The 57,671-nt window shown below is 59.6% G+C and carries 45 protein-coding genes and 1 tRNA gene; 39 read left to right on the top strand and 7 right to left on the bottom strand.

The window, feature by feature from the left end; genetic code table 11:
• Positions 1-377 precede the first annotated feature (377 nt).
• The gene (locus VGK27_06805) at positions 378-581 is read left to right on the top strand and encodes a hypothetical protein (protein HEY3489813.1); all 204 of its coding nucleotides are present in this window, start codon (positions 378-380) and stop codon (positions 579-581) included.
• A gap of 204 nt (positions 582-785) precedes the next feature.
• Here the strand turns inward: VGK27_06805 and VGK27_06800 are convergent, their stop codons facing one another.
• Positions 786-1,223, bottom strand: coding sequence for a hypothetical protein (locus VGK27_06800; GenBank protein ID HEY3489812.1), 438 nt, complete (start codon positions 1,221-1,223; stop codon positions 786-788).
• A gap of 249 nt (positions 1,224-1,472) precedes the next feature.
• On the bottom strand, positions 1,473-2,573 hold the full coding sequence (locus tag VGK27_06795; protein ID HEY3489811.1) for a hypothetical protein: 1,101 nt from the start codon (positions 2,571-2,573) through the stop codon (positions 1,473-1,475).
• A gap of 185 nt (positions 2,574-2,758) precedes the next feature.
• Between VGK27_06795 and VGK27_06790 the strand changes: the two genes are divergently transcribed.
• The gene (locus tag VGK27_06790; GenBank protein HEY3489810.1) at positions 2,759-3,319 is read left to right on the top strand and encodes a hypothetical protein; all 561 of its coding nucleotides are present in this window, start codon (positions 2,759-2,761) and stop codon (positions 3,317-3,319) included.
• A gap of 2,253 nt (positions 3,320-5,572) precedes the next feature.
• On the opposite strand, the gene VGK27_06785 is transcribed toward VGK27_06790, so the two are convergent.
• Positions 5,573-5,818, bottom strand: coding sequence for a hypothetical protein (locus tag VGK27_06785; protein HEY3489809.1), 246 nt, complete (start codon positions 5,816-5,818; stop codon positions 5,573-5,575).
• Positions 5,819-6,710: 892 nt separating this feature from the next.
• Here VGK27_06785 and VGK27_06780 point away from each other — a divergent pair.
• The 13 genes from VGK27_06780 (at position 6,711) to VGK27_06720 (ending at position 30,563) form a co-directional block, all read left to right on the top strand.
• Positions 6,711-7,229, top strand: coding sequence for a hypothetical protein (locus VGK27_06780; GenBank protein ID HEY3489808.1), 519 nt, complete (start codon positions 6,711-6,713; stop codon positions 7,227-7,229).
• A gap of 550 nt (positions 7,230-7,779) precedes the next feature.
• On the top strand, positions 7,780-8,442 hold the full coding sequence (locus VGK27_06775) for a hypothetical protein (GenBank protein ID HEY3489807.1): 663 nt from the start codon (positions 7,780-7,782) through the stop codon (positions 8,440-8,442).
• Positions 8,443-8,450: 8 nt separating this feature from the next.
• The gene (locus tag VGK27_06770; protein ID HEY3489806.1) at positions 8,451-8,795 is read left to right on the top strand and encodes a hypothetical protein; all 345 of its coding nucleotides are present in this window, start codon (positions 8,451-8,453) and stop codon (positions 8,793-8,795) included.
• Positions 8,796-9,091: 296 nt separating this feature from the next.
• Positions 9,092-14,344 (top strand): DEAD/DEAH box helicase, encoded by a 5,253-nt coding sequence (locus VGK27_06765; protein ID HEY3489805.1) that lies wholly within the window; start codon positions 9,092-9,094, stop codon positions 14,342-14,344.
• Between the two features lie 4 nt (positions 14,345-14,348).
• Positions 14,349-17,195 (top strand): helicase-related protein, encoded by a 2,847-nt coding sequence (locus VGK27_06760; GenBank protein ID HEY3489804.1) that lies wholly within the window; start codon positions 14,349-14,351, stop codon positions 17,193-17,195.
• 18 nt (positions 17,196-17,213) lie between these two features.
• Entirely contained in the window at positions 17,214-21,125 is a 3,912-nt protein-coding gene (locus VGK27_06755) for an N-6 DNA methylase (GenBank protein HEY3489803.1), read from the top strand.
• 44 nt (positions 21,126-21,169) lie between these two features.
• Positions 21,170-22,684 carry a hypothetical protein gene (locus VGK27_06750; protein ID HEY3489802.1) on the top strand — a complete coding sequence of 505 codons (1,515 nt, stop codon included), beginning with the start codon at positions 21,170-21,172 and terminating at the stop codon, positions 22,682-22,684.
• Between the two features lie 84 nt (positions 22,685-22,768).
• The gene (locus VGK27_06745; GenBank protein HEY3489801.1) at positions 22,769-23,770 is read left to right on the top strand and encodes an SIR2 family protein; all 1,002 of its coding nucleotides are present in this window, start codon (positions 22,769-22,771) and stop codon (positions 23,768-23,770) included.
• Entirely contained in the window at positions 23,763-26,585 is a 2,823-nt protein-coding gene (locus VGK27_06740; GenBank protein ID HEY3489800.1) for a hypothetical protein, read from the top strand. Before VGK27_06745 ends, VGK27_06740 begins: the two co-directional genes overlap by 8 nt.
• A 731-nt stretch (positions 26,586-27,316) precedes the next feature.
• On the top strand, positions 27,317-28,270 hold the full coding sequence (locus VGK27_06735; GenBank protein HEY3489799.1) for a hypothetical protein: 954 nt from the start codon (positions 27,317-27,319) through the stop codon (positions 28,268-28,270).
• Between the two features lies 1 nt (position 28,271).
• Positions 28,272-28,874 carry an ATP-binding protein gene (locus VGK27_06730; GenBank protein HEY3489798.1) on the top strand — a complete coding sequence of 201 codons (603 nt, stop codon included), beginning with the start codon at positions 28,272-28,274 and terminating at the stop codon, positions 28,872-28,874.
• A complete protein-coding gene (locus tag VGK27_06725; protein ID HEY3489797.1) occupies positions 28,871-29,188 on the top strand; it encodes a hypothetical protein in 318 nt (105 codons plus the stop codon). The genes VGK27_06730 and VGK27_06725 overlap by 4 nt, the downstream gene beginning before the upstream one ends.
• Positions 29,189-29,441: 253 nt before the next feature.
• The gene (locus VGK27_06720) at positions 29,442-30,563 is read left to right on the top strand and encodes a tyrosine-type recombinase/integrase (protein HEY3489796.1); all 1,122 of its coding nucleotides are present in this window, start codon (positions 29,442-29,444) and stop codon (positions 30,561-30,563) included.
• A gap of 22 nt (positions 30,564-30,585) precedes the next feature.
• On the opposite strand, the gene VGK27_06715 is transcribed toward VGK27_06720, so the two are convergent.
• Positions 30,586-30,670 (bottom strand) — tRNA-Leu (locus VGK27_06715).
• Positions 30,671-30,799: 129 nt separating this feature from the next.
• On the opposite strand from VGK27_06715, the gene VGK27_06710 reads away from it, so the two are divergent.
• Positions 30,800-31,162 carry a hypothetical protein gene (locus VGK27_06710; GenBank protein HEY3489795.1) on the top strand — a complete coding sequence of 121 codons (363 nt, stop codon included), beginning with the start codon at positions 30,800-30,802 and terminating at the stop codon, positions 31,160-31,162.
• Between the two features lie 29 nt (positions 31,163-31,191).
• Here the strand turns inward: VGK27_06710 and VGK27_06705 are convergent, their stop codons facing one another.
• Positions 31,192-33,216, bottom strand: coding sequence for an EAL domain-containing protein (locus VGK27_06705; GenBank protein ID HEY3489794.1), 2,025 nt, complete (start codon positions 33,214-33,216; stop codon positions 31,192-31,194).
• 96 nt (positions 33,217-33,312) lie between these two features.
• Between VGK27_06705 and VGK27_06700 the strand changes: the two genes are divergently transcribed.
• Genes VGK27_06700 through VGK27_06685 form a run of 4 tightly spaced genes read left to right on the top strand, consistent with a single transcriptional unit; the run spans position 33,313 to position 36,732 of the window.
• A complete protein-coding gene (locus VGK27_06700) occupies positions 33,313-34,230 on the top strand; it encodes a prolipoprotein diacylglyceryl transferase family protein (GenBank protein HEY3489793.1) in 918 nt (305 codons plus the stop codon).
• Entirely contained in the window at positions 34,227-34,877 is a 651-nt protein-coding gene (locus VGK27_06695) for a response regulator transcription factor (GenBank protein ID HEY3489792.1), read from the top strand. The genes VGK27_06700 and VGK27_06695 overlap by 4 nt, the downstream gene beginning before the upstream one ends.
• Before the next feature lie 53 nt (positions 34,878-34,930).
• Positions 34,931-36,106 (top strand): sensor histidine kinase, encoded by a 1,176-nt coding sequence (locus tag VGK27_06690; GenBank protein ID HEY3489791.1) that lies wholly within the window; start codon positions 34,931-34,933, stop codon positions 36,104-36,106.
• Positions 36,100-36,732, top strand: coding sequence for a response regulator transcription factor (locus tag VGK27_06685; protein HEY3489790.1), 633 nt, complete (start codon positions 36,100-36,102; stop codon positions 36,730-36,732). Before VGK27_06690 ends, VGK27_06685 begins: the two co-directional genes overlap by 7 nt.
• Positions 36,733-36,742: 10 nt before the next feature.
• Here VGK27_06685 and VGK27_06680 read toward each other — a convergent pair whose 3' ends face one another.
• A complete protein-coding gene (locus VGK27_06680; protein HEY3489789.1) occupies positions 36,743-37,153 on the bottom strand; it encodes a response regulator in 411 nt (136 codons plus the stop codon).
• A gap of 353 nt (positions 37,154-37,506) precedes the next feature.
• Here VGK27_06680 and VGK27_06675 point away from each other — a divergent pair, with 353 nt between their 5' ends.
• The 13 genes from VGK27_06675 to VGK27_06615 all read left to right on the top strand — a co-directional run bounded on the left by VGK27_06675 (position 37,507) and on the right by VGK27_06615 (position 52,163).
• Positions 37,507-37,887 (top strand): hypothetical protein, encoded by a 381-nt coding sequence (locus tag VGK27_06675; protein HEY3489788.1) that lies wholly within the window; start codon positions 37,507-37,509, stop codon positions 37,885-37,887.
• An 11-nt stretch (positions 37,888-37,898) separates the two neighbouring features.
• The gene (locus tag VGK27_06670; protein ID HEY3489787.1) at positions 37,899-41,801 is read left to right on the top strand and encodes a hypothetical protein; all 3,903 of its coding nucleotides are present in this window, start codon (positions 37,899-37,901) and stop codon (positions 41,799-41,801) included.
• Positions 41,802-41,811: 10 nt separating this feature from the next.
• The gene (locus VGK27_06665) at positions 41,812-42,351 is read left to right on the top strand and encodes a prepilin-type N-terminal cleavage/methylation domain-containing protein (GenBank protein HEY3489786.1); all 540 of its coding nucleotides are present in this window, start codon (positions 41,812-41,814) and stop codon (positions 42,349-42,351) included.
• Positions 42,320-42,754, top strand: coding sequence for a prepilin-type N-terminal cleavage/methylation domain-containing protein (locus tag VGK27_06660; protein ID HEY3489785.1), 435 nt, complete (start codon positions 42,320-42,322; stop codon positions 42,752-42,754). Before VGK27_06665 ends, VGK27_06660 begins: the two co-directional genes overlap by 32 nt.
• Positions 42,751-43,818, top strand: a complete 1,068-nt coding sequence (locus VGK27_06655; protein HEY3489784.1) for a prepilin-type N-terminal cleavage/methylation domain-containing protein — start codon at positions 42,751-42,753, stop codon at positions 43,816-43,818. Before VGK27_06660 ends, VGK27_06655 begins: the two co-directional genes overlap by 4 nt.
• Positions 43,819-43,822: 4 nt before the next feature.
• Complete coding sequence (locus tag VGK27_06650; protein ID HEY3489783.1) at positions 43,823-44,395, top strand: hypothetical protein; 573 nt, start codon at positions 43,823-43,825, stop codon at positions 44,393-44,395.
• 10 nt (positions 44,396-44,405) lie between these two features.
• Entirely contained in the window at positions 44,406-45,167 is a 762-nt protein-coding gene (locus VGK27_06645) for an Ig-like domain-containing protein (GenBank protein HEY3489782.1), read from the top strand.
• Positions 45,168-45,195: 28 nt separating this feature from the next.
• The gene (locus tag VGK27_06640; protein ID HEY3489781.1) at positions 45,196-46,299 is read left to right on the top strand and encodes a YeeE/YedE family protein; all 1,104 of its coding nucleotides are present in this window, start codon (positions 45,196-45,198) and stop codon (positions 46,297-46,299) included.
• A 13-nt stretch (positions 46,300-46,312) separates the two neighbouring features.
• A complete protein-coding gene (locus VGK27_06635; GenBank protein ID HEY3489780.1) occupies positions 46,313-46,573 on the top strand; it encodes a sulfurtransferase TusA family protein in 261 nt (86 codons plus the stop codon).
• Positions 46,574-46,583: 10 nt separating this feature from the next.
• Entirely contained in the window at positions 46,584-48,407 is a 1,824-nt protein-coding gene (locus VGK27_06630; GenBank protein HEY3489779.1) for a PAS domain S-box protein, read from the top strand.
• Positions 48,404-49,285 carry a PAS domain-containing protein gene (locus VGK27_06625; protein HEY3489778.1) on the top strand — a complete coding sequence of 294 codons (882 nt, stop codon included), beginning with the start codon at positions 48,404-48,406 and terminating at the stop codon, positions 49,283-49,285. The genes VGK27_06630 and VGK27_06625 overlap by 4 nt, the downstream gene beginning before the upstream one ends.
• 167 nt (positions 49,286-49,452) lie before the next feature.
• Positions 49,453-50,673, top strand: coding sequence for an ammonium transporter (locus VGK27_06620; GenBank protein HEY3489777.1), 1,221 nt, complete (start codon positions 49,453-49,455; stop codon positions 50,671-50,673).
• A gap of 269 nt (positions 50,674-50,942) precedes the next feature.
• Positions 50,943-52,163, top strand: coding sequence for an ammonium transporter (locus tag VGK27_06615; protein ID HEY3489776.1), 1,221 nt, complete (start codon positions 50,943-50,945; stop codon positions 52,161-52,163).
• 11 nt (positions 52,164-52,174) lie between these two features.
• Here the strand turns inward: VGK27_06615 and VGK27_06610 are convergent, their stop codons facing one another.
• Positions 52,175-53,035, bottom strand: a complete 861-nt coding sequence (locus VGK27_06610; protein HEY3489775.1) for a hypothetical protein — start codon at positions 53,033-53,035, stop codon at positions 52,175-52,177.
• 106 nt (positions 53,036-53,141) lie between these two features.
• Between VGK27_06610 and VGK27_06605 the strand changes: the two genes are divergently transcribed.
• The 6 genes from VGK27_06605 to nth are packed head-to-tail and all read left to right on the top strand — an operon-like array spanning position 53,142 to position 57,667.
• Positions 53,142-53,939 (top strand): PIG-L deacetylase family protein, encoded by a 798-nt coding sequence (locus tag VGK27_06605; GenBank protein HEY3489774.1) that lies wholly within the window; start codon positions 53,142-53,144, stop codon positions 53,937-53,939.
• Positions 53,936-54,967 carry a DUF933 domain-containing protein gene (locus tag VGK27_06600; protein ID HEY3489773.1) on the top strand — a complete coding sequence of 344 codons (1,032 nt, stop codon included), beginning with the start codon at positions 53,936-53,938 and terminating at the stop codon, positions 54,965-54,967. The genes VGK27_06605 and VGK27_06600 overlap by 4 nt, the downstream gene beginning before the upstream one ends.
• 51 nt (positions 54,968-55,018) lie before the next feature.
• Positions 55,019-56,155 (top strand): HD domain-containing phosphohydrolase, encoded by a 1,137-nt coding sequence (locus VGK27_06595; GenBank protein ID HEY3489772.1) that lies wholly within the window; start codon positions 55,019-55,021, stop codon positions 56,153-56,155.
• Positions 56,156-56,168: 13 nt separating this feature from the next.
• Positions 56,169-56,738 carry an AmmeMemoRadiSam system protein A gene (gene amrA, locus VGK27_06590; GenBank protein HEY3489771.1) on the top strand — a complete coding sequence of 190 codons (570 nt, stop codon included), beginning with the start codon at positions 56,169-56,171 and terminating at the stop codon, positions 56,736-56,738.
• Positions 56,739-56,747: 9 nt separating this feature from the next.
• Positions 56,748-57,017: a hypothetical protein gene (locus VGK27_06585; GenBank protein HEY3489770.1), complete on the top strand. Its 270-nt coding sequence runs from the start codon at positions 56,748-56,750 to the stop codon at positions 57,015-57,017.
• Positions 57,014-57,667 carry an endonuclease III gene (nth, locus tag VGK27_06580; protein HEY3489769.1) on the top strand — a complete coding sequence of 218 codons (654 nt, stop codon included), beginning with the start codon at positions 57,014-57,016 and terminating at the stop codon, positions 57,665-57,667. Before VGK27_06585 ends, nth begins: the two co-directional genes overlap by 4 nt.
• Positions 57,668-57,671: the final 4 nt, after the last annotated feature.

The raw sequence follows: 57,671 nt of genomic DNA, 5'->3' as shown, positions 1-57,671 counted from the left end.
ATCCAGAAAGGAGGGGAACCAATGGACAACAACAATGACCGAATCGATCCATCCTGGTTTGCGCCGTACCTTCGCGCACTGGAGATCAGTAAGTTGCCCGAGGCGAACCGGCGATGGCTCCTGCTTTGGATAAGGCGCTTCGCAAGGTTTTTCAAGGAAAAACCGATGGCTACCGCCGTCTGAGAGGATGCGGAATCCTTCATTCGCTCCCTAAAATCCTTGCCCGGTACCGTTCCTTGGAAGGTCACACAAGCAACTTATGGCGTGAGACTACTATTGACACCTGTTTATTGCAAGCCATGGGATCTCGCGGCGCTGGTTAACAAAACCGGATCAGAGAGGAAAATGCGCCGGCCGGACAGGCTGGCGACCAGGGGATGCTCTCCGATCTGAACCTGAAAAAACTGATTGATGAGGAGTTGGGGGGCATCGTGGTGCACCCGCTGTGGCGCAACGATCACACCAAGGAAGTGATCGGGTCATTGTGGCGGAAGTTCGTTCGCGAAAGCAAAGAGGAGCTTCCTAGAAGAAAAGCGCGAGAAGTTCAGCTTCGAGGTCATCCTACTCGCCGAAGATCGTGAAGGCGAACAAGGCCGGTCGGGAAGAGCGGCTATAAAAAACCGGCACTTGGATCGAGGAGCAGATCAATATACTTCTCTGGTCAGCCGGATGCGGTTCGATCAGCTTTGAGATTTATTCCCGATGGCGCCGATGTGTGCTGGCATGTGAGTAGAATATCGGCGATGCTGCGATGTTCTCAGGAACCAATGGGTTCGTCGCGCGGTTTAAAAACACGAACCGAAGCGATTCATGAATTTTCCGAAAACATCCGGATGCCCTGCATTGCCTACTCTGATCGCCCCCAGGGGATCGAGTGGCGACTTTCCGGGGTCGGCGATGTATCTAGGAGATCCCGGGTTGGACCAAGTGTCAGTGAAGTCTGAATTGGTCAGATTCCTGAATGCCCGAGAACAACCTTCGATTGTTTCGGCCCCACTGTTCGAAATCGACCATTCGGCTCTCGATTCCGCCCGCCACAAGAAAAATATTTGGTCGATTTCCACTTCGAGTTTTTTGTCTTTGCCGGTGAGATACCCCCAATAACCTAGGGTCGCGCGTTCGTGAATCAGGCGTTTACATGCCTCTTCGAGGTTTTCGCCGCCATATCCCGAGTTGGATTTCCTCTTGCCAAAGAATATCGTTTTGATCGCTTCAATCAACACGATTGGTCACCTCGCGCTTTCGAAGTTATAGAACCTGCATTATTTTCTGCACGATCAGTTTTTTGACGGCCAAACTTTCACCCGAAGGTACAACGTTGATCGTCCATGACCCGGGCGGTGGCTGGTCTCGGAGATATGTCGCACTCCAGTCCATTGTGATTCCGTCGACAATAGCGACACCGTCGCAAACGATTGCTGCAGGCGTGATGAGCCTGGCTCTGTTGGCAATATCGATTTGGGGCATGCCCTCTATCTCATGTACCCGATCGTGAAGAGAAGGTCGGCTTGCCGGAAATTCATATCCGGCAGGGTGACCGCCGTGCTGTTGCCGACGCCAAGGTTCCGGTTGAAGGTCTGCCCCGAAACGCTTCCCTGTCGGTAAGAAAGCGTGACACCGTAGCCGCTGATGATCTTGCGGCGCAGAACTCGGTCGTCATCCCGGTGGTAGATATCCAGTTTGAGTTCGCCGTAATGTCCCTTTGTCCCGACGAGTTCTGATATTTCGTCCTGTCCGAGAATCGTGTCGCGCATCCCTTTCACGCCGATGTCCGAAGATGCCCACGATCCGAAGTAGTACCCGGTCAGGCGCGCCATCGTGTCAGGTCCGAAATATCCGATTCGCGCTGCCACAGGTGTGCCCCAGATGGAAGCGCGGGACTTGTCATGGGTGACGGTCGACCCGGCGAGAATCTGAGTTCCGTTGGCGCTGTCGAGTGCGACTCCTCCGAACCCCGTGCCGATGCCGATTCGGATCGGAGATTTGCTGCTCATCCATCGGCGGGCTTCGTTCGGATATTTCTTCCAGAGTTCTTCTTTGGAGAGTGACCGCGCATTCGGATCGCCGGTCATTTCCGCAATCGTCGGAACGCTTCCGAACGTGGGCAGCGGAAGTTCGAGATAAACCACACCCATCGTGTTGCTGACCGTCGTGCCACCGCCGGTGTTGTGGCGGAAGAACAGTTCGATTGCGCCCGGCCACATGCGCGAGTCGAGATCCATCCCCGCAGTCAACGTAGTGCCCGTGTTCCTGTTGTCTGTTCCCTCTTGGGAGGCGCTTCGTTCCGCCACGCCGCCGCCGGCAAAAAGGTAGAGGTAAGAGCGCTCATATTTCGCAGCATCGGGAGCGATTTTGTTGATCTCGTCTTCTCTTTTTTCGGCTGCCGCGTCGGCCGTTTTTTCGCGCTGATCGATCAGCTCTTTCCCTTTCTGATACGACTCGGGTTCGGCCTGCTGCAACGACCGCCAGTCAGCGGCGAAAGAAACGTCTGGGGAGAAAACGCAAATGATTGAGAAACCGATTAAAGAGGGGGACAAAACGCACAGTAAAGCCGATGCGATTCTTCGGAACACGCAAACTCCCACATCGCACCCGTTCCGCCTTGGTGGGCTGAACGCGGTCGTTCATGCCAAACAAGAGCTAAAGCGCAACTCGTCTCTCACGCATGGCATCGAATATTGATGATAACAAATTAGATTTATATTGCAAATTGTCTAATATTTTGACGACAAAATGCGGGCATGAAACGCTTACCCGCATGGGCAATGCATCCAAGAACATCCGGTTTCTCTTTTGGAAACAACAAATTGACCGAAGGGATTGGACCGCTCATCTCGCGGTTCTGGCGAAATGCGAGCGTGGGAGGGCCGAAAATCTGTTGCGAGGCGAAGAGCCTGGCGCCAAGGAACTGGCCCTGATCGCCGCCAGCCTCAGAATTTCTGCAACTGAGTTGAAGGGGATAGATCTGTTGGCCGCGAGCCAGGTCGATATCCTGTTCGAAAATCTTAGGGTACTGATCAACGGCCTTGGAAGCGGGAAAAAATCGGTCTTCGCAAATTCGTTGGGTCTTCATCCGACAACCATTTCCGGCTGGCTCAGTGGGAAAGCGAGACCCGAGAAACCGAATCTGGGGGCGATCTGCAAATATTTCCGACTTCCTTCGGGCACCAACCTTGAGGAGGAACCGCTATTTCTGTCCATCCTCCCGGTTTCGGAAAAATCGCGCAAGCGATGGCTTCGGGAGAGAATTGAAATTTTAGACGCATCGGAACTCCAGGAACTGTTTCCGGTGATCGAGCGAATTCTGAGGGAACGGTAAACCTCGAAGTCGCCGACGGCGCTTTTGGCCGTCGCCTCCGCGAAAAAGAAAACCCCGTCCCCCCAAAGAGTCGCCTAAATGGCGACCTGGGGGACGGGGTTTCTCAGAAGGGACAGCGACCGCAGTGCGGCCGATCCGTCCGGATTTCGAAACAGGAACGAACACGAATCTTTCAGGCTAACTCCCTTCGTCCGCATCGCTTTTCACAATGCCGTCTGTCCTTCGCTTACCCCTCGAGATTGCCAGTCCCTCAGGCGCCTCGCGCTCTTAACGCGTAGGTCGGACGCAGATGTTGCCCCTTGTGCGGGGGGATTACTACGGAGCCTCTGTCTCCAACCGGATCATCGCCAAACGATCCGGCAGGTTCGATCCCCGATTCCCTGAAAACGCCACTGACCGCGATCTACCTTAAAAGGCAGGATTGCGGCAGCCCGACGTCGTGGGCTCTTACCCCACTTACCCCATATGCAACTTTAGGCGGCCCCTGTGCCAAGAAATAGATGGTGGCCCCGATGCGGCCACTTTTCGGACTTTCGCGCTGCGAAGTGTCACAGCTGGCGCTACTCATCATCCGTCTCCTGACTTTACGAGAGGGCTTCCAGTTTCCCGTCGCCATAGTTGCTCAGCTCGCCGTTTCCGGCTTTACCTCGACTGCTCCAAACCTATCGGCTTCACGCTTGCCTAGTTCTAGATGGGTTGCCGCCCGTCTATGCGCTTATCCCGATAAATCCGTCGAGGGCCTTGCAGGTTACTTGGACATACGCTGAAGCGCTTTAGTCCTAGTCCCCTGACCAAAAGGGTAAATCAAGTATCCAGGCGCACCACATTCGATTTTCAAAGAACGAATGAACTCAAGTCTTGGTCACCGCATCGGATCTGGCGACGGCAATCGCTTTTTAGACGATCCGGCAGCCTCCAGGACCTGGTTCCCGAACCGGACGGGCGGGTTTCCCTCGCATCCGGCTCTCCACCTGCGCGCTTATCTCTCTCTTGTTTGGAAATCGGTTGGCAACCGATTTCAGGATGTTGGCAAGACATCCTATGGAAAGAGCTTCGCGCATTTGTTTGTGTTTCGTTAACTGCTCCTAAAATCCCATGAACACGACGTATTTTAACCGCCTGAGCGGATTGCTGGGGTCGTGTCACTCGTACTAGACCTGGCCTACACTTGGTGCGTCACCTCCTTTGACGGCACGGCCGGATTTAGGTCTGAAACGAGTGGACACGGTCCAATCTATATTGAAACGAGTTGTTCCAGCGCGGCTGGAAAACCGTGGGACGAGGGCGCTCGGCGCCATTAAAGTTGAAACGGGTTGGAATAGCCACCAGCGTAAGAGTAACCAACAGCGAGGTCAAGGGCCGCTTGGAAATCTATACCCACTTCAATATATGGTTTGCAACCGCCCGTAATATAAGCCAATCTCCGATTGGCTGGACGGGCGATTGCAATCAACAATAACGGCCGCCAAAGAGGCGGCCGCAAGATCCCGAGAAGTATGATCTTCAAGGATATCCTGAAAGTGGTTATGGATATCCATAGATGGCTTATAGATATCTATGGGGGGCTTATGGATATCTATAGAGTATTCTGGTTTACATTGAGCTTGATGTCATTTGCAAAGAAAGTATTGCGTTTGAAAATGGTGTTTTCTAAGCAAAAAAGATATTGACACCTTTGGATTGTTTTATTTATAATCCAAAATCAGCATCTAATTGATTGGTACTACCGTACGGGGCCAAAATGCCCCCTCATGTTTCCGGCCTGCCGGCCGGGAGCGGGGTTCCTCCCGCTCGAGGTTTGTGACTCACCGCCCAAATGGGGCGGCTACCTCTGCTGGCAGGTCTCCCGTGGACGATGCTACTAATCCGATCTCGATTACCTCCCCAGTTCCTAATTCCATCTATTACAATTTGCGTCGGATGCAGGGCCGACTCGCGCGTGTTCGATCCTTCCCCGATGGCGAGCTCCTTGAGAAGTTTCAATCAGCTTCGGTCCGCACTTACGCGGATCGATTAGCCACGAAATATTTCCCGCGCTGTAAGAGCGAGGGGTGGGCCGTATTCGATGATGTCCGTCAGCTATATGGTCTATATCTTGTGCTGGCTCCCGTATTGCAGCGCGAACGTGAGGCTTTCAGGTGTGACTGGCATCGGGGGCATCTATTAACGTGGGTTCGTCGCCAAGCTAATTCGAGAGTTGCCCACTGGTGGTTAGGGATTAGTGATCTTCCGCGGTCCATCGATGAGGATCGCCTACGACGAAATCTCGATGTTCTTGGCATACACGACCACCGTTTCTATGACGATGTCGTTAGGGATCTTTTCTTGGCTCACTATGGGGCGGGCGACATTGCGCGCAGCCGTTTGGCGGCCCAAATATTCGACGGAATAATTTTCTCGGTCGATCGGCCTGCTGGTCTTAGACTCGGCAATAAATTTGTTCGATTGGAGCGTGAGCAGTTCCCTGGGGCGGTGGACATCCGCGACGGTTACGCCCAACTGTGGGATTACCAGGTCCGCCACGTTCGGGTCGGCCGTACCGGGAAAATCGACATCCTAATTTCAAATGACCGCATCGAAACATTTCGGGCAGCAGTACACGCCACTCTCCGAGCGAGAACGACTCCAGCCTACCGAATAATATTGCTTGAGCGCGTTATACGCGACTTCGTTGAACACGCCAAATATGCCAAATCCGCGCTTCCGCAAATCCTCGATCTAACACGTTGGATACGGCAGAAAATCAAAAGGCTCAGCGGCGCTGAGTCGAGAGCTAGAGCATTACCTGAAATGCTGCACAGCCTCTTCGAAACCAAAAGCTGTGATCGGTCCTTTTCGAATAAACCGAATTTTTTCTGGGACCCATCTCGGGTTCCCGAGCATGTCTACGTCACTTTTTTTAACCCACACAGGGAGTGGTAATAAATGGGAACGACGCATCGAAAAGATCTTAGTGGGTCTGATTTTGAAGTGTTGTCTCGCTTTAAGCGGGCTTGGCGCCAAATGAACCCCAATGGTGTTGTCGACCTCGGCGAACGCCGGGTACTAATCCCGACTTGGGTTCGGTCACCCGATGGAGGTTATTTCCTTCATCGATCTCAGGAATATTCACGCGATGTGTGCTGGATTCCAACGCGGGAATTTTACGCGATCGCACGTTTGGCGGTTCTAACACCGGGGAAGATTATTTTGACTCTGTTCCGCTTATCAATGCTGGCAGTCCTTGATGCTCACTCGGAGCGGGAATGCAAAATCCGATTTACATCGGATGGCGCCCCATGGCTAAACGACTGCGGTCAAGGGCCAGGATTCGTAATCGAAAAGCGTCGGCTAACGAACTCATTTTCAATGGGTTCCAATCGATGACTTCAAACCCTTTGGGGGAGGAAATATGGGAGAAGTGAAGTTCAATGAGAAGCGGCGTCGACGAGAGATCAACATGGCCACATGCATGGGTTGGGCGTCGTTACAATCTGCGGCCGATCCTTGCGTTCCGGCACTTAAAAAAATATATGAGCAGCACGGTCAGCCAACTAGTGGCAAACCGCTAGTCGAAATTTTCAATCTCCCCTTACTACTGGAAGAGAAGTCACGGGAGGCGAAATTGCGCAACGAGGCAGCAAAGGCGCTTTACCTGTGCGCTGGGATTTTCTATCCCGGCGGGCGTCGGTTAACGGGCAACGAGAATTGGGAGAAGTATCAGCGAGCGGCAAGCACCTTGGTCGGGGAGTATGTCGGCCAGCAATTGGAACCGATTTGCGCTCGGGTAGCATTTGCCCACCGAATCGCTGAAATATCTCATGTTGGAATCATGCAGCGCCCGGAAACGGAATTCGTGGAGATCGTCTACTATGGGGTGGACGGCGAGCGGCTTATGGGGGAGCGCCACTGGCGAGGAAACCTTCCGTAACCGTTCCATTGATCGGTTCGGCCATCGTCGCTCTTTTTCGATCTTGACATACCAACCGAAACGGTTTTACCCTTTGGTCAGTATTTTGCGTCGTGGCACAGAAGGAGATGCTTTCTTTCGTCGGGTCCTTCAAGGTTCTCTATTAAGAGAATCGCCCACACCCGACGGCCGGCCATGCGGTTTTTTGCATCGCCGGTAAACGCGCTCCCCTTCAAGAGCGCGGTGAAGTAAAGCCTTCTCCCGGGGGCTATTCGCGACACGCTAGCACCGAACCTTGGTGTTTTTCAGCCTGTCGATAACCCAGCAAAATATTGGGTTCGCATTTCGTAACCTTTAACCGTTTCTGATTCGGCTGGCATTTCGTCGCCTCCGTTCCGGATGCGGTATTCGTGCGTCTTGCGCCCGAAAAAGAGGGTCATAGCTATGACCTCAGTTTCCTTGTAGTGACCGGGACTCGCTTCAAACACAAAAAACTCTGAAGGAGGAAAATCGTGAAAAAGTCGTACGCATTTGCATGCAGGATCGCACCGGTGGATATGAGGATTGGGCGATGAAGAATCGTATCGACCTGGGAGCCAGCAGGTTAATCACGACAGGCAATCCGGAAATGGATGTTCGGGTGCGCAAGTCATATCACCGGTTACAGGCTGCAATCCACCATCGCAACCGCGACACGATGGAGCTGACAATTCCATCAGCTGCCTTCGAGAAGGTAGCTTTGGCGGTCCAGCAAAACACAAGGGTGATGGTGGCTCGCAATCCGGAGACGCATGCCCTGCTGGACATCGCCAAGAATTTAGAGGCTGCGCGAGGTGCTGCGATCAGGCAGGGCGGGTGGTCGGACGGAACCCGTCCGAACGACGTTCCGGTCGAGAAAAAGCGTGAGATTGTTCGGTCGGTTATAAGCCAGACCCGTGCAGTAGCTGAACTTTCTATTCTTTCCGGAAGGCAAACGCCCGAAAAATTTATTGGCGGCGTGGAGAGAAACATGGGTTTGCCGGCTGGCCATATTGCGACGCTCGCCCGGCAAATCCCTGAAACCACGCAGACCGGATACGTGGTTTTCGTCGGGAACAGTGATGGGGGGGTGATTACTCTGAATGTCAGTGACAACGAGACAATCAGGCAGGCGATTCGAACGCTCGAATTTTCGTTAGCCGAGCGCGAAAGCGATGAACAGACGACTACCGCCACCAAAGCGGTAGGTGTTTAGGAGGCAACATGCGTTTGCACTACGTTTTAAATCACGGCGGCACACCGGAATCGAAACTGGCGGATGTTGAGATCCACTTCGAGGAAGGACTGCTCGCCGGGATGAAACTAATCGGATGCTCCGTTTGGCGCACCCAAAAAGGGGAGGCTCCGACGGTCCTTCTCCCTTCGCGTTCCTACGCGACGGCGGGTGGCATTCGGTACTACGAACTGCTTCGCGGTGCATTGGTCGATGACAGTCCAGAGCACTCCGCGAACGTCGATGTCAACAAAAGTGAACTTCGGAAATTCAAGGAATTCGTCAAGTACGAGTACCTGAAACTCACGGATTCGACAGCGGCGTCCAACGGGTAATTTGAGAGTCAGAGGCTCCGGGCAAGGTTTTGTGTCTCGCGTTTACGCGAACACACCCTTGTTTCCCGGGGCCTCTTTTTTTTGGCGATGACAAACACCGAGGTCGACGAATTCAAATCTCCATTCCATACGCTATTACCTCCACAATTCGATCCGACGCCGTTTGGAGGCGATAGATCGCTCTTGGGGGCGAAAGACCCATTGGTATTCTCCCTGCACTTTGTTCAATTTTATGTAAGCATAAGAATGCTTTTTGCCGATTAGCTGCTTAGCATTCAGGAGGCGTGTTCCCACCGATGGATGTCTTCCGATTTCGAGAGCAGCTTGTTCTCGACTACAGCACCTTCTCGCGTTCCTTCGCCCGAATCCTCTCTGACGATATCCGATCCTACGTCGACGAAATTTACGCCGGACAGCACTTCTGGCCCGATCCGCTGATCCAGCTCAACCCGAGCTTCGTCTCCGGTGGAACCGTCGAGGAACTGGTTCGCGAAGGCATCCTCGATCCCAAGTGCGACGACATCTTCCGCTTCGGCAAGAAGGATGGCAATCGCGGTCCCACGCTCATGCTTCATAAGCACCAGGAGGAAGCGATTCGCACCGCGGACCGCGGCGAATCCTACGTCCTGACCACCGGCACCGGCTCCGGCAAATCGCTCTCTTACATCATCCCGATCGTCGATGCGGTACTGAAGGAAAAAAAGGCGGAGCAGGGGAAGAAGGGTATCCGCGCTATCGTCATCTATCCGATGAACGCGCTGTGCAACAGCCAGTTGGAAGAGCTTCGCAAGTTTCTGCAAGATGGATTTGGCGAGGGGAACGAGCCGGTCACGTTCGGCCGTTTCACCGGTCAGGAGAAACAGGACGAGCGACTGAAAATGGCGGCGAATCCGCCCGATATCCTGCTCACCAACTTCATGATGCTCGAACTGCTGATGACCCGGCAGGACGCCGACATCGACCGCAAGATCATTCAGGCAGCGAAGGGTCTCCGTTTCCTCGTCCTCGATGAGTTGCACACGTACCGCGGGCGCCAAGGCGCCGACGTGGCGCTGCTCGTAAGGCGCGTCCGTGAGGCGCTCAACAGCGAACTGCTCTGCGTCGGCACATCTGCCACCATGGCCACCGAAGGGACGGCCGAGGAGCGCAAGGCTGTCATCGCTAAGGTGGCTGGGCGTCTATTTGGCTCTCCGGTCTTGACCAACAATGTCATCACCGAAAGGCTGGAACGTGTTACGCCAGATGGAAACTCACCGACTCCGCAACAACTGAAGACTGCTCTCGAATCGGATCTCCCCCGCGATTCGTCCTTCGATGCTCTTCGCTCCCACCCGCTCTCGATCTGGGTCGAGTTGAATCTCGGTCTTGCCTGGCAGGAAGACAAGTGGGTTAGAGCCTGCCCGCGCAGTCTTGAAAACGCTGCCGCTGAACTGTCCGAGATTACCGGTCTCCCGCCGGGAACGGTGCGCTCCCGCCTCGCCGAATTCCTGCTGTTGGCTTACAACACCAAAGACGCAAGCGGCAAGGGGCTATTCGCCTTCCGACTGCATCAGTTCATCTCCGGCCCAGGCGACCTGTTCGCCACACTCGAGCCGGAAGGGGAGCGTTACCTCACGATCGACGGCCAGGAATATATGCCGGGCGATCGCAGCAAGCGTCTGTTCAACTCGACCTTTTGCCGCGTCTGCGGACAGGAATATTTCCCCGTCTGGGCACCGATGGAAGGGAAGGTTCTGGCCGGCATCTCTCCCCGCGATCTGGGCGAACGCTCTCACGAGGACGAGGACGTCCGATTCGGTTATTTCATGCCGGACCCAGTCGGCAAATGGGACGATTCGGATCTCGAAACCGCCTATCCCGAGGAGTGGCTCGACTATAGCAAGGGCGATCCGAAACTGAAGTCGTCGTTCAAGAAATTCGCTCCCCGGCCGCTGATCGTCGATACAGAGGGAAGTCCGGCCGAGCGCGGACTCCCGGGATGGTTCCTCCCCGGCTCGTTCCGGTTTTGCCTCAATCCCGACTGCGGCGCTTTTTACGATGGCAGCATCCGTTCCGACTTCTCAAAACTTTCCAGCCTCAGTATGGAAGGACGCAGCTCGGCCACCACGATGCTGACTTTATCCGCGCTTCGCCATCTGATGGAGGAAGCAAAGGATCTCGATCCCCGCGCGAAGAAGATACTGAGCTTTACCGATAATCGGCAGGACGCATCGCTTCAGGCGGGCCACTTCAATGACTTCATCCAGATCCTGCTGCTGAGGGGCAGCCTGCTTGCTGCCATCGCCGATGCGCCCAAGGGATATCTCACTGACGAGACTTTGACCCAGGCGGTCGCCCAGCATCTTCGGCTCGAAAAGACCGACTTCGCATCAAATCCCGAAGCGAAGGGGCTGGCCGAGGAAAATGCCCGGCAGGCATTGCGCGACGTGCTTGGCTATCGGCTCTACTTCGACCTGCAGCGCGGTTGGCGGCTGACCAATCCCAACCTCGAACAACTCGGGATGTTGCGCATCGATTACGCCACGATAGACCAATGTTGCGCCGACCCCGAGGCATGGGCGGGGGCGCACCCGCTGCTCGCGGGAGGAACGCCGGAACATCGAAGAGACGCGGCGATCGAAATCCTTTCGTCCATGCGACGGGCTCTCTGCATCAAGACGAATTATCTTGACCGGTACCAGCAGGAGCGCATCCGCAACGCGAGCTTCAACGCTTTGAAGGAGCCGTGGGGGCTGACCGAAGACGAGCGGCTGTTTGAGGGTCGCTACATGCTTCCCGGATCCAGACCCGCCGGGCGGGATTTCGATCCGAGGGCGCATTACATCTCGGCCAAATCAGGTCCCGGAAGGCACCTCAAAAAACCGGGTAGCTGGGGAGGCATCGCAAACCCTCGCCTGCCGCCGAAGATAACCGAGGACGACTGCTATGGAATTCTGGCCGGACTGCTCAAGGCGCTTACGCTCTACGGGATCGTCGAGCCGGTCGAGGTCTCCAAGGGAACCGAGGGATATCGCATCTCGGCGTCCGCGCTCCGCTGGCGGTTGCCCGAAGAGGGTGAGGCCCTCCAGGACGGCCGGGGCGTCCGGAAGACCGATAACCGCTTCTTCCAGGCGCTCTACGAGAACGTCGCCCAGTCGTTGCGCGACCATAGCCGTTTCCTGCACCAGCTGAAGGCGGCCGAACACACAGCGCAGGTCGATTCCGAGACACGGGAACAGCGCGAGGAGGATTTCAAGAAGGCGCTTCTGCCGGTCCTCTTCTGCTCCCCCACGATGGAACTGGGCATCGATATCTCCGAACTGAACACGGTCTACATGCGCAACACCCCGCCCACACCCGCCAACTATGCGCAGCGGAGTGGTCGCGCAGGCCGGAACCGGCAGCCCGCGCTCGTCGTTACCTATTGCGCGGCCGGCAGTCCGCACGACCAGTATTTCTTCTCGGCGCCCGCCCGAATGGTCGCCGGTTCGGTCAACCCGCCGACGCTTGATCTCGCCAACGAGGATCTCGTCAAAAGCCACCTTCACGCCGTCTGGTTGGCCGAAACGGGGCAGAAGCTCGAAAACTCGGTAAAGGGAATCCTCGGGACGGAAGATAACGAGAACCTGCCGCTTCGCACCGATCTCGCTGCCGCCATGGATCTCGAAGGCGTGCGAACCCGAACTTCGTTTCGTGCGAATCGGATCCTATCGATGCTGGCGGATGATCTCACGCCTGCGTCTGCCCCCTGGTTCAAGAAAGACTGGCTCGATCGGACGGTCCGGAGCGCCTTTCGCGCATTCGACGCCGCGTTCGACCGCTGGCGTTCTCTCTATCGGGCAACACGCCGGCAAATGGAATCTGCCAACCAAGTGCTGACCAGTCTGGCATCTTCCGAGAAGGAAAGGGACGAAGCGCGGTTGCGCCACACCGAGGCGCGCATCCAGCAGGATCTGCTGCTGCAGTCCAAATCGACCATGAACTCCGACTTCTATACTTACCGCTACCTCGCCAGCACCGGCTTTCTGCCTGGCTACAATTTCCCGCGTTTGCCGCTGCTCGCCTTCATTCCTGCCCGCCGGGAGAAGATCGGGCGCGATTCGTTTCTCTCCCGACCACGTTTCCTTGCGCTATCCGAGTTCGGCCCCTTGAGCATCATCTACCACGAGGGGAGCCAGTACCGTGTTCGAAAGGTCATTCTCGGGGTGCGGGATGAAGAAGGGACCGCGAGCGGCGTGGGCTTGCCAGTCCGGGCGGCGCGGATCTGCCCTGAATGCGGCTACGGCCACTTGGGAACCAACAAGGACGCCGAGCGGTGCATGGCGTGCGATCATCCGCTTTCATCTGGGAAGATGCTCTCCGCCCTCTACCGGGTCGAGAACGTCAGCACCCGGCGTGCGATGCGGATCACCTCAGACGAGGAGGAACGGCAGCGCCAGGGCTACGACATGCAGACCACCCTGGAATATGCCCGCGAGAACGACACGCTCCAGGTGGTCAAGACGAGTTTCACGGAAGGGGCCGACGAACTGCTCGAACTTCACTACGGACCGGCGGCTACCGTGTGGCGGATCAACCTCGGCTGGCGTCGCCGGAAAGAAAAGACGATTTACGGGTTCAACATCGACCGCGTGACCGGCATCTGGAGCAAGGATTCGCAGGCGCCCGAAGATCAGGACGCCGAGGCGGAAGGAAGCGGCAACGCTAATGGCAGCACCATCCAGCGGATCATCCCGTTCGTTGAGGACCGACGCAATGTGCTGGTCATTCGTCCGAAGGGGATGCTGGAAGCGGAAGACATGGCGACGCTGCAGTACGCCCTCAAGCGCGGCATAGAATCGGTATTCCAACTTGAGGAAAGCGAGCTGATGGCCGAGCCGCTGCCCGGTCGCGACACCCGCAACGCGATTCTGTTCTACGAGTCAGCCGAAGGGGGCGCGGGAGTACTCACGCATCTGGCCAACGATGCCGACGCGCTTCGACGGGTCGCTGTGCGAGCCCTCGAAATCATTCATTACAAGCCCAAGGACGGAGTCTGGGATGTCGGCACTGCTGAGGATACCGCCAAGCCCGGCACGCCAAATCCATGCGAAGCAGGTTGCTACCGATGCCTGCTCAGCTACTACAACCAGATGGATCACGAGGTGATCGACCGCAAGAGTTCCGGGGCATTCGAACTTTTATGCCGTCTGACGCGAGGCGAAGCGAAACGAGGCGCCGGCGGTCGATCGGCGGATGTTCATTTCGAGGCACTGATCGCCGAGTGCAGCTCACCTCTCGAAACCGACTGGCTCCGGTTCCTGCAAGGAAACGGCTATCGCCTGCCCGATACCGGGAAGTTCAATCTCGATGTGTTCCATACCCGTCCCGATTTCGGTTATCGCCATGTCCAGGCGGTCATATATGTCGATGGCTCTGCGCATGCGACGGCCCAGCAGTTTGCCACCGACCAGTCACTCGACGGGAAACTGAAGGACGCTGGTATCACTCCGATCCGTTTCCCGGGCACTCGTACCGACTGGCCCGGAATAGTGGCCGCCTATCCCGACGTTTTCGGAACGGGAGGCTGACCCGTTGCCACAAGCAACTTTTCGCCCTGGATCGCTCGTCAAGGCGCGGGGGCGCGAATGGGTGGTGCTTCCCGAAGAGCGTCCCGACGTTCTTCGACTTCGCCCGTTGGGTGGAAGTGACGAGGACGCCACCCGCATCTACGTGCCGCTAGAACCGGTGCCGCCGCAGCCCGCCACGTTTGCGCCGCCCGACCCGAAGAAAGCGGGCACCCACGAAGCCGGATTACTCCTGCGCGATGCGCTCCGACTCAAACTTCGCGCTGGGGCGGGTCCGTTCCGCAGCTTCGGCAACCTGTGCGTCGAACCGCGCGCCTATCAGCTTGTGCCGCTGCTCATGGCGCTCAAGCTCGACACGGTCCGGTTGCTCATCGCAGACGACGTGGGGATCGGCAAGACCATTGAGGCGGCGCTTATCGTTCGCGAACTGCTCGACCGCGGCGAAATCCGCCGGATGTCCGTCCTGTGTCCGCCCCACCTGTGCGATCAGTGGAAGCAGGAACTACAGTCCAAGTTCAATATTCACGCCGAGGTGGTGAGAACCGGCACCGCCGGCCGTCTCGAGCGCGGCCTCCCCTCGGGCAGGTCTCTTTTCGAAGCGCATCCGTTTACCGTGGTCAGTCTCGACTACATCAAGTCCGACCGCCGACGCGAGAGCTTCCTTACTTCCTGCCCCGAGTTCGTCGTCATCGAAGAGGCGCACACTTGCGTCCAAGGCAACCCTGGCACCAGGCACCAGCGATACCAGTTACTGAAGGGCTTGGCCGCCGATCCCGATCGACACATGGTCATGCTGACGGCGACACCGCACAGCGGCGACGACGAGGCGTTTTACAACCTGCTCGGTTTGCTCGATCCGTCGTTCCGCGATATGCGGGGCCAGACCGGTCTTATCCGGGATGCACAACGCGAAAAGCTCGCATCCCATTTCGTTCAGCGCCGTCGAGCAAATATCGCCGAGTGGAAAGACGCCACTCTATTCCCTGATCGGCACACCAAGGAAGAGACTTACCGCTTGACGGGCGATTGGGGCTCACTGTTTACAGACGTGCTGGCGTTTGCCCGCGAGATGGTCGAGAGCGTCCGGGGTGATTCGATCCTCCGGCAGCGGATGAACTGGTGGGCCGCGCTTGCAATGCTGCGCTGCATCAGTTCCAGTCCCGCAGCGGCAGCGATCGCGATCAACACGCGTCTAAAAGCGGTCGAAGGGGTGACAGAAGCCGAGCAGATCGCCGCGCTCGAACAGGCGGGTGTGGAGACCGTGTTCGATGGCGAAAGCGAAGAGCTGTTTTCCGGCGACGAAACGGTGCCTGCCGCCCATCCGGAAGCCATTATTCCGGAATCGTCGGCTGGGAAGAAGCTCGCGTCATTCGCAGAACGGGCGCTGAAGCTTCGCGGGAAGGCGAAGGATCCCAAGCTGGCCACCCTGATCAGCATCGTGAACGCCCTAGTCAGGGACGGGTTCAATCCGGTCGTATTCTGCCGCTATATCGCCACAGCCCACTACGTAGCCGAACAATTGCAGTCTGAGTTGTCGGGGAAAGCGGTGGCCATCGAGGCCGTCACCGGCGAGCTGGCGTCCGAGGAACGGGAAGAAAAGGTGGCTGCTCTGTCGGGTGAAGATCGACGCATCCTCGTGGCGACCGACTGTCTTTCCGAAGGGATCAACCTGCAGGCCGGGTTCGATGCGGTCGTCCATTACGACCTGAGCTGGAATCCGGCGCGCCATGAGCAGCGGGAGGGGCGTGTCGACCGCTTCGGCCAGCGATCGAAGGTCGTCCGTGCGGTGATGTTGTATGGCGACAACAATCCGGTCGATGGAGCGGTTCTCCGCGTCATTCTTCGGAAGGCCGACGTCATCCGTAAAGAGCTGGACGTGTCGGTCCCGATGCCGACCGACGCGAACAAGGTGACGCAGGCCATCATGGAGGCGGTGCTGCTCCGGAAAAGCAGCGCCTCTGGCGCAGCTGATCAACTGCAACTGGCTTTCCCAAAGGAAGAAGCCGAAGTCGATGCCGCGTGGGCTAGCGCCCGTGAAAAGGCGAAGCAGAGCAATACGCTTTTTGCCCAGCGCCGGATGCGGCCTGAAGAGGTGCTGCCAGAATGGCGCAAGGCGGTTGACGTTCTTGGGGGAGAGGAAGATGTTTCCCGGTTCGTGACGGTCGCCGCAAAAGGGTTGGGCGCACCGCTTGATACCGGTAAGGGATTCTTCCGCCTTCCGATTCGCCATCTGCCCGGCGTGTTGCGGGAGCAACTTTTGTCGAACGGTTTTCCCGAAATGATGAAAATTGCTTTTTCCCATCCGCCGGCAGGCGCCGAACACGTCCACCGTGCCCACCCGCTGGTGGCCGCGATATCCAATTACATCTCCGAGATCTCGCTTGAAGAGGGCACGCCTGACATTGGCTCCCGGTGCGGGGCACTCTTCACCCAGACGGTCACCGAGAGAACAACCGTCTACCTCCTTCGTCTTCGCAGTCAGCTTGAAGTCATTCGCGGCGGCGATGGCGATCAGGTGCTACTGTCCGAGGAATGTGTGGCGGTTGCGGTTCGCGGGGCGACTTCTCCCGTCCTAGTAGAGAACGCGGATGCGCTCGCCCTGATGCAGGCCGGGGTGGCGAGAAACATGGAACCAGCCCAGCGTGAACGGCTGCTTGGCGAAGCGATCGCCGCGATCACCGGATTGAATATGGCCTTCGAAACGATCGCCACGCGGCGTGCGAAAGAGCTGCTGGCCGATCATCGACGCGTGCGCGATGCCGGCAAGACGAAGGGCATCAGTTATCTCGTGACCCCGTGCCTCCCCGTAGACGTGATCGGCGTCTACGTGCTGATGCCGGTGGCATCCTTTTAGGGGCGGGGCGCGGGTACGATGAGACGCGATAACGGCATCGGATTCACGGCGCTTCGCACGGAAGGAGGCATCCTCCCCTCGGGTTTCCTGCAGAAAGTCGCCGCACTCGAAGCGAACCGCCAGAAGGGCGATGATTACTGGATAGCTCGGGGACTGAACCTGAAAGACGAGATCGGCAGGGCGTGGCGAATTGCGTTAGCGGAATGGAAGGAATACCGGGAGCGTGTCGTAAGGACAGGCGCCGACCCCGTCAAAGTGGGTATCGAAAGCTGGCTCGCTCAGCTTCTGAAAAGCGGTCTCGGGTTCGACGACATCGCCGGGGCCGAAGCCGCCATATTGGGCGGCCGTACCTTCCCGGTTCGGCACTACGCGGCCGGCGGCAAGGTACCGCTGGTGATGACGACCGCCGACATCCCGCTCGACAAGGGGAACGTACGCTTTGGTGAAGAGGGTCGCCGACGTTCGCCCCACGCGCTACTCCAGGAATTTCTCAACGCCGAGGACGCCAGCCTGTGGGGGATCGTTTCCAACGGTCTCGTGATCCGACTGTTGCGTAAAAATCCGAGTCTGACCCGGCCGGCCTACGTCGAAGCCAATCTCGAACGAATGTTCGAAGAGGGGCTCTTCTCCGACTTCGCCGCCTTCTGGCTGATCTTTCACGCAAGCCGCTTCGGCGTGTTGGGCGAAAAGCCTGATGGATGCATTCTCGAACAGTGGCGGCATGAGGCGCAGAAGACGGGCGAGCGGGCGCTGGCGCACTTGAGGGACGGGGTGACAGATGCTCTGCGGCAACTGGGAAACGGTTTCGTCTGCCAAACGAGCAACGATGCCCTGCGCGAGGCGCTCCGGTCGGGATCGCTTTCGTCCCAGGATTATTACCGGGAACTGCTCCGGCTCGTCTACCGCTTCATCTTCCTGTTGACGGTCGAGGACCGTGAAGTGCTCCACGATGACGCGTCCGACGCCGAAGCACGTGATCTGTACGCCCAAGGGTATGGAATCGCCCGCCTTCGGGAGCAGAGTTTACGTCGCCATGGCTACGATTCCTACGTTGACCGATGGGAGGCGCTGCGGGTCGTATTCCGCGGCCTGGCTGACGGTGCCGCGCCGCTCGCGCTTCCCCCGTTGGGTGGTTTGTTCGCTCCCGGCGCGTGTCCGAATCTCGATGGGGCGCTCATCGAGAACGGCTTCCTGTTGCGGGCGATCTACGCGCTCGCCTTCTTCAAGACCGGGACTGCGTTGTCGCGCGTCAACTATCGCGATATGGACACCGAAGAGCTGGGCAGCGTCTACGAAAGCCTCCTCGAACTTCACCCGATCCTGTCGGTCGAGGCTACACCGTGGACCTTCGCGTTCGTGGGAGACGAATCGGGCGATCGCGGCAAAGGTTCCGAGAGGAAACTGAGCGGCAGCTACTACACGCCGCAAAGTCTCGTAGGCGAACTGATCAAGAGCGCACTTGAGCCTGTGATCGCGAAAACGTTGGCCGACCATCCGGCAGATCCGCGTGCTGCGCTCCTCTCGTTGAAAATAATCGACCCCGCCTGCGGTTCCGGCCACTTCCTGCTGGCTGCCGCCCGTCGTGTGGCGATGGAGGTGGCACGCCTCGATGCCGACGCCGACATTCCCGACGAGCTGCTGCGCCGTCACGCGTTGCGCGAGGTAGTGCGTTACTGCATCCATGGTGTCGACCGCAATCCACTGGCAGTCGAGTTGTGCAAGACCGCCCTGTGGCTCGAAACGGTCGAGCCAGGACGCCCGTTGGGTTTTCTCGACGCACACATCCGGTGCGGCGATTCGCTGGTCGGGGTGCGCGATCTCAAGATCCTTGACGACGGAATTCCCGACGAGGCATACGCCGCGCTCTCAGGTGACGTCAAGACCGCTGCTCGCGACCTGAAAAAACGGAATGTCGCGGGTGTCAAAGCGGTTCAGGGAAGCCTCTATGCACCGGCTGCGCTGAAGTCCGTCGAGTCGACGATCGACCTCGACGCCATGCCCGAGGAGACGATCGAGCAGATCCAGGCGAAAGCTGCCGCATGGGCGAAATACCAGGAAGCGGCGGAGACCTCAGCGCAACGGCTGGCCGCCGACCTCTTCACAGCCGCGTTCTTCCTGCCCAAGACGCCCGAGATGTTCGACCGCGTTCCGTTGACCGAGGATCTGACGCGCGCCGAAAAGGGGATCGCGATGCGCCCCGGTGTGGCCGAGGCCGTCCACCAGACATCGGTTGCTAACCAGTTCTTCCATTGGCCCATCGCCTTCCGAAAAGTATTTTCAAAGGGCGGTTTCGACGTCGTGTTAGGCAACCCGCCTTGGGAGGTTTCCCAACTTGGCGAGGAAGAATATTTCGCAACGATCTCCCCACGAATCGCTGCCTTGGCAGGAGCGAAGCGCAAGAAGGCAATTGAGGCGTTGAGAACTGATGCCCCAGCGGTTTGGAAACAGTATGAGGAAGACAAGCGCGGATCTGAGGCGGCCAATCAGTTCATTCGTGAAAGTGGGCAATTTCGACTTACTGCCTTTGGGAAATTGAACACCTACTCGTTGTTCTCCGAACTTTTTCTGAACCTTCTTTCTCCCACGGGCCGGGCCGGAATCATCGTTCCAACGGGCATCGTGACAGACGACAACACGAAGGTGTTCTTCAATGCGGTCGCGAGCGGCAAGCGCTTGGCGAGTTTGTATGATTTTGAAAATCGAGACGGGATATTCCCAAGCGTTCATAAAAGCTACAAATTTTCTCTTATGACGCTGGGGGCGGATATCGCTTCAACTGAGTTTGTTTTCTTCGCCGGCGACACCACCCAACTCTCCGATCCGCATCGTCGGTTCACCCTTTCGCCCAACGATATTCGCTTGGTTAATCCGAATTCGAAGACGTGCCCCGTATTCCGTAGTGGCCTCGATGCTGAACTGGCGAAAAAGATTTATCGACGCGTGCCGGTGCTGATCGAGGAAGGAAGGAGCGCTGCCGGTAACCCGTGGGGGATCACGTTTCGGCAGGGGTTATTCAATATGGCCAGCGATAGCGGACTCTTTGTCACTGGTAAAGAATTGTGCGCCGAAGGCCCAGTGATGATGGAGGACATGTCGTACCGCACATCCAGGGACTCACGCTACGTCCCGCTCTATGAAGCGAAGATGGTCCACCAGTTCGACCACCGGTGGGCAACCTACGAATCGAACGGGACCGACTCGCGGGACGTGTCCGACGATGACAAATCCGATCCGTCTTACGCGCCCATGCCGCGATACTGGGTGCCGGAGGAGGAAGTCGAAAAACGGCTGAACGACAAGAACTGGACCCGCAAGTGGCTGATGGGTTGGCGTGATATCTGCCGATCAACCGACGAGCGGACCATGATCGCCGGAGTGGTACCAAGGGTCGGGACTGGCGATACATTTCTGTTGATCATGCCGGGTACAAAAGCCCCCAGACTCATTGCTTGTCTGCTTGGCAATCTCAATTGCTTGGCATTGGATTTAGTCGCTCGCATGAAGGTCGGGGGAACTCACCTCAAGTATCACGTGATGAAACAGATCGCGGTCCTTCCCCCGGAACGATATTCCCAGGAGGATATTGAATTCATCGCCCCCCGCGTCCTCGAGCTGGTCTACACCGCGGACAACCTGCGTCCCTTCGCGGAGGATCTTGGGTACACAGTCGACCCATTCCCGTGGGACCCCGAACGCCGCGCTCTCCTTCGCGCCGAACTCGACGCTCTCTACGCGAAACTGTACGGCCTGACCCGCGACGATCTCCGCTACATTCTCGACCCGTCCGAAGTGTTCGGTCCCGATTTCCCGGGCGAAACCTTCCGCGTCCTGAAAAACAACGAGACTCGCAAGTTCGGTGAATACCGCACCCAACGCCTGGTCCTCGCTGCCTGGGACCGCCTAGAGCAAGAACATACGCATTGGGGATGATCTGTACTGTTAAGTGAGCCTAGAAAGTCAGGACGGGAAACGACATGAATAAAAAGATACAAGTTGGCGCCAAGATTTATTTCACCGATTATTTTGAGGTTTCATCGAAGGTTCTGGAAAAATATGGGGCTTTTAATATATCGCTGATTAACGACTTACCTTTGTTCATCGATCCATTTCTTCTTTTTGATAGTAAAGATGCCAAATACAATTTACTTCATGAGGAAATAATTAAATACGTGAAGTTTTTGCGCGATATCTCGGCCGATGGTTCGATCGATAAGGGATTGCTCGGAAGTTGGTTTAGATTCCCGGAGGTCAGTCAGAACTGGCTTGGTTTTAGCAAACAGGGAAATAGGGGAAGCGGGCTCGGAAAAGATTTTGCCGCTTCCCTTCATCGCAACCTGAGTCGCGTATTCAACGAATTCGGTAAAGAAACAATTACACGTGGAAGCCATCTTGAAAAACTTTGCCTGATCGCGGATGGGGTGGGCCGGGATCATCTGAGCGATTTCACGACGAACTTGATAAAAGGATATTTGCTCGAATATACCCAGAAATTTGCGCGCAAGCACATTGATCCATCTTTCCGTAAGAATTTTCCCGTTGAGAGGGTGACTTTCGATTACAGTACCAGACGATGGAAACGTGGAAATTATGATCTTCCATATTTGAATTCAGATTATGTCCTCCTCACTCCAAAGAATATTTTAACAAAGGATGAGGCCTGGATTAATCGCAGTGAACTCCTTGACCGGTTTCAAGAGATATATGAAGCTCTGCCCAATGAGCAATTAAGAGCACAAGTGGACGACTATTTCTTACGTCGACTTTCTGATGATTCAACGAAGGAAGAAGTTCGCGCAGCTGCAACTGATGCCATAGAAAAATACCCTATCGTAATTGATTATTACATTAGAGATAAGGAATGCACTGGAGAAGAGGCTCATAAAGTAAGTGATTTGAAAGTTAGAGAAACAGAAGTTCAATTTGTCGAACAGATTCAGGGTTTGGTCAATAATCATTTAGTGGGGACGGAGTTTTATGAACTTGGCGATAGTTTCGAGGAATCGTTAAGGCGTCTGCACTTCCTGAAAAATGAGATAGAGAACCGTGACGGTTATAGAATATTTTATCTGAAAGGGAAACCGGTTCAGCGAGAGGCCGACCTTCAAATTATGTATCGCCTCACGTGGTACGCAACAACATACGACGTTAACCGTGAGGTAAACAACGGACGAGGGCCAGTCGATTTCAAAATATCCAAAGGAAAAATAGACAAGACTTTGGTGGAATTCAAGCTCGCTTCAAACGGGAAATTGAAACAAAACTTGAAGCATCAGGTAGGAGTCTACGAAACCGCTAATGATACGAAAAAATCAATAAAAGCCATTCTGTATTTTTCAGACGCCGAATTATCGAAGGTCCAAAGTATACTTACTGAACTCAACTTATCCGATAGGCGAGACATAGTTATGATCAATGCGTGTTCAGAAAATAAGCCATCCGCATCAAAAGTAAGAGACAAAAGGAAGCAGGCGAAAAAAGGAGTAGTTTGAAAAATTATATAATTTCGAATTGGATCACCCAACAAAGCAGTAAGCTACCATGGAACAACGAGATCATGATCGAACGATGAAACTTTGAGCGACGGAATACCGAAGAAACCTACTGATGTTCCTGCCGGTCTCAGAGAGGCTGCGCAACGCGGGACGTTGATTCCCTTCGTGGGGGCAGGGGCATCTATTCTTGCGGGATGTCCAGGGTGGGCTGAATTTGCGGATGGCGCGTTAAGCCACTTTGTCGCCCATGGGATGTTCACCTATTCGCAACTCGACCAGATTAAACATCTCAATCCGCGCGTCAAACTGTCACTGGCGATGGCGCTTCAGAAGGAGCACAAACTTCCCATTGATTTTCGGAAGTTGCTCCATCCGAAGGGACGTGTGAGTGACGACGGCGAAAAACTCTACGGCAGTCTTTCGCGCTTAGGGAAAATATTCGTCACAACGAATTACGACGAATGGCTCGACGAAGAAATTGCCGGTCCCGGATTAACGCTTGGGGCTGTTCCTAATCCTGCAGCGCCTTTGGTTAACCGGGAGAGAAAGGTAATCCACAATGTAAATGATCTGATTCCGGCCCGCCTGAACCAACCCGGGACCGTGATTCATCTGCATGGGTCGTTGCTCGCCCCCGATGACATGGTGATGACTACTCAGGACTATGTGCGACATTATGCGAACGATCGCCTTTCGGGCGACACCGGTACGGAAAACCGGGTCCTGACCTTTCTGGAATACCTGTTCGAGAAGAAGACCGTCCTGTTCGTCGGGTATGGATTGGAGGAACTTGAAATCCTGGAGTACGTGATCCTGAAGGCTCGACGGTTGTCCGGGACTGGCCCGCCGGAAGCCAAGCACTTCATGCTTCAGGGGTTCTTCTCGCACGAACAAGAACTTATGCGGAGCTTGAAGCGTTACTACCTTGAAGCGTGCGGGATCGAACTCCTTCCGTATCTGCGAGACCACAGGGATTGGCGCCAACTATTGGAAGTGCTGGAAGCGTTCGCGCGTCTTGTTCCCGCATCCGACCCCATGGTTCTCCAAGATTTTAAAGAGATGGAGAATTTGCTGGATGGATAAGTTGTCGGCCAACCAGGAGTCTTTCATCACGCTCATGAAGAAGAGCGAAGAGCACGCGCGACGCGGTTTCGAAATGCTCCTCGCGCGTCCCGGTTTCGAAGCATATTTCGACGCACTCGAAGGCGCGGGACTGTTCGACCCGACTTGCAATCCAGCTCCTGTGCCCGCGGATGAGGCCGGGTTTTTCCGAGTGTCTTTTTGGGGGGCGTTGGACTATCTAAAAGCCGTTGCGAAAATTTCCGACGAGACAAAGGATCTGGAACTTGCACAAAAGGTCATGACTGTCGTCCGGGCCGTCAGTCGGGCTCGCGAACCGGATGGCGGTATCCGAGACAACTACCACACATCTCGCATATTCGCCGAAATCATCGGTCTGGTACCAAATGCCGCGGTTTCCATGGACGACCTGAGTCTGATCCCCGGTTGGCTGGAAGGCAGATTCGAGCGAGGGATGGTCGGGCATGCACTGGACGAAGGAGCACTCCATCGTTTCCTGGCTAGCGACTCGCTTGACGAATTGGTTAAGGCGGTTGAAATCCTTCGTCACGTGACCGCCGTACGCCGGGTCGATGCACGAGGACCCGCCGAAGGAGAAAAAATACCGGAGACGGTGGTGGAGGATTATTGGCTCAAGGTGCTGATCGCACATCACTCAAACACCTTGGGAAGTAAAGTGGGCAAGGTTTCCTCAGAGATTCTCCTCGAACGGATCCGGGAGGTTCTCGAACGGGAAAATTGGGGTGTATCTCGCGAGCCTTTCCGCCAGGCCGTCGAAGAACACGACCAGAATTACAGGGAGAAAACGCCGTTCAATCGGTTTGTCGAAGGACTTCGTGACGTGCTCTTGAGTTGGGTGGCGACGGATGGCGCCGCCGCCAAACCTTTCATCGAGGCGCTGTTGCGTGACGAAGCTGGGATAGTCCGCCGAATTGGAATCTATGTCCTAGGGCAACGTTGGGATGATCTTCGGGACATCTATTCGCCTGTTCTCGGACCACGACTGTTCGAAGAAATACATTTGCACGAACTTTATGGTTTGCTCAAAGCGCGCTTCGACCAGATGGAGCTGGGAGAGAAGGACCGGACGCTGGAGGCAATCCGGCAAATTCCTCTGCCGGAAGGAAACGAGCCGGAGCGGCGGCGGAAGCGTACGCAGCGTAGGTGGCTATCCGCAATCGAGGGCAAAGGACACGCGGTTGCGGATGCCTGGTTCCAGGAACTTCAATCCGACAGGACGCTCGGGGCTCTATCGGTACATCCGGATTTCATTTCTTACATGGAGTCATTCTTTGGGTCCGGTCCGACACCCTATGAGGTGCAAGAACTTCTCTTCTTCGCTGAAACCGGGACCATTGCCGAAAAGCTGAACGCTTTCAAGCAACTCGATGAGTGGCGGGGGCCGTCGACAAAGGCACTCGTCGATGTGCTTGAGGAGGCCGTCGGTCTTGCCCCCGAAACCTTTCTTGGCCTGCTCCCCGCGTTTCTTCGTGTTAAGCGGCCCTTCCAATACGGTGTCATCAACGGGTTCAAGCGTCTATGGGAGTCTCCCAATGGGAATCAACCCCGGATCGACTGGGATCGCGCCTGGAATTTGCTGGTGGAATATCTTGAGGCCCTGATTGGCAGTCCGGAATTTTGGGACGAGATGGTTCTCGACCAACAGGGTCTTACGCCAACCCGGGACTGGATTCCGCCAATGGTAGCCGAGTTCCTTAAGGCCGGCACGCGAAACGATGCAAAGGCGTACCCCGAGAGACTTCTGCCGCGCACATGGGCGTTGATCGGAATCTTGCTGGAGCACGCGGAAGCCGAAAAGGAAGTCGGCGACGATCCAATGCACCAGGCAATCAACTCATCAAAGGGCAAGGTGATTGAATCTCTGATTAACCACGCTCTGAGGGTTTGCCGATTGGACGACAAGATGTCCGGTTCGCATGCAAAGGCATGGGCAGAAATGGAGCCTGTATTTGAACGCGAGCTGGCGCGGTGCGAGAACGCCAACTACGAATTTTCGACTTTGGCGGGGGCCTATCTCACAAATCTCGATTACATGAGTCACGAATGGTTGCAGAATCGTGTCCCCCGGATATTCTCCCCCGATTTTCCAGCGAACTTTATTTGCGCCCTCGGAGGGCTTGCTTTTGCCCCTGCGAGCCAATCCATCTACGTCATGCTCGTCAAGAGTGGGGTGTTGGACAGGGCTCTGCAACAAGAACTCAATGGGCGTCATACACGGGAGAAGCTGATAGAACGGATGGCGGTTGCCTATCTTGTGGGCGATGAGGAACTTGATTCACCAAGGTTCAAATACCTTTTCGAGGCGGGTCTTGTCGGAGATCTCGAGGACGCCAGCGGGTTTTTCTGGAGCGTAAGCAATCAGGAATTGTCGGATGACCGGGTCGAACGAATCCTCAGTTTCTGGGATCGGTGCGTTGCCTGGAGCCGCACCGCTTCAGAGCTCCCATCAGGTCTCTTGTCGAGCTTAAGCCGGCTGGTTTGCTACCTGGAATCCATCGGAGACAAAGAAATGGAATGGCTGCTCGCGGTGGCGCCTTATGTTTACGTAGCCCACAACGCCGACGAGTTTATTGAAAAGCTGGACCTATTGGCCGACAAGAACGTTGCCGAAGTCAGTGCTGTCTTCGGAAGAGTGATTGAAACGTACCGTCCCTCTTGGGATTATCAGGATCGGATAAAGTCGTTGCTGGCGAAGTTGGCAGACCGTGGCCGGAAGGCAGACGCCATAACCTACGCGGAGCGACTCCGCGATCTACCGGGAATGCGGCAACTATACGACCAACTGAGTTCCATCTAAGTGATCGACATTTCTTGGTATCCCACCACCCCATGAAAGACGAGCACCCACACTAGACAGACCACGCCGTTATAAGGAGAACCTGGATTGAGACGGGAACTCGGAGGTACGATGGCGAGCAATCTGCTCATCATAATGTTTATATCCGATTTAGGCAGGGAATGTTGTCATAAGATATGAAAACGATTTCATATGACGATATAATGTTGTCATACGATATAAAAACTATTACATATGATCATTTTTGATGATTATCGTATATACAATAAATATCCTTAGCTAATACAAATAATAATTAAAAAAATATACTTGACATATCACTGTTACGTTGATATAGTTGCAGTCAATGAGGGTGTTTCTCCTCGTTCGCGGGCCATCAACCCGCATGTGTCGCGGATTTACTCCGCAGAGGTTTGTGGCCCTGCTGCCATAAGGCAGACGGGCAATCAGGACGCAGCTGCGTACCTGACCACTACTCTGCCGGAGGATCACCGTGAACACGGGAAATTCAACTGTCCCTACAACTATCCCCGAAATTGTCACCGCGCAGGAAATGTCTACTCTCCTGGGCGTTTCGGACGACACAGTCTACAGGCTGGGTCGGCAGGGACGCCTTAAGACTGTCCACGTCGGCAAGTTGGTCCGATTTTTCCGCTCCGATGCCCTCGCTTTCCTTATTCGAAACACGATCGAACCCACGGACGTGCCGGCGACTCGGTAGGGGCGCAGCCGTGGGCTACCGTATCGTCCACGAAGGCTTCTGGGAGGCTTTGGCTACCTTCCCCGCCGAAGTTCGGCTGGTAGCCATTTACCTTGAGACGTCACCGCGCTCTCACTTTTCCGGTTTATTCCCTTTAGCCCCCGATGATATTGCGGAGGAGATTGGCCTCTCTCTCGATATCGTCAAGGGGGCTCTCAATGTCCTCGTAACAGCCGAGTGGATCGTTTATGACGACAATCGACGCCTTGTCTATGTTCAAGGCATGGCCGAACGGCAAGCGGGTGGAAAACTCAATTCGAAACAACTCGCCTCGGTATTTGGGAAGGCGGCAGAACACAGCGAGAAATCTCCATGCGTCCAGGCGATCCGCGTCCGATACGGGGCAACCCCAACCCATTCCGGTATCCCATCGCATAGGGTATCGGATATCCATCCAGATACCGCAATTGGTGCCGAATCAGATCCCCCGCCTGGAGCCCCTCCGGGGGGGGTATCCGACACCCATGCCGATACCGTATCGGAATCGGCACCCGGTACAAAAGAGAAGACAGAAGAGAGAAAAGAGAAAAAGGAACACACACCGGCGGCAGCTGAGGCTGGCCGCCTCGCGCGCGTGTTCGCAGACTCATTGATTGCCAGGGTCCCTAAAATCCAAAGCCTGCAAACAAAGCGGAAGGGGGAGACGCTGGTTCGGTGGAGTCGTGATTTCCAGCCGATCCTCGATTCCGGCGTGTCACCCAGAACGATCGAAGGAGCAATACGGTTTGCTCTGAGCCACGAATTTTGGGGCGGGAGGGTGTCTCGCCCTGATCTCCTGCAGAAGCACCTTGACACCATTCTGGCGCAGATGACCAGTGGAGGCAGCGATGGCCATAGAACCCCGAGATACACCGATGCTCCGGGTGGTGACGCCCCACCAACCGATGCCGTGGTACTCACCTTTGCCGGCCGAGAGGGAGGATGAGGTGAAAAAGATCCTTCGGAAGGCGAACTTTCCGGAGGAGGTTGGGGCGGCGGATCTGAAAAAATACCCTGAGGAGTTCGCCGGGGGAGTCCAGCCGCTATTTGATAGCCGCCTCGGAATCTATATCTTCGGCCCTCTGGGGGTTGGAAAGACTCATTTCGCGGTCGCAATCGGTCGGGCATGGGTTCGCCACCGTATGCACCTCGAAATGTTCGAGGCCTTGTCCGACTACAACGCATATCGAGCCAAGGATGTCTGCTTCGTCGATTCGGCCGACATGGTGCGGGACATCCAAGCCGCAAAATGGCGAAAAACAGAGGCGGGTGTCGAGGGGGAAGATGCAGCCATCAAGCGTTATGTCGATCGGACTCTGCTTGTCCTGGACGATGTTGGTGCCGATCAACCTACTCCAACTGCAACGAGCATCTATCGTGCTGTCATTGGCAATCGTTACAACAAGAACCGCCTGAGCGTCTTCACGTCCAATTTCTCTATCGACCAGATTGGAGAGAGGCTCCGCGAGCCGCGGATTACCAGTCGCCTCCGGCAGACGTGCCGACAAATCTACTACAACGGCTCTGACCGCAGGCAGGTGAATCGATGAACTTACGACTGGAAATCGATGGCGTGATTTTCGATACGACAACGGCGACAAAGCTCCACGAAATTAATGTCGGGAAACCCGGGGACGAGGATTACGAACACACCGCTCTGTACCGTGGCTCGAAAGAAATTTATTTTCTCGTCGGCGAGGGCGGGAAGCTGAGCCGTTGGAGCTGTTCAGGTAAAGGCGGTGAGCTACGCGGTGACGCCGGAATATCTGTGTTGGCCTCGGATGAAGCGTGCGATTGGGCTGACTGGCATGGCATGGACACCGCCGAGATTGAGAACGAATTCGGGTTCGCAACCGTCCGGTAAAAAATAGAGGCTGACGAGATGAATAACACCATGACGATAGTTTCCCCCCTTATGGACGTCGAGGAGACGGCCTCGTACATCGGGGTTTCCAAAGGGTACGTTTACACCCGGCTCAAACGGCTTATTCCCCATCTAAAGCTTGGCGGGTTGAAATTTCGTCGTGAGGACCTGGATCGGTTGATCGTCAACCGGGTTTCGAACCCGGTGGAAATAGGTGATGTGCGTTCGCAGATATCTCTGCGGGAGATGATCCATGAGCAGCGTTTTCAAACGAGTATCAAAAAGCGGGAAGACCTCTTGGTACGTCAGCATCACTTACCAGGGGCAGCGCTACAAGGTGGTCGGCGGAGACACAAAGGGGCAAGCACTTGCGAGGCTCCGTGAGTTGGAGGGACGAATCGAACGCAACAAAAAACTCAGGGATCGGAAGGTTCCATTTGACCTCCTTGCCGACGAATACCTCGCGTGGGCGGCGACTAATCTTGCGCCCCGAACATGCCGCGAACGAGAAATAATCATTCGTGTCCACCTCAAGCCGTTTTTTACGGGGCTGGCGAATGAGATCGTGGTGCGGGATGTGGAATTTTACAAAACGAATCGATTAGCGAAAGGAATCGCGGCCGAGACAATGAACAACGAATTGAAAACCCTCAGTGGGATTTTCAAATATGGCATCGAAAACGAGTACCTTGATTCGATGCCCAAAATTCGGCGCCTTAGCGTTCCGAGAAAAAGTCCGGTGTATTTAAACGAAGCAGAGATCGCCGCCGTCCTGGCGGCAGCAACGCCGGCGGTCAGGATGCGTTTGCAGGTATTGTTTTTCACGGGTCTCCGGAAGGCGGAGCTTGCGCATTTGCATATCGAGGATGTCGACCTTGAAGGGCGCTTACTTCACGTCCGCGCAAGAAATGGATGGACTCCGAAGAATAAAAAAGACCGGTCCATCCCCCTCAATCAACCAGCATACGAGGCGCTGGAGGTTGTCGTGAAAAAACGTCTTGGCGCCCAAGATGGCAACACGCTTCTTTTCCCGGGGCATCGCCCGGGGAAACATCTTTCCGACATTCGTGGCGGACTCAACGCCGCGTGCGAACGTTCCGGCGTGAAGCGAGTCAAAATTCATAACACCCGGAGCACGTTCGGCACGCTCATGGCGGCCTACGGCGCCGATGTCGTCTCCATCACATCCGCCATGGGGCATGCTGATTTACGGTCATCGATGCCGTACCTTGGTGTCGTTGAGGCGCGGACCCGAGTCGCCATCGAAGCGCTGGGAGCGATCAAGGTTCCGGCGATGCCGGAGCATCGAATTTCGCCCGCTGTCCCAAAACTGTCCCATTCCGAAAAAAAGACGAAAAAGGGGAACCCGGCATGACCGGATTCCCCTTTAAAATTCATGGTGCCGAAGGCGGGACTCGAACCCGCACGGATCGCTCCACCACCCCCTCAAGATGGCGTGTCTGCCAGTTCCACCACTTCGGCACGTGGAACCGAGGATTTTAGTAGGTTGGCCGGAGAAAATCAACCCCTTCATTCAAATACCCTCTGGTTTCGCACGGTCGCCCGTGTTTCCATGAAATAGATGGAATCCGAGACGTCAAGAGGGGTGACATGGGGATCGTCCTGAAAAGCGTCCTTTTTCTGCTTCGCCGCGGGCCCGAGATCTACGAGACGGGGAAATTGCTGAGAAGCTCCCTCGGCGCTCAGGGCCCGGCGCTGCCGGCAGGGACAGGAGAGATCGAGGTCGGCTCGGCGGGGGATCGGATCCGCGCGATCGAACATGAAATGCGGTTGGTCCGGGAGGAACGGGAGCAGCTTGCCGTGGAAGTCGAGCAGCTCTCGAAGGAGGTCGCCGCCTTGCGGCCCAAGGTCGAGCGGGCGGAGAAGCGCCTCACGGTGCTGACGGCGCTGTTCGCGGCATTCATCGCGGTGGGGCTTTTCCTTGCTGGAGTTGTGCTGGCGCGCTTCCCGTAGGGGAAAGGGGCGGCGAGGGCCGGGCGCGGTCAGGCCGGGCGGGAGAAGTCGAACTTCCTGTGCTGCGGCTGCTCGACCATGAACCGCTCGAACTCGTCCTCGGGCAACGGCTTGCTGAAGAAGAATCCCTGGATCTCGTCGCACCCGAATCCGCGCAGAAGCTCGAGCTGCTCGAGGGTCTCGACGCCCTCGGCGATGGCGCACATCTTGAGAGAATGCGCCATGGCGATGATCGCCTGGGCGATCGCCGCATCGTCGGAGTCGGGGGTCATGTCTTTCACGAACGACCGGTCGACCTTGAGCATGTGGGCCGGAAATTTCTTTAGGTAGGCCAGCGAGGAATGCCCCGTGCCGAAGTCGTCGATCGCGATGGGGACCCCCAGCGCGTGGAGGCGGCCCAGGATCGCGATGGTCGTGTCGAAATCCTTCATCGCCATCGACTCGGTGACCTCGGCCTCGAAATACTGGTGGGGGAGGCCCGATTCCGACAAGGCCGCCGTGACGGTGTCGACGAAGTCGGGCCGTTCGAACGAGCGGGCGGAGATGTTGACCGCGACGCGGATCGGCGGGAACCCGGCATCCTGCCACGCCTTGTTGCGGCGCGCGGCCTCGTGCAGGACCCATTCGCTGATCGGGACGATGAGCCCCGTCTCCTCGGCCAGCGGGATGAACGACATGGGGGGGACGAGGCCTCGCTCGGGATGCCTCCAGCGGAGCAGCGCCTCGGCGCCCACGAGCTCGCCCGTGGCGAGGTTGATCTCGGGCTGGTAGAAGAGCACGAACTCGTTCCGCTCGATCGCCTTGCGAAGGTCGAATTCGACGGCCTTGCGCTCGGCCACCCGCTCGACCATCTCGGCGGAGAAGAACTGGTAGCCGGTTCCCTGGGACTTGGCGCGGTCCATCGCGATCTCGGCGTGCTTGAACAGCGTGTCGCCCGTCTCGCCGTCGGAGGGGTAGAGGGTGATCCCGATGCATGGGGTGATGTAGATCTCGTGGCCGTCGACCCGCAGCGGGGTCTGGAACAGCTCGAGCAGGCGGCGGCAGGTCTCCTCGATGTCGGCTGCGTCCTTGATGCCGGGCAGGAGGAGGACGAACTTGTCGCCGGTCATCCGGGCGACAGCGTCGCTTTCCCGCAGGGCGCTTCCGACGAGGCGGGCGATTCCCTGCAGCACGTGGTCGCCCACGGTGAAGCCGAGGGTGTCGTTGATTTCCTTGAACCGGTTGATGTCGAAGTGCAGGAGGGCGACCATCGCATCGGCTCGCTTGGCCCGCGCCATCTCCCGCGTCAGCATGTCGTTCAGCAGGAGCATGTTGGGGAGTCCGGTCAAGGAGTCGTGGTACGCCAGGTAGTCGAGCCGGTTCTCGGCCTCCTTGAGCCGGGACAGGTCGTGCGCCGCCATCTGGATGGCCGGCTTGTTCTCGAAGGTCACCATGCCGATCGACATGTCGACCGGCACCTCGCCCTCGGGCCTTAGCAGCTTGGCTTCGAGGCGGGGCAGCTTCTCGCCGGCCATCGCCTGCCGGATCAACTCGGTAAGCACCTGGTGTTCGGACGCGGGGACGACGTCGGCCAGCTTCCTTCCGACCACGACCGACGGGTCGATCTCGCCGAGGAGCCCGGCGCCCGCCGGGTTGGTGAAGATGCATTTGCCGTCGCGGAACAGGAAGATCCCCTCGGGAAGGTTGTCGATGAGCCCGCGGTAGCGCGCCTCGCTCTTCTTGAGCATCTCCTGCGAGCGCAGCTGCTTCTGGGTCGAAGCGAGGGCGTCGAGCATGCCGTTGACCGAGGTGGCCAGGCTCGACAGCTCGTCGGTGCCGGGCATTGTGACGCGCGCCGAGATCTCGCCAAGCTTCCCGATGGCGCGGACGGCGGATTCGAGGCGGCCCAGCCGCTGGAGGATGAGCAGGTCGATGAACCGGAGGATGGCGTAGCCCGCGCCCCCCACGACGAGGATGGAGGCCAGCAGGAAGTACAGGAAATTTCCGGTGGAGGGAAGGATGAGCCTGGCGCAAAGGGCCATCAGGACTGCCGTCGCGAACAGCGCGGCGCCCACGCCTAAGAGCGTTTTCCTGCGGATGGTGGTGATGATGGCGCTTCCCCCTTGCCCCCGAAGGGCTTCCGGTAGTTATCGGCCGAACGGCGACAAATCTTGCGTATTTTTCTGCCCGTTCGGATGAATGTATACTACCGCGTCATGGTCCCCTATATATCCCAACCTTCGTGGCATGTCGCCGGCCCCCTCACCATCCACGCGTTCGGTCTTATCGTCGCCGTCGCCGTCCTTCTCGGCTCGCATATCGCCATGCGCCGATGCCAGGCCAAGGGGCTTTCCCCCGACCTTTGCGCCGACCTCGCGTTCTTCACGGTCGTCTCCGGGTTCGTGGTCGCCCACCTCTATTCGGTGCTGGCCTATTTCCCGCGCCAGCTCCTGACCGATCCGCTGCTGATCCTGCGGATATGGGAAGACATCAGCTCGTTCGGCGGCATCGTCGGAGGCGTCTTCGGGATCTGGTTGTTCCTGCGGCTAAAAGGCAAGTCACTCACCTTCGCCGTGCGGATGGCCTACGCCGACGCCATCGCCTGGGCGTTCCCCTTCGCCTGGGCCGTCGGCCGGCTCGCCTGTACGACAGCCCACGATCACCCGGGATCGGTGACCACGTTCCCGCTCGCGATCTCGCTCAAGACAGAGGCGGCGCGCGGCTTCATCGCGGGGATGTACAAGGAGGCCGGCCGGCTGGCGGAGCTTCCCCCGTGGGACCGGCTCGCCTCGATGGGATTCCACGACCTCGGCTGGTACGAATTTCTCTACACGCTGCTCGTGATCTGCCCGATGTTCCTGCTGCTCGACCGGCGGCCCCGTCCGGAGGGCTTTTTCCCGCTGCTCTTCCTGCTGCTCTATATCCCTGTCCGCTTCTCCTTCGATTTCCTGCGAATCGCCGACGTGCGGTATCACGGGCTGACGCCCGGGCAGTGGGCGGCGCTAGCGGCCATGCCGGTCGTGGTCTGGGCGATGGTCCGTGTCGTCGGGGCCGCTCGCAGGACGTCCTCCGTCCCCCCCCCCGAATGATCAAGGTTTACCTGGTCGACGATCACGAACTGGTTCGGTCAGGGATCGAGCGGCTGCTGGCCGACACGCGCGACATCCGGGTTCGGGCGACCGCGTCGAACGCCGCGGAGGCCCGTCGCCGTTTCGCCATGGCGACGTTCCCGTTCGACGTCGTCCTTCTCGACATTTCCTTGCCCGATGCGAACGGCCTCGACCTGATCCAGCCGCTTCGCGCGCGCGGCGCAGGCGCGCCGCCCGTGCTCGTGCTGAGCATCCATCCCGGGGATCAATACGCATTGCGGGCGTTGCGGAAAGGCGCCGCCGGCTATTTCGCCAAGGACGGATCCGCGGCCGGCTTGGCCGGTGCGATCCGGACCGTGGCTTCCGGCGGGCGATACCTGACGCCGGAAATCGCCGAGCTGGTGGCGGCCGAGGTGGCGTCCAGGGGCAGCCGGACCGGGTTGCCCGGGCTGTCCGACCGCGAGTTCGAGGTGCTTCGGCGGATCGCCCTGGGACAACGGTCGAAGGATATCGCCGCCGCCCTATCGCTCAACGCCAAGACCGTCGCGACTTTCAAGGCGCGCATCTGCCGGAAAACCGGCCTGGTCGGCACGGCGGACATCGTGCGGTACGCGATGGAGCAGGGGCTGGAGCTCGGGACGCTGTGAGCCGGTCTGCGAATCACTCACCGAAAAGGGCGGTAATCTGCGAAAATAAAAAGATGAGTTTGCCGGGCAAAGAAATCGACGATCACGATCGAACGCTTTTCGAGGATTCACCCATCTCGCTTTGGGAAGTGGACTTCTCGGCCGCGCGTGCGCGGCTTGTCGCGCTCGAGATGAAGCATGGCGACCTCGGAAGATATCTTCGCGAGAACCCGGACGAGGTTCGCAGTTGCCTGGCGCTCAAGAAGATCGTCGACGTCAACCAACGGACGCTTCAGCTCTACCGGGCCGAATCGAAGGCACAGCTGCTCGCCGGTCTCGACACGATTTCCGTTCCCGGGCCGGGGCCCGATGAACTCTTGAGGTCGGTCCTGTCCATCGCTGCGGGCGACCCTGCTTTCGAGACCGAGACGGTCCACCACACGCTCGAAGGCAAGCCGATCGACATCCTCCTGCGCTGGCGTGTCGCGAAAGGGCATGCGTCGAGTTACGACCGGGTAATGGTCTCGATCATCGATCTTACGGAGCGCAGGCAGGCCGAGGAGGCGCTGAAACGCTCCCGCGAGGAATTGCGGAACCTGGCCGCCTACCAGGAATCCGCGCGGGAAGAGGAACGGACCCGGATCTCCCGCGAGATCCACGACCTGCTCGGGCAGGACCTCACCGCGCTCAAGCTCGATCTCGCCTGGATGCGGAACCGGATCCCGGCCGGCAACGATGCGCTGCTCCGGAAGATCGAATCGATGTCGACGCTGCTCGATTCGACGGCAAATACCGTCCGCCGGATCTCGAAGTCGCTGCGTCCCGCGATGCTCGACGACCTGGGGCTGGTCGAGGCGGTGGCGCTCTACATCCGCGAATTCGAAGAACGCACCGGCATCGCCTGCAAGGTGACGCTGCCCGACCACGACATGCCTGCGAACCGCGAGATGGCAACCGCCTTCTTCCGGATACTTCAGGAGGCGCTGACCAACGTCGTCCGCCACGCCGAGGCTTCCCAGGTCTCGCTGCTCCTTGATTGCGACGGGAAGCACGGCACGTTGCGCATTGTCGACGACGGCAAGGGGGTCCGCGAAGCGCAGCTCCGGAGCGCGAAATCGTTCGGTCTCATGGGCATCCGCGAACGCGTCGCGGCGCTGGGCGGCACCGTCTCCATCATCGGCGAGGCGGGAAAAGGAACGACGATCGAGGTCAAGGTGCCATGCATCCGGGGGGAGAATTGCCGATGCTGAAGATTTGCATCGCGGACGATCACGCCATCGTGCGGCGGGGGCTCAAGCAGATTCTGTCCGAGACGTCCGACCTCGTCGTCTCGGGCGAGGCGGCTACGGGGCAGGAGCTGCTCCGGCAGGTGGCCAAGAACGACTTTGACGTGGTGCTGCTCGACATCTCGATGCCGGGGCGAAACGGGCTCGAAATATTGAAGGAGCTGCGCGCGGAGAAGCCGCGGCTTCCGGTGCTGATCCTGAGCGTCTATCCCGAGGAGCAGTACGCCGTCCGCGCGCTCAAGACCGGCGCGGCGGGCTACCTGACCAAGGAGAGCGCCCCCGAGGAGCTGATCGCCGCCATCCGCCGCATCTCTTTGGGGAAGAAGTACGTGACCTCGTCGCTCGCCGAGAAGCTGGCCTCCTACCTCGAGGCCGATCTCGAGAAGCCGCCCCACGAAGCGATGTCGAACCGGGAGTTCGGGATCATGTGCCGGATCGGCGCGGGCAAGTCTGTGACCGAGATCGCCAACGAGCTGATGCTGAGCGTCAAGACGGTCAGCACTTATCGCAGCCGGATCCTCAAGAAGCTTGGACTGAAGAACAACGCCGAGATCATGAAATACACCATCCGGAACGGGCTGGCCGAATAGCCCGCCTTCGTCACTCGTCGAGCACCGACCGGACGGCGCTCACAAGCGCGTCGGGTGAAAAGGGCTTCTGGAGGAAGGCGCTGCGTTCGTCGAGCATTCCCTCTTCGAGGACCGTCTCCCCGGTATAACCCGAGATGAAGAGCACCCGCATCCTCGGGAAGCGCTCCGACAGGCGCGAGGAGAGCTCGAGACCGGTCATCCCGGGCATCATGATGTCGGTCACCAGCAGGTCGATCGCATGCCCGCAAACCTCGCACGTCGACAGCGCCTCCTCGGGGCCGTCGGCGCTCAGGATCCCGTAGCCCGCCCGCGTCAGGATCTCGCAGACCAGTCCCCTGACCGTCTCGGAATCCTCGACGACCAGGATCGTCTCCGGCACATCGAGCCGGCCCAACCGTTCCCCGATCTGATCGTTGTCCATAGATATTGGCCGCCCCGTAATGATCCCGGGATTCTATCGCATTTGCTGGACGGGGGGACGGGCTCGAGGAAAAAACGGGGAATGGGAAATTAATGTCTAAAGAAAACGGATGGACTTTCCGATAGGTTCATTGGCAGCCGGCCCTCCTCCGAATGCCGAACTTTCTCTCTCCTCATCTTGCTGGCGGTTTCCCGACGTGTGGCAGCATCGGGAAACCGCCGCGTGTTACCCCACCCGAAAGCTTTCTGCATATTAAAGTTTTCCGCACCTGATACCGAATGTATTAGATGTGGCGATTCTTGCGTATACTTGTGATGGTTCCGGTCTTTTCTTGTGTCTTCGGGAGGCATGGCATGGCTGATGGGGCAACGGGCAAACGTCTTATTTCGGGCCTCCGGGCGTGGGTGGCATTTTCCCTGGCGATTATGGTTTTTGCCGCGCCCCTCGGGGCGCAGGCTGCCCGGAAATCCGGGAAGGCAGCGAAACCGAAGGCGAGAACCGGGGAGCAGATCCACTCGGATGGCCCCTTCGTGACCGGCGTGGTCGAGGTCGCCGGCCCCGGCCACATCTCGTTCAAGGGCCACCGGTTCGACGTGTCGCGCGCCCGGTTCGTCCGGCCCGACGGCAAGCCGGCCAGCGCCGCCGAGCTCCGGCAGGGAACAAAGGTGACGCTGATGATCAATGAAAAGCGTGTCAACGAAGTCGTCGTATACCCGCCCATGGCGCGGGAATAGGGAGGGGAAAGATGTTCCGCGAGATCAGGTCCCGCTTCCGGATCGCCGGCCTGGCGGCCGCAGCGCTCTGCATCGTGATGGCGTCCTACGCCTTCGCGGGCATGACCGACTATTGCCAGGTGCCGCCCTACGTCATCCAGAACGTCCCCCCGAACGTCATGATCCTCCAGGACATCTCGGGCAGCATGCTCAATCACGCCTACGAGCAGCCCTTCGACAACAACTACCTCTCGTCGGCCGGAAACCGCGGCTATTACGGCTATTTCGACGTCGATTACTGGTATACCTACAATGGCAACAAGTTCATTCCCTCCATCCGCAAGGTCAGCCTCGACAACACCCATACCGTCCATGACAAGCTTGCCACCGAGTGGGACGGCAGCTTCCTCAACTGGCTCATGATGCGGCGGACCGACATCGTCCGGAAAGTGTTGACCGGGGGGCGCGTCTCCAACACCGTAGTCGACTGCGAGAAGCCCGACGACCCCAGCCGCAATATTGCGAAATGGATCGGCAATCCCTCCCTCTACACCAGCATCACCACCAACAAGCCCCCCGTGTCCTTCACCTTTTCCTCATCCGGCGCCTACACCATGACGGCCAAGGACAATACGGGGAAGACCCTCTCCTCGTACAACCCCCAGCTCGACGTCCCGACGCCGGTCATCGGCGTGCTCCAGGAAGTGATCGGGGCCCGGGCGCGCGTCGGCCTGTCGATGTTCAACAACGACGACGGGGGCAACGTCATTGTTCCCGTCGGGGGCTCGAGCCTAGGCTCCGCCGTCAACCAGATCAACAATACGCACAACGCGACGAACACCCCGCTCGGCGAAGCGCTCTGGTCCGTGGCCGGCTATTTCTCCAAGACGGCCTCGTTATACGGGGGACCCGGGCCCCGGTACAATGGCGGGGGGGACTACCCCATTAATGACACCGGCGACCCCATGAACTACGGCACCGGCGGTAACACCCGCTATCCCGTCTGCCAGAAAAGCTTTGTGTTGATCATCACCGACGGGGAACCCTGCTCCGACGGCAAGCTGCCCGCTTACATCCGAAGCTTCGCGGATAATGCCGCCCATCGGTCCTTGTTCGACTGCATCAACCAGAATTGTCCAGCGAGGACCCAGGGGACCGCGTCCTTTCCCGCCTTCAACCTGAACACGGTTTCGTGCGGCGGGACCGGCAGCCTCTCCACCAACGGGAACGAGGCGGGACTCGAGGACGTCGCGCTGTGGGCGCACACCACCGACCTGCGCTCAGACATCGACGGCAAACAGAACCTGACCCTCTATGTCGTCCAGGCGTTCGGGCACGGTTCGAATATCCTCCAATACGCGGCCATTAACGGCGGCTTCGACGACAACGGCAGCGGCTATCCCTACGATCAGTCGACCTGGGACAAGGACGGCAACGGCATCCCCGACAACTATTACGGGGCCGACGACGGGTGGGCGCTCGAACAATCGATCCGCGATGCGCTTTCGACCATACTCAAGCGCGCCTCGTCGGGAACCGCGGCGTCGGTGCTCGCTTCGGGCGAGGGGAGCGGCGCCAACCTGCTCCAGGCGATCTTCTACCCCCGTCGCGTTTTCGGCAACGACATCATCGGCTGGACCGGGTCGCTCCAGAACCTGTGGTATTTCGTCGACCCCTTCTTCGCGAACGCCAACATCCGCGAGGAGACGACCGTCGACAACAAGCTCAATCTTTCCAACGATTACATCGCGCAATTCTACTACGACGCCGGGTCCGAGAAGACCCGGGTCAAGAGGTACACCGATCACAACGGGAACGGCACCATGGACCTCCCCGCTGTCGACAATGTCGACTTCGAAAAACTGAAGAGCCTCTGGGAGGCGGGCAGGAAACTCTACGAGCGGGATCTCTCCGCCAACGGACGGACGATCTATACCACGATCAACGGGACCTCCTTCACTCCCTTCGCGCCCAACGACACGACGGTGGCCGGCAACCTGTCCACTTATATGGTGGAAAGCCCGGACAACGCCTACCAGACCATCCGGTACGTCCACGGCTACGACGACAACAACATCCTGCTCAGGAACCGAACCGTCTCCATGTTCGGCATCGACAACGCCGTGTGGAAGCTGGGCGACGTGGTCAACTCCACCCCGCGCGTGGTCGGCGGCATCCCGCTCAACAAGTACCACACGACGTACCAGGACACGACCTACAAGGCGTTCATCGACAACGAAGTGTACAAGAACCGGGGGATGGCGTTTACCGGCGGCAACGACGGCATGCTCCACGCCTTCAAGATGGGCAAGCTCGAGCTCGCCTGGACCGGGCAGTCGGCCACGGAAAAGGCGAAAATGTCCAATCCCGGCGCGGGCAATCCGGGCGACGAGATATGGGGTTTCGTCCCCATGAACGCCCTGCCGTACCTCCAGTACCTGAAGGACCCCGACTACTGCCACATCTTCTATGCCGACCTGGCGCCCTACGTGTTCGATGCGAGCATCGGGGGCGCGTCCGGGGACCAGTCCACAGCCGTGCGCGATCAGTCCAGTTGGCGCACCGTCCTCATCGGCGGTATGCGGTTCGGAGGCGCCTGCGCCAACACTTGCGCAAAGGGTGACGATTGCGTCAAGACGCCCGGGACCGACAAGGGCTACTCCTCCTACTTCGCGATCGACGTCACCCATCCCGAGACCCCATCGCTCCTGTGGGAGTTCTCGAATCCCGCCCTCGGTTTCGCCACCACGGGCCCCGCGATCGTCCGCATCCAAGGGAAAAATCCCAACACCCTGGCGCGCGATCCGCGTCGGAACGGGGAGTGGTACGCCGTGTTCGGATCGGGGCCCACGGGCCCGATCGACAACAACAGCATGCAGTTCCTGGCGCACTCGAACCAGAACCTGAAATATTTCGTCGTGAACCTCAAGACCGGAGCGTTGGCGCAGACGATCGACACCGGCATCCCGTACGCCTTCGGCGGCTCGATGATCAACACGACGGCCGACGTCAACCTCGACTACCAGGACGACGCGATCTACGTGGGGTTCACCAAGAAGACCGGGACCACCTGGACCGACGGCGGGATCGGCCGGATTCTCACCGGAAATGCGGTGGTCAACGTGTCGCCCGGCGCCGGTGTCGGCGAAGGCTGGACTTTCAGTAAGGTCATCGACGGCGTCGGACCGGTGACCACGGCTGTCCAGCGGCTGCAGAACAACGTCTTCCACAACGAATGGCTCTACTTCGGGACCGGCCGCTTCTTCTATGCACAGCCGCCCGCGGGGACCAATTCCACGCCCTCGATCGACGACGCCGACGGCCAGCGGCGGCTGGTGGCGGTCAAGGAGCCCTGCTTCACCGATTCGAACCTGCTGAACTTCGACTGCAGCGCCTCGGTGACATTCCCGTCGACCGCCAATACCAACTTCCCCAACGTGACCAACGTCGCCAATGCCCCGACCGCGACGGCCGCAATGCAGCCGGGGTTCAAGGGGTGGTACGTCAACCTCGACCCGACGGACTACTTCACCTATGACAACGGCGTCTCCACCTACTTCCGCGCCGAGCGCGTCATCACCGACCCGCTGGCGTCCACGTCGGGGCTGGTGTTTTTCACCACGTTCAAGCCCTACGGCCAGGAGTGCGGGTTGGGAGGGAAGAGCTTCATCTGGGTGCTCCAGTACAATACCGGCGGGGCTCCCGCTTCGACCATGCTCCATGGCAAGGCGATGGTGCAGGTCTCGACCGCGAGTGTCGAGCAGATCGACATGTCCGAGGCCTTCAAGCCCGCCTCCGGCGAACCCACCACCGGGCTCCACATGGGCGGAAGGCGCAGCTTCTCGATCGAGGGGGTTCCCCCGACGTCCCAGGGGCTGTCCCTGCTGCTGCCGCCGCCGCCGGTCAACCGGGTCCTGCACATGAAGGAGCGGTGAGGAGCAGGTCATGAAGCGGAATCGCCCCTGGATGGCGCTCGGCCGATCGAACGGACGCGGGTTTTCCCTGATCGAGATCATGATCGCGTTGTCGATCATGGGCATTCTCCTCATCGCGGTTTCCATTTCGTTCCAGGGCTGGATGGCGAAACACAGGGTGGCGGCCGAGACCGGGGAGGTATTTGCCGATATCATCGATGCACGCGCCCGGGCCATGCAGAAAGGTCGCGCCACGTTCGTCGTGTTGACCGGGAACGGCTGCACGACCTTTGAGGATACCGATCCTGCTCCGGACGGCAATCTGACGCTCGATCCGGGGGCAGACCACCGGGTTGTTACGCGGACGTTCCACTTTCCGGTCATTGCGAAGCTCACAGGTGGCACAACGTTCACGGCATTCGGCTTCAATCGCAACGGATTCGCATCGATCAGCGGGGTGGTCCACCTGCACTCCACGCTTCACCCCGACGTCGACTGCATCTCGATCGGCCCGACTCGGGTCAAACTGGGAAGGTATGATGACGCGACCAATACTTGCATCGAACAGTAACGGCGGGTTCACGCTGATCGAAGTGATGGTGTCGCTGGCCATCATTTCGATCGTCGTCATCGCGCTGGCCGATACGTCGATCGTCTCGCTCGACTACAACATGAACAACCTGGTGCGCGAGGACGCGGTCCTGATAGCCGACAACGTCATGGACACAGCGCGAAACACGACATTCGTCAACCTCGCGAGCACGGCGACGCCGCTCCACATCTACCGGAACATTCGGGGGAAGGCGGTGGACTATTCGGTGACGCGGGCGATCACCCCGCTCGACGGAAACAACACGCAGGTGGCCGTAGAGGTCACATGGGCTGCACGCAGGTTCAGCGGCGGACGCTGGGTGCCGACGCAGAAGCGGCACAAGATCACGACGGTCATCAGCGCGGGGACCGGGTCCCGATGAGGGCGCCGCGCGAGGATCGCAGGTCGGGGTTCACGCTGATCGAGGTCATGATCACCATCGTCATCATGTTTGTCGTCATGGACGCCGTGATGCTGTTCTTTCTCAACGTCATCGGAGAATTCCGGCGCCAGAGCAAGATCGCGGAGACCGGCGTTGAGACCGTCATCGGCCTCGAAGTTCTCCGGAAAGATATCGAGAGCGCCGGCTACGGCCTCCCGTGGTCCTTCCTGCCGGGCTATACCGAGGGCGCGGCGGTGTTGGCGGACGCCAGCGACGACGGCAATCCGCCCCGGGCCATCATCAATCTCGTGGGGGCGGGGCTCTACGGGTCCGACATCCTCGTGATCAAGTCTGTTTCCGTCGGAACGGACGCGGCCTGCGGCAGGTGGACCACCCTCCAGGCCGGGGACATCAAGCGGACCTGGGGTGACAACGCCCTGAGCTTTGCCGGCACCGACGAGGTGCTTGTCCTCGGAACGGGAGCCGACCCGACGGTTCAGCGCCGGTATATCGGCATGACGACCTATGCCGGCACGAGCGACGCCGCCTTCCAGCCTGCGTCGCCGGCCGTCAACCTGATCCACGGGTTGACCGACGGCGCGGTGCCACGCATGCCCTTCAATCGGGCTGAATATTTCATCGATAATACGAACGTCCCGGCGCTCTGCGCCCCGGGGACGGGCGTTCTCGTCAAGTCGGTCATCGTCAACAGCACGGGTCCGGGAGGTGGCACCCGCGGTCCATTGCTGCCGCTGCTCGATTGCGTCCGGGATTTCCGGGTCGCTTTCGGCATCAACATGCTCGGAAACGCGCCCGAAGTCGATAACGTCGCCGGGGCGGCCGACAACGCCGCGGCCCTGATCCGGACGCGACTGCGCGATGTCCGGGTCAGCATCCTGGCCCATGAAGGGGCGCGCGACGACCGATATAAACATCCCGAGTCCAGCATTTTCGTTGGCGACAACACATTTGCCCCGGTGGGGGCTCCAAAAGACATGTCGGGCCTCCTGAACTATCGATGGAAGGTGCACACCCTCCTCATTCGCCCGTCGAGTTTGAGGTGACCCGATGAAAAAAACTCTCGACGAAAAAGGGGCGGTGCTCATCCTCGTCCTTCTCCTGACCGTCGTCGCCCTCATCGCGGCCGCCGGTCTTCTATACATGGTCGCCCGGGGCAGCGCCATCTTCGGGCAGGCCAAGCGGTATCGAACGGCGGTCCAGGCCGCCAAGGGCGGCGCCGAGATCACGTTCCAGTGGATCGGCGACCGGGGCACGCTGACCACGCCGCTGGACGCGTCGTGGGATCAATACAACAATCCCGACCTGGTCAACAAGTTGACCACCCCGACGTCGGCATGGCCGAACAGCTACGATAACTCGATCGTAATCGACCCGGCGCGTCCCGCGACGTACGATATCGCCTTCACCCTCGGCGATTACCGGGTCTATTCCAAGATCGTCGACACGGTCGCGGGCAATTCGGGCCCGAACACCGGTCTGCAAAACTCCGGCGTCGTCAACACGGGATCCGGTGAAATCGTCGTCGTCAGCATGCCCTTTCTCTATACGATCGAGGAACTGACCCAAAGCAAGGTCAACCCGTCCGAGCGGGTCAAATATTCCATCCTTTACCAATACTGACGCGGGTGCCATGAAAAACACATTCGTCATATCGACCCTTCTCATGCTCGCGACCGCCTGTTCGGGGCCGGCCAAATCCCCCACGATCGGGGGGACACCGCCGTCTGCCTCGAATCCCGCCGGGCATCCGGCCGGCGAGGGGGTCACCTGGGACAACATCAATGCCAATCCGAAGGCGGCCATGCAGCAGGATCAGGATGCCCCGCAAGGCGGCCCTTCGCTTCTAAAGGGCAATTCCCCCCCGCAGATCAAGACCGCCAACTTCGTCGCCGGCGCCGGGTCGGGAGAGTCCATCGGCGTCGCCGCGTCCGCGGTCGACGCCGACGGCGATCCGGTCACGCTCGAATACGCCTGGACCCTCAACGGTGCACCCGCCGGGAACGGCATCCGGCTCGGCAAGGTCGTTCGGCGCGGCGATTTCGTGACCGTCACCATTACCCCATTCGACGGGAAAGACCGGGGGCGCTCGGTCACGCTTCGTTCCCAGGTCAACAACTCGCCCCCTTCGATCGCCGGAATCGTCGATGTGCGCCATGAAGGAAACCTCTACACCGGCCGCGTGCAGGCCGTCGATCCCGACGGCGATCCCATCCGGTTCGCCCTCGTCTCAGGTCCGGACGGCATGTCGATCGACCCCGTCGAGGGAACCCTCCGTTGGACCATGCCTGCGGATTTCAAGGGCAAGGCCGTCTTCATGGTTTCCGCACGCGACCGGAGCGGGGGGCAGTCCACCTACGCGGGCACGATCAACGTGACCGAGACCTTCGAGTAACGATGCGGTCCTCCCTGCGGGGTCGTTCATGGATCTATCGGCGTCGCAGATCATCCTGACCGGGTTGCTGGTCGGAGCGGCTGCAGGCTTCCTGATGCACAGGGCCGATTTCTGCTTCGCCGGCGCCTTTCGCGATGTTTTCCTGTTTCGACGGACCTTCATGCTGCGCGCGTTGGTGCTGCTCGTGGTCGTCTCGATGGTCCTCTTCGACCTCGCGCGGCGCCTGCAGCTGCTGCCGTTCTATCCCTTTCCGTTGCTGGGGGGTGCGTCCGTCGCCACCCTCATCGGAGGGGTGATGTTCGGCATCGGTATGGTGGTCGCCGGCGGCTGCGTCGTCGGAACGCTCTATCGATCGGGGGCTGGGAATGTTCCGGCGATGATGGCCGTGGGGGGGCTCGTCCTCGGCAGCGCCCTCTATGCCGAGTTCCATCCGGCCTGGTCTGCGTTCGCGAGGACGGGGGCATATTTCGCCGCACGCCCGACGCTGCCGATCCTGCTCGGTGTCGATCCGACCTGGCTCGTCGCGATCGTCTTCCTTCCGGCGTCATTCGTGATCTACCGGTGGGCCCGGGCGGGAAAGCTCTTCCGGCGGACGCCCGTCGAGGGTTACGTCCAGCCCTGGATCGTCGCGATCGCCCTCGCGCTACTCGGGCTCGTCTCGTACCTGGTCGCCGGGATGCCCATGGGCATCACCACGTCCTACGCAAAGGTGGCGGCGTGGCTCGAGTCCTGGCTCGCCCCGAGCCACTACGCCGGGGTCGCCTATTTCAAGGAAACTCCGCTGGACGTCTCCTTCCCCGCGGGGTTGCGGATTTGCGGGGGGCCGGGCGCAGGGTTTGACGGCATCGCCTGGATCCAGTTTCCGCTGATCGTCGGCATTCTGGCCGGAAGTTTCCTTTCGGCCGTTTCGTTGCGCGAGTTCCGGATCAGTTTTCGCGTCCCCGTTGGCCAACTGGCCGCCGGTCTTGCCGGCGGGATCCTGATGGGGCTTGCCTCGCGCATGGCGCCCGGCTGCAACGTATGGCACGTGATGGGCGGACTGCCGATCTTTTCCCTGTCGAGCATTCTTTTCGTGGCCGGGCTTTTCCCAGGCGCCTGGGCAGGCAGCAAGATCGTCAACCAAATCGTATGAAGGAGAAATCTCCATGACGGATGTTGCGCCGTCCGGACAGGTCGTCACGCTCGACCTCCGCGGGCAGGTCTGTCCCGCGTCGCTGCTTCTGGCCTTGCGCAAGGTCAATGAACTCAAGGGCCCTCTCGGCGCGGGAACGGTCGGCCTCGATGTCCTGACCGACAACCGCGACTCGGTCGGGACGATCTCCGACGCGACCTTCAACATGGGATTCCAGGTTTCCTCCGAAAAACGGGACGGCCACTACGTCCTGGCCATCCGAAGCGGTCGCTGACAGTTCCCCGATGTCCGATATCGAAGAACAGAGCCGGCCGTTGCCCGAAATCGAGATGCTGAAGGCCCGGATCGACGCGCTCGAGGCCCGGAAAACCGTCCTGGTCCGCTATCTCCGCGACAAGACCGACGACCTCCTGAAGATCATGCATTGCTCCGTAGGCAACGCGGATACGATCGACGACGAGACGCTGCTTTCGCTCGATCCGATCGGGACGATCACCGATTCCTTCTCGCAGGTCGTCGAAAACCTCCACGGGGTGAACGACCGGCTCTGGGCCGAGATCGACGAACGGTCCCGGATCGAGGCGGCCTTGCGGGAAAACGAGGCCCGGCTCCAGGATTTCTTCGACAGCGCGCTCGACTACATCCAGATCATCGATTCCGAGGGCCGGTTCATCACAGTCAACCGCGCCTGGCGCGAGGCGATGGGCTATTCCGAGGAGGAGCTCGCCGGGATGACGATGTTCGACATCATCGCTCCCGACAGCCTCGACCACTGCCGGCGCTGCTTCGAGCGAATCCTCGGCAACAGCGATGTCGGCCGGGTCGAATTCGCGCTGTTGGCGAAGGGCGGGCGGCGAATCGTCGTCGAGGGATACGTGACGGCTCGGACCGAGGAAGGGAACGTGATCGCGGCGCGCAGCATCTTCCGCGACATCACCGAGCGGAAGGCGCTCGAGCAGAACCTGCTCAATGCCGAAAAACTCGAGACGATCGGCGTGCTCGCTGGCGGCATAGCCCACGATTTCAACAACCTGCTGACCGCCATCCTCGGCAATATATCGCTCGCACTCGAACGGCTTCCGGAGGGCGGCGACGTCCGCGACCGGTTGGTCGAGGCCGAGGGGGCGTCCCTGCGCGCCCGCGATCTGACGTTGCAGCTCCTGACGTTTTCGAAGGGCGGAGCGCCGATCCGTCGCACCACCTCGATCGCCGACGTCATCCGCGATTCGGCCGGGTTCGCGCTGCGCGGGTCCAACGTCCGATGCGAATACGCACTCCCGGAAGACCTTTACCCGGTCGATATCGACGCGGGACAATTCAACCAGGTCATCCACAACCTCGTCAGCAATGCTGACCAGGCGATGCCGGCGGGGGGGATGATCCATATCCGTGCCGAAAATGTCGATCTCTCGAGGGGGCATGGCCTGCCGATGGCGCCGGGCCGCTGCGTCCGGATCTCGATCGAGGACCAGGGCGTCGGCATCCCGGCCGATCGGCTCAAGCATATTTTCGATCCGTTTTTCAGCACCCGGGAAGACGGCAGCGGCCTTGGGCTCGCGGTCAGCTATTCCGTCGTCAAGCAGCACGAGGGAGCGCTCACGGTCGAATCGGAGCCGGGTCGGGGGACCACCTTCCGGATCCATCTTCCGGCAACATTCGACGGATCTCCCCGCTCGCCGGTCGTCGACGTCCCTTCGCAGCCGATCCCCTCCCGCCCCCGGCGGGTCCTCATCATGGACGACGAGGAGAGCGTGCGCAAGGTTGCGGTGGAAGTGCTTAGCACCATCGGATACGAGACGTTGGGCGTCGCGGACGGTGCCGCCGCGATCGAGGCCTACGACCGCGCACGTCAGGAAGGTGCGGCCTTCGATGCGGTCATCATGGACCTGACGATTCCCGGCGGGATCGGGGGGAAGGAGGCCGTACGGAAGGTGCTCGACCTCGATCCCCACGCGCGCGTCATCGTCTCGAGCGGCTATAGTAACGACCCCGTGATGGCCGACTATCGCGCCTTCGGTTTCTGCGGCGTCATCGCCAAGCCATATCGGATCCGGGAACTTCGCGAGCTTTTGGCTCGTATCATTTCCGGCGGGGCTTCGCGCCCTTGATCCGCGACTGGTTGCAAGGAACCGCCCTTCGGGCGCGCGAATCCTCGATCCGGGAAGGGCATCGACGGATCGAGGCTGCCGAAGGCAGCAGCGAGACGGCGCTGGCGTCCGCCCTCTGCGAAGCGCTTTGCGCGCCCGGGGCGTACCGCTCGGCGCTCTGGGTCGAACGCGGCGCTGCCGGCGCCCTCCGAATCGCCGGGGCGGCGGGGGAGGGGCTCGACGTGCTTCCGGATTGGATCGCCCAGGAAGCGGGACCCGGAAAAATTGGGGCTGCCGAGGCGGTCGTCTGCGCAGGAACCGGCGGGAAGGTCGCAGCGGTTCCGGTGGCGGGCGCGGGCGAGCCGGGAAGGGCGTTGATCGTGTCGATCGCCGGCAAGGCGTCTTTCGATCACGACGAACTGGCCGATCTGGCTTCGCTCGCCTCCCGGACCGGCCATGCCTTGACCGCCCTCCGCGTCGCAGATCGGTTCAAGGCGCTGAAGGCCGGATATGAAACACAGGCAGACGCGCTCGCGGACGAGCGCTATTTTTCCCGTCAGATCCTGGATCTGGTGCCGGTGCCGGTGATCCAGCTGGGCAGCGAAGGGGAGATCCGGCGCGTCAACCGCCGCTTCGAGGAGGTGACCGGCCTGAAGGCGGCTGACCTGCTCAATCGGAGGATGGCCGACCTGCTCCTGCCGGAGGCGCACCGCTCCGATTTCAGGCGCCTTGTCGTCGAACTTTTCCTGGGCCGACGCCCGGAGGACGCCGTGTTCCCCCTCCATGCGAAGGCCGGCGTTCCGGTCCGGATCGCCTGGGATTTTGCCCTGCTGCGGGATGACGCCACCGGGCGCGTCACCTCCATCCTGGCCGCAGGCCAGGTCGACAAATGTGTGTGAATCACCATAATAGTTCGAAATAAGACAATTTCCTGCCAACCTCCGCACCGTAATTTCCCGCCAGGACATCCAGCGCACCGATAAGATTGGGTTCTTTCTGCTGGCACGCGAGTTGCTCCCTTGCAAAGAAGGGTCGGCACCCATCAAGGCACGCGGAGGAACCGTTCATGAACAGTGGAGATACCGCCTGGATTCTCATTTCCGCAGCACTTGTCATGTTGATGACCCCGGGACTCGCCTTTTTCTACGGAGGGATGGTCCGGAAAAAGAACATCCTGGGAACCATCATGCAGTCGTTCATCGTCATCGGGCTGGTCAGTGTCGAATGGATCCTGGTCGGCTACAGCATGTCTTTCGGCCCGGATCATGGCGGGATCATCGGCGACCTGTCCTGGTTCGGGCTTCGCGGCGTCGGGCTGGCGCCCTTCAAGGATTATGCGGCAACGGTCCCGCACCAGGCGTTCATGGTCTACCAGATGATGTTCGCGGTCATCACGCCCGCGCTCATCACGGGCGCCATCGCAGAGCGGTTCAAGTTCTCGACCTACCTCGTCTTCACGCTTCTCTGGGTGCTGCTGGTCTACAATCCGGTGGCGCATTGGGTCTGGGGGATCGGCGGCTGGATCCGAAACTTGGGCGCGCTCGACTTCGCAGGCGGAACCGTCGTCCACATCACTTCCGGCGTGAGCGCCCTGGCTGCGGCGATCGTGGTGGGCAAGCGCAAGGGCTACGGCACCGAGAACCTTTCCCCGCACAACCTGCCGATGACGGTGCTGGGCGCGGGAATCCTCTGGTTCGGGTGGTTCGGCTTCAATGCGGGGAGCGCGCTCGCGGCGAACGGGCTGGCGACCAGCGCTTTCGTCGCGACCCATGTCGCAGCCGCAGCGGCCACGCTCTCGTGGGTGTTTGCCGAATGGCTGCACCGCGGGAAGCCGACGGTCCTCGGGGCGGCCTCCGGATGCGTGGCGGGTCTCGTGGCCATCACGCCGGCCTCGGGCTTCGTCGAACCGTTGGGCGCCCTGGCCATCGGGCTTGTCGGTGGGGTGCTCTGCTACAGCGCCATCATGCTCAAGGGGCGCTTCGGTTATGACGATTCGCTCGACGTCGTCGGAGTCCACTGCGTCGGCGGCACTTTCGGGGCGCTGGCCACGGGTCTTTTCGCAACGACGGCGGTCAACGCGGGCGGGGCCAACGGCCTGTTCTACGGAAACCCGAAGCTGTTCCTGATCCAGCTGGCCGCGGTCTGCGTCGCCCTGGTCTACGCGTTCGGCGTGAGCTTCGTGCTGCTCAAGGTTCTCGACAAGGTCATGGGGCTCCGCGTGACCCGGGAAGAGGAGATCATGGGGCTTGATCTCTCCGAGCACGGCGAGGCGGGCTACAACTGGTAGCTTGAAGGAATCACGGTTTATCGCTCCTCCGCGAAGGTGATGGGGCCGACCACACCACACGGGGGGAAGGGCATCGGGACGCCGGTGCCCTTCTTTGTCATCACATATATGTATGGAAGTAATCGATAATGGCGCTAATGCTACGGTAACGTTCTCCCTTCTTCTTCACCTGTCATAAAAAACACAATCATTTCGTATGGGTAGGCGATGGCATGCCGCTTGCCCCTGTCCAGGTCGGCCCCATCACCTGAGCACAGGAGGATATCGGTATGCAATCCGGCGATACCGCGTGGCTGCTCGTTTCAGCCGCGCTCGTCATGATCATGACCCCGGGACTGGCGCTGTTCTACGGCGGCATGGTCCGGCAGAAGAACATCTTGACGACCCTCATGCAATCCTTCATCGTCATCGGCCTCATCAGCATCGAGTGGATGCTCGTCGGCTACAGCTTCGCCTTCGGCCCCGACCTTGGCGGCATCATCGGCGACTTGTCCTGGTTCGGCCTGGCGGGTGTCGGGTTCGAGGCGTCGCACTACGCGCCCAAGGTGCCGCACCAGGCGTTCATGATCTACCAGATGATGTTCGCGGTCATCACGCCCGCCCTCATCTCGGGCGCCTTTGCCGAGCGGTTCAAGTTCTCGACATACCTCGTCTTCACTCTGCTATGGGCGCTGCTCGTCTACAACCCGGTGGCGCACTGGGTGTGGGGCGGGGGGTGGCTCAGCAGCGGCCCGCTCAAGCTGTTCGATTTTGCGGGGGGTTCCGTGGTCCACATCACGGCGGGTGTCAGCGCGTTGGCGGCGGCGATCGTCGTCGGCAAGCGCAAGGGATACGGGACGGACAACCTGATGCCGCACAATCTTCCGATGACGGTGCTCGGCGCGGGCATCCTGTGGTTCGGCTGGTTCGGGTTCAATGCCGGCAGCGCCCTGGCCGCAGACAACCTGGCCACCAGCGCCTTCGTCGCGACCCATATGTCGGCTGCCGCGGGCACGATGTCCTGGGTTCTGGTCGAATGGTGGCATCGCGGAAAGCCGACCGTTCTCGGCGCCGCCTCCGGGTGCATCGCGGGGTTGGGCACCATCACGCCGGCGTCGGGGTTCGTGAATCCGGTCGGGGCCCTGATCATCGGACTGATCGCGGGCGCCCTCTGCTACTGGGCCGTCATGCTGAAGGGCCGCTTCGGCTACGACGACTCGCTCGATGTCGTCGGCGTCCACGGGGTCGGAGGGATTTTCGGGACGATCGCGGTCGGGCTCTTCGCCACGACCACGGTCAACGCGACCGGCGCCAACGGCCTGTTCTTCGGGAACGCGCGGCTCGTCGCCACCCAGGCGCTGGGGGCGGTTATCGTGGCCGCCTACGCGTTTGCCGTGACGTACCTGTTGATGAAGGGGCTGGACAGGGCGATGGGGCTGCGTGTCTCGCGCGAGAACGAAATCATGGGGCTCGATCTCGACCAGCACGGCGAGTCCGGGTACAACTGGTAGAGAAGCATCGCCTAGTTCATCAACGCCGCATTGCGGTTGGAAAGTTCGATGACGCTTTCACCGCCCCGGAGGGAGACCGGCATGTCCCAGACGACCTGCCGGTTGCGGTAAAGCATGCGGGCATACAGGTAATAAAGTCCGTTGGGCAGGGTGATCTCCGCCGTGCCGTCGTCCTTGACCTGGATGTTGTCGATCCGGATGCCCTTGAGTGCGCCGTCGATGACCGAAGAAGTGCTCAGCGCCTGCTGTTTACCGATTACCAGGTTGGTGATCAGATCGTAATAAAGGCTTTTGTAGAGCGTCTCGTATTTTTCGACGGTCGAGGACAGCGTCGCGATTTCATCCTTGGGCATCTTGGCGACGACAGCCCAGCCTCGCGCCGTAAACCGGTCGAGCGGGGGAAGACGGAGATAACTCCGCATCGCCTCGGAGACGCTTCCGATCCGCTCGATGCTTCCCTCGTGGGCGCGCTCGGCGGCGGTCTTGCCGTCCTCGGTCCGGAAGTCCTTGGGGTCGACGTTGAGCAGGTAGAGACGGGTATTCTGTCCGATGACGAACCCTTCCGCGTCGAGATAGAAGCCTACTTTCAACTTGAGGACGCAGTCCTGCGGCTCGGATGCGGTGTTCGAAGGCGTCGTGATGATCTCGAGCAGGTTGCTCTGGCGTGACCAGTTCACCTTGGTGTGCGCGTAATTTTCGAGGATCCAGGCGGGGACGTAAACCTCGTCCTTGATGGCGATCGCCTTGGCGTCGAGCGGCAGGCCGTCGACGATGATGGCGATATCGCCATTCCCGGCGTATCCGGCCGCAGCGATCGAGGAGAGCAGGGCGGCCAGGCAAACGGTCCGGACGCGCAGGCAAAATCGGGTCATCGTTCCCTCCGGGGTGTGGGTCTGCTGCCGCGAATCGGGCGTCTCCAATCATACTGGTTTCGGTGGTTTATTTGGAAGAATCTTGCCCTGTGCTATTCTGGATCCCATGGAACGAAGGCTCCTGCTGCTGTTGGCGCATCCCGACGACGAGACGTTCGGCCCGGGGGGGACCATCGCGCGCTACGCCCGCGAAGGCGTGTCCATCCGGCTGGCGACCGCGACACGGGGAGAGGCGGGCCAGCTCGGCGACCCGCCCCTGACCGACCGGGCAGGGCTGGGCGCCTTGCGGGAGCGCGAGCTGCACGCCGCGGCCGCGGTACTCGGGATCGACGCGGTCGAGATCTTCGGCTTCGGCGACGGGAAGCTGGCTTCTACCCCTTTCGAGTCGATCGTCGCTCGGGCGACCGCCGCCATCCGCCGCTTCCGTCCCCACGTCGTGATCGGTTTCGGCCCCGACGGCGTGTCGGGACACCCGGACCACACCGTCATGTGCAACGTCGCCGCCGCGGCTTTCGAGGCCGCAGCCGACAGCGGCCGCTTCCCTGAACTCGCCGCTTCGGGAATCCCGGCATGGAAGGCGCTGAAGCTTTACCGCTTCGAAGTGGCGCAGGCGGTCTTCGACGCTTGGGGTGTTCCTCTCCGGGGAGTGCCGGCCGATACGCTGACCACCTTCATCGACACCTCCGCTGTCATCGACGTGAAGACCGAGGCGTTTTATTGCCATCGGACCCAGGCGAAAGACTACACGCGCATTCTTTCCCGTGCGGGATACCGCGATTTCGCGCGGGAAGAGAGCTACGTCCTGGCGGCTTCGCGCATCCCCGCCGCCGGCCTTCCCGAGCGGGACCTGTTCGCCGGAATCCCGGCCGAAGACGGGGAGAATCGCCAGGAGGATCCACGATGAAAGTCGGCATCTTCGGCAAGTCGGGCGTCGGGAAAAGCACGCTGTTCCGTTCGCTTTCAGGCGGAGAGATCCAAGGCAAGTCGAACGGCATCTGCACCATCAAGGTTCCCGACGAACGCGTCGACCGGATGACCGGGCTGTTCAAGCCGAAGAAGGTCACGCACGTCTCGATCACCTTCGAGGAGATCGACCCCGGGGAGCACGAGTTGATCGGCAGCGAGTCCGCGCTCAAGATCCGGGGAGTCGAGGTGCTTGCGCTGGTCGTCCGCGGCTTTGTCGACGACTATAATCCGGCGCCCCCCGAGGGGCTCGATCCCGTGCGCGATATCCACGCACTCCTGTCCGAGCTGATCACCGCGGACTACCTTGTGGCGCAGAAGCGCATCGAGCGGATGAACAAGGAAAAGAAGCACGATTCCGAGTGGGCGGCGCTCCAGGTGGCCGTCACGGCCCTCGAGGCGGGCAAGCCGATCCGGGACGTCGAATTCAGCGTCGAAGAAGCGCGCATCCTTTCCGGCTTCCGCTTCCTGAGCCAGCCCCCGCTTCTCCTGGTTTTGAACATGGGCGAGGCGGAGGTCGGCACGACCGCCTATCCCGAGCTCGACGCGGTGGCCGCCGCTGCAGGCATCCCGCTGATTCGGCTCTCTGCCAAGATCGAAGAAGAGATCGCACAGCTGACGCCCGAAGAGCAGGCCGACTTCCTCAAGGAGATGGGCATCGCGGCCAGCGCGCGCGACCGGCTCGTCAAGGCAGCGTTCGACGCGATGGAATACATCTGTTTCCTGACGGTGGGGGAAGACGAGGTGCGGGCCTGGAACATCCGACGCGGGATGACCGCGGTGGCAGCGGCGGGAAAGATCCATTCCGATCTCGAGAAGGGGTTCATCCGGGCCGAGGTCGTGCCCTATGAAGATCTTCTCCGCTGCGGATCCTTCGCGAAGGCGAAGACCGAGGGAAAGTTTCGGCTCGAGGGGAAGGATTATGTCGTCCGGGACGGCGATATCATGCACGTCCGCTTCAATGTCTAGGCGGCGTATTTCGACTGAATATTTCGGCCGATTCTGCCGAAAAGGAAATTGATGGCTGCCGGTGCATCCATAGAGTTCCCGGACACCCGATTCCGGACGCCACCTGCCGCAAGGCGGGTCCTCGTGGTCGATGACGAGGAATACATCCGGAGCATCGTCCGCGAACGGCTCGAAATCGCAGGGTTCGAGGTCGACGAGGCCTCGAACGGCAAGGATGCGCTTGCGCGCATCCAGGACGCCGCCCTTTCCCCCTACGACGTCATGCTCACCGACATCCGCATGCCCGTCATGGACGGCATCGCGCTGCTGCGCGAGACCACCCGGCGCGCGCCCGAGACCGCCGGCATCGTCATGTCCGCCTATGCCGAGCTCGACACGGCAGTCTCCGCCCTCAAGATGGGCGCCTGCGACTACATCACCAAGCCGTTCAACTTCGACGTCCTGCTCATCACGATCGAGAACGCCATCCGGAAGAAGTCGCTCGAGCGGGAGCTGCAGGATTACCAGCTCAATCTCGAGCGCAAGGTGCGCGAGCAGACCGAGCTCATCAATTCGATGTACGTCCGCTCGATCGACGCCATGATCAAGGCGCTCGAGGCCAAGGACCTCTACACGCGGGGCCATTCGCAGCGGGTCACGATGTATTCGGTCGCCATCGGCAAGATGATGGGCATGAAAGACATACCGCTCGAGAACCTCCGGCGCGCCTCCATCCTCCATGACCTGGGCAAGATCGGCGTGCGCGAGGTCGTCCTCAACAAGCCGGGGCGATTGAACGACGAAGAGTTCATGGAGATCGTCCGGCATCCCGAGGTCGCCACCAAGATCCTGGACCCGATCCCGTTTTTCCAGCCGCTGTTGCCCGCGATCCTCCACCACCACGAGCGATTCGACGGCAAGGGCTACCCGTCCCATCTTGCCGGTACCGAGATCCCGTTCGAATCCCGCATCATGGCCGTCGCCGACACGTTCGATGCCATGACTTCCACACGTGCCTACCGCAAGGCCTTGCCCGTCGAAGCGGCCAATGCCGAGATCGTTCGCTGCTCGGGCAGCCAGTTCGACCCGGAGATCGTCCCGATGTTCCTGGCGTGCCAGGGGCGCATCGAGGTTCCCGACGACGTCATGATTCCCGAAGGACTCGACCCGGCCATCTTCCGGATGTCCCACCAGGCAAGACTCGCATGACCATGCCCCGCGCATGAGCAACGGACAATCCGCCGAACCCCCATATCTGCCCGAGGAAGCGCGCGCGGAACTGCTCTCCATCGCGCGCCATGCCGTCGAGGGTTACCTGAAAAACGGCGATCTCTCCGCCGAAGCGCCCGCGACGCCGAAACTCTCGGAACCCGGGGCGGCCTTCGTCACCTTGACGAAGGGAGGGCGTTTGCGAGGGTGCATCGGCTATACCGAGCCCGTCGCGCCGCTCTATCGCACGGTCCAGGAATGCGCTATCGCGGCCGCGATCGAAGACCCGCGGTTCCCGCCCGTCACCGGGGCCGAGGCTGCCGGGCTGCGGTTCGAGATCTCCGTGCTGACGCCGCTTCGCCCGATCCGCCCCGAGGAAGTGCGCGTGGGCATCGACGGCCTTGTGGTTTCGAAAGGGAGCCGGCGCGGGTTGCTGTTGCCCCAGGTGGCCATCGAATACGGCTGGGACCGTGAAACGTTCCTTTCCCAGACCTGCGTGAAAGCGGGGCTGCCGCTCGATGCGTGGCGCGAGGGGGCCGCGATCCATGCGTTCACCGCGGAAGTCTTTTCCGAAAAGCGATGAGGAGAAGGAATGCCTTCCAACAAGGATACTGACGGATTCGAGATCTACCCGATCATCCACCGGGAGAAGCTTTACAAGATCATCGCACCCGACGCGATCGACATGACCTTCGTCGAGGTCCGGGCGATGCTCGATTGGCTCGAGGGCCGGCACGCCTTTTCCGTCGAACTCGAAGAGGGCGAGCCCGGGACGCTCTTCACCTGCGACCTTCCCGGCGCCACGCTCGAGCTTGATGTCCGGGGCCTCGAGATCATCGTGCTCCGGCGCACCGAAACATGACGACGCGACGGAAAGGCGTCGAATCCGCCGTCCCCGTCATTCTTTCCTTCCTCGATTCGACCTACCCCGACGCCCGCATCGTCCTGGATTTCAGGACGCCCATCCAACTTCTGGTCTCGACGGTGCTGGCGGCGCAGTGCACCGACGACCGGGTGAACCGGGTGACGCCGGGCCTTTTTGCGCAATGGCCCGATGCAGCGGCCATGTCCGGCGCCTCGCAGGAAGCGATGGAGGAAGCGGTCCGCTCGACCGGCTTCTACCGGAACAAGGCCAAGGCGATCCGGGAGCTGGCCGCCGCGCTGGTCTCTCGGCACGGCGGCGAGGTGCCTGCCGACCTCGAGGCGCTCACCCGCCTGCCGGGCGTCGGCCGGAAGACAGCTTCGGTCGTGCTCGGCGGATGTTTCGGGATACCCGCCTTGCCGGTCGACACGCACGTCGGCCGGGTTTCGTTCCGGCTGGGCTTGACGGCATCCAAGGATCCGGTCCGGATCGAACAGGATCTGGCTGCGGTCATCCCCAGATCGCGCTGGTGGGATTTCACGACCCGGCTGGGTTGGCACGGACGTCGGGTGTGCGTCGCCCGTAAACCGCATTGTCCCGAATGCGGCCTCGAACCGATCTGCCCGAAACAGGGACTCTCCGTTCAATAAAAAA

It is taken from the genome of Candidatus Deferrimicrobiaceae bacterium, assembly GCA_036504035.1.
GTDB lineage: Bacteria > Desulfobacterota > Deferrimicrobia > Deferrimicrobiales > Deferrimicrobiaceae > JANXPS01.
The sequence above is the reverse complement of the archived record's forward strand: the minus strand, read 5'-3'. Positions and strand labels throughout refer to the sequence as shown.

What these genes read in the sequence shown, in the direction of transcription:
- VGK27_06685 (HEY3489790.1), top strand. Translation starts at nt 36,100, where the DNA reads ATGCTGAAGATTTGCATCGCGGACGATCACGCCATCGTGCGGCGGGGG.
- VGK27_06620 (HEY3489777.1), top strand. Translation starts at nt 49,453, where the DNA reads ATGAACAGTGGAGATACCGCCTGGATTCTCATTTCCGCAGCACTTGTC.
- VGK27_06790 (HEY3489810.1), top strand. Translation starts at nt 2,759, where the DNA reads ATGGGCAATGCATCCAAGAACATCCGGTTTCTCTTTTGGAAACAACAA.
- VGK27_06710 (HEY3489795.1), top strand. Translation starts at nt 30,800, where the DNA reads ATGGGGATCGTCCTGAAAAGCGTCCTTTTTCTGCTTCGCCGCGGGCCC.
- VGK27_06670 (HEY3489787.1), top strand. Translation starts at nt 37,899, where the DNA reads ATGTTCCGCGAGATCAGGTCCCGCTTCCGGATCGCCGGCCTGGCGGCC.
- VGK27_06725 (HEY3489797.1), top strand. Translation starts at nt 28,871, where the DNA reads ATGAACTTACGACTGGAAATCGATGGCGTGATTTTCGATACGACAACG.
- VGK27_06740 (HEY3489800.1), top strand. Translation starts at nt 23,763, where the DNA reads ATGGATAAGTTGTCGGCCAACCAGGAGTCTTTCATCACGCTCATGAAG.
- VGK27_06610 (HEY3489775.1), bottom strand. Translation starts at nt 53,035, where the DNA reads ATGACCCGATTTTGCCTGCGCGTCCGGACCGTTTGCCTGGCCGCCCTG.
- VGK27_06585 (HEY3489770.1), top strand. Translation starts at nt 56,748, where the DNA reads ATGCCTTCCAACAAGGATACTGACGGATTCGAGATCTACCCGATCATC.
- nth (HEY3489769.1), top strand. Translation starts at nt 57,014, where the DNA reads ATGACGACGCGACGGAAAGGCGTCGAATCCGCCGTCCCCGTCATTCTT.
- VGK27_06655 (HEY3489784.1), top strand. Translation starts at nt 42,751, where the DNA reads ATGAGGGCGCCGCGCGAGGATCGCAGGTCGGGGTTCACGCTGATCGAG.
- VGK27_06675 (HEY3489788.1), top strand. Translation starts at nt 37,507, where the DNA reads ATGGCTGATGGGGCAACGGGCAAACGTCTTATTTCGGGCCTCCGGGCG.
- VGK27_06595 (HEY3489772.1), top strand. Translation starts at nt 55,019, where the DNA reads ATGGCTGCCGGTGCATCCATAGAGTTCCCGGACACCCGATTCCGGACG.
- amrA (HEY3489771.1), top strand. Translation starts at nt 56,169, where the DNA reads ATGAGCAACGGACAATCCGCCGAACCCCCATATCTGCCCGAGGAAGCG.
- VGK27_06615 (HEY3489776.1), top strand. Translation starts at nt 50,943, where the DNA reads ATGCAATCCGGCGATACCGCGTGGCTGCTCGTTTCAGCCGCGCTCGTC.
- VGK27_06690 (HEY3489791.1), top strand. Translation starts at nt 34,931, where the DNA reads ATGAGTTTGCCGGGCAAAGAAATCGACGATCACGATCGAACGCTTTTC.
- VGK27_06805 (HEY3489813.1), top strand. Translation starts at nt 378, where the DNA reads ATGCTCTCCGATCTGAACCTGAAAAAACTGATTGATGAGGAGTTGGGG.
- VGK27_06660 (HEY3489785.1), top strand. Translation starts at nt 42,320, where the DNA reads ATGACGCGACCAATACTTGCATCGAACAGTAACGGCGGGTTCACGCTG.
- VGK27_06600 (HEY3489773.1), top strand. Translation starts at nt 53,936, where the DNA reads ATGAAAGTCGGCATCTTCGGCAAGTCGGGCGTCGGGAAAAGCACGCTG.
- VGK27_06635 (HEY3489780.1), top strand. Translation starts at nt 46,313, where the DNA reads ATGACGGATGTTGCGCCGTCCGGACAGGTCGTCACGCTCGACCTCCGC.
- VGK27_06650 (HEY3489783.1), top strand. Translation starts at nt 43,823, where the DNA reads ATGAAAAAAACTCTCGACGAAAAAGGGGCGGTGCTCATCCTCGTCCTT.
- VGK27_06645 (HEY3489782.1), top strand. Translation starts at nt 44,406, where the DNA reads ATGAAAAACACATTCGTCATATCGACCCTTCTCATGCTCGCGACCGCC.
- VGK27_06720 (HEY3489796.1), top strand. Translation starts at nt 29,442, where the DNA reads ATGAGCAGCGTTTTCAAACGAGTATCAAAAAGCGGGAAGACCTCTTGG.
- VGK27_06770 (HEY3489806.1), top strand. Translation starts at nt 8,451, where the DNA reads ATGCGTTTGCACTACGTTTTAAATCACGGCGGCACACCGGAATCGAAA.
- VGK27_06640 (HEY3489781.1), top strand. Translation starts at nt 45,196, where the DNA reads ATGGATCTATCGGCGTCGCAGATCATCCTGACCGGGTTGCTGGTCGGA.
- VGK27_06665 (HEY3489786.1), top strand. Translation starts at nt 41,812, where the DNA reads ATGAAGCGGAATCGCCCCTGGATGGCGCTCGGCCGATCGAACGGACGC.
- VGK27_06680 (HEY3489789.1), bottom strand. Translation starts at nt 37,153, where the DNA reads ATGGACAACGATCAGATCGGGGAACGGTTGGGCCGGCTCGATGTGCCG.
- VGK27_06750 (HEY3489802.1), top strand. Translation starts at nt 21,170, where the DNA reads ATGAATAAAAAGATACAAGTTGGCGCCAAGATTTATTTCACCGATTAT.
- VGK27_06630 (HEY3489779.1), top strand. Translation starts at nt 46,584, where the DNA reads ATGTCCGATATCGAAGAACAGAGCCGGCCGTTGCCCGAAATCGAGATG.
- VGK27_06695 (HEY3489792.1), top strand. Translation starts at nt 34,227, where the DNA reads ATGATCAAGGTTTACCTGGTCGACGATCACGAACTGGTTCGGTCAGGG.
- VGK27_06605 (HEY3489774.1), top strand. Translation starts at nt 53,142, where the DNA reads ATGGAACGAAGGCTCCTGCTGCTGTTGGCGCATCCCGACGACGAGACG.
- VGK27_06755 (HEY3489803.1), top strand. Translation starts at nt 17,214, where the DNA reads ATGAGACGCGATAACGGCATCGGATTCACGGCGCTTCGCACGGAAGGA.
- VGK27_06775 (HEY3489807.1), top strand. Translation starts at nt 7,780, where the DNA reads ATGAAGAATCGTATCGACCTGGGAGCCAGCAGGTTAATCACGACAGGC.
- VGK27_06765 (HEY3489805.1), top strand. Translation starts at nt 9,092, where the DNA reads ATGGATGTCTTCCGATTTCGAGAGCAGCTTGTTCTCGACTACAGCACC.
- VGK27_06780 (HEY3489808.1), top strand. Translation starts at nt 6,711, where the DNA reads ATGGGAGAAGTGAAGTTCAATGAGAAGCGGCGTCGACGAGAGATCAAC.